This window comes from Terriglobia bacterium (genome assembly GCA_020073185.1).
In the GTDB taxonomy this organism is placed as follows: domain Bacteria; phylum Acidobacteriota; class Terriglobia; order Terriglobales; family Acidobacteriaceae; genus JAIQGF01.
In genome coordinates this window covers 1-57,671 of record JAIQFT010000012.1, presented here as the reverse complement: position 1 = coordinate 57,671, position 57,671 = coordinate 1, and the positions used below count along the sequence as shown (strand labels likewise).

45 protein-coding genes (1 of these 45 running past the window's edge) are annotated in these 57,671 nt (G+C 63.1%); 16 read left to right on the top strand and 29 right to left on the bottom strand.

The genetic code is table 11. From position 1 onward, the window contains the following. From LAN64_06060 to LAN64_06045, 4 genes are all read left to right on the top strand, one after another. Positions 1–563, top strand: partial view of a xanthine dehydrogenase family protein molybdopterin-binding subunit gene (locus LAN64_06060; protein MBZ5567401.1) — the end only. Its footprint begins 1,813 nt before the window's first position; the window shows 563 of its 2,376 coding nt (coding positions 1,814–2,376); its start codon lies off the left edge, out of view; the stop codon is at positions 561–563. After that, entirely contained in the window at positions 560–1,555 is a 996-nt protein-coding gene (locus LAN64_06055) for a xanthine dehydrogenase family protein subunit M (protein MBZ5567400.1), read from the top strand. The genes LAN64_06060 and LAN64_06055 overlap by 4 nt, the downstream gene beginning before the upstream one ends. A gap of 106 nt (positions 1,556–1,661) precedes the next feature. Continuing rightward, positions 1,662–1,892, top strand: coding sequence for a hypothetical protein (locus tag LAN64_06050; protein ID MBZ5567399.1), 231 nt, complete (start codon positions 1,662–1,664; stop codon positions 1,890–1,892). A 249-nt stretch (positions 1,893–2,141) separates the two neighbouring features. Continuing rightward, positions 2,142–2,465, top strand: a complete 324-nt coding sequence (locus LAN64_06045; GenBank protein MBZ5567398.1) for an antibiotic biosynthesis monooxygenase — start codon at positions 2,142–2,144, stop codon at positions 2,463–2,465. A 49-nt stretch (positions 2,466–2,514) separates the two neighbouring features. On the opposite strand, the gene recJ is transcribed toward LAN64_06045, so the two are convergent. The 4 genes from recJ to LAN64_06025 form a co-directional block, all read right to left on the bottom strand. After that, positions 2,515–4,257 (bottom strand): single-stranded-DNA-specific exonuclease RecJ, encoded by a 1,743-nt coding sequence (gene recJ / locus LAN64_06040; GenBank protein ID MBZ5567397.1) that lies wholly within the window; start codon positions 4,255–4,257, stop codon positions 2,515–2,517. Between the two features lie 120 nt (positions 4,258–4,377). Then, positions 4,378–4,845 (bottom strand): hypothetical protein, encoded by a 468-nt coding sequence (locus LAN64_06035; protein MBZ5567396.1) that lies wholly within the window; start codon positions 4,843–4,845, stop codon positions 4,378–4,380. Between the two features lie 18 nt (positions 4,846–4,863). After that, on the bottom strand, positions 4,864–6,651 hold the full coding sequence (locus LAN64_06030; GenBank protein MBZ5567395.1) for an aldehyde dehydrogenase family protein: 1,788 nt from the start codon (positions 6,649–6,651) through the stop codon (positions 4,864–4,866). A 106-nt stretch (positions 6,652–6,757) separates the two neighbouring features. Continuing rightward, entirely contained in the window at positions 6,758–7,066 is a 309-nt protein-coding gene (locus tag LAN64_06025) for a BMC domain-containing protein (protein MBZ5567394.1), read from the bottom strand. 209 nt (positions 7,067–7,275) lie between these two features. Between LAN64_06025 and LAN64_06020 the strand changes: the two genes are divergently transcribed. Both LAN64_06020 and LAN64_06015 read left to right on the top strand, forming a co-directional pair. Beyond that, on the top strand, positions 7,276–7,554 hold the full coding sequence (locus LAN64_06020; GenBank protein MBZ5567393.1) for a DUF507 family protein: 279 nt from the start codon (positions 7,276–7,278) through the stop codon (positions 7,552–7,554). Then, the gene (locus tag LAN64_06015; protein MBZ5567392.1) at positions 7,554–7,859 is read left to right on the top strand and encodes a DUF507 family protein; all 306 of its coding nucleotides are present in this window, start codon (positions 7,554–7,556) and stop codon (positions 7,857–7,859) included. The genes LAN64_06020 and LAN64_06015 overlap by 1 nt, the downstream gene beginning before the upstream one ends. A 79-nt stretch (positions 7,860–7,938) precedes the next feature. On the opposite strand, the gene LAN64_06010 is transcribed toward LAN64_06015, so the two are convergent. Then, positions 7,939–10,086, bottom strand: coding sequence for a protein kinase (locus LAN64_06010; GenBank protein MBZ5567391.1), 2,148 nt, complete (start codon positions 10,084–10,086; stop codon positions 7,939–7,941). Between the two features lie 203 nt (positions 10,087–10,289). Here LAN64_06010 and LAN64_06005 point away from each other — a divergent pair, with 203 nt between their 5' ends. The 5 genes from LAN64_06005 to LAN64_05985 all read left to right on the top strand — a co-directional run bounded on the left by LAN64_06005 (position 10,290) and on the right by LAN64_05985 (position 14,776). Beyond that, a complete protein-coding gene (locus LAN64_06005; GenBank protein ID MBZ5567390.1) occupies positions 10,290–11,159 on the top strand; it encodes a zinc metalloprotease HtpX in 870 nt (289 codons plus the stop codon). Positions 11,160–11,331: 172 nt separating this feature from the next. Continuing rightward, complete coding sequence (locus LAN64_06000) at positions 11,332–12,291, top strand: MoxR family ATPase (GenBank protein MBZ5567389.1); 960 nt, start codon at positions 11,332–11,334, stop codon at positions 12,289–12,291. A gap of 73 nt (positions 12,292–12,364) precedes the next feature. After that, positions 12,365–12,889, top strand: a complete 525-nt coding sequence (locus LAN64_05995; GenBank protein ID MBZ5567388.1) for a DUF4149 domain-containing protein — start codon at positions 12,365–12,367, stop codon at positions 12,887–12,889. 102 nt (positions 12,890–12,991) lie between these two features. Then, positions 12,992–14,101 carry a redox-regulated ATPase YchF gene (gene ychF, locus LAN64_05990; GenBank protein ID MBZ5567387.1) on the top strand — a complete coding sequence of 370 codons (1,110 nt, stop codon included), beginning with the start codon at positions 12,992–12,994 and terminating at the stop codon, positions 14,099–14,101. A 90-nt stretch (positions 14,102–14,191) separates the two neighbouring features. After that, positions 14,192–14,776, top strand: a complete 585-nt coding sequence (locus LAN64_05985) for a GNAT family N-acetyltransferase (GenBank protein ID MBZ5567386.1) — start codon at positions 14,192–14,194, stop codon at positions 14,774–14,776. Positions 14,777–14,835: 59 nt separating this feature from the next. Here the strand turns inward: LAN64_05985 and purB are convergent, their stop codons facing one another. After that, positions 14,836–16,155: an adenylosuccinate lyase gene (gene purB, locus LAN64_05980; protein MBZ5567385.1), complete on the bottom strand. Its 1,320-nt coding sequence runs from the start codon at positions 16,153–16,155 to the stop codon at positions 14,836–14,838. A gap of 359 nt (positions 16,156–16,514) precedes the next feature. Here purB and LAN64_05975 point away from each other — a divergent pair, with 359 nt between their 5' ends. The 3 genes from LAN64_05975 (at position 16,515) to LAN64_05965 (ending at position 19,277) form a co-directional block, all read left to right on the top strand. After that, positions 16,515–16,982, top strand: coding sequence for a MarR family transcriptional regulator (locus LAN64_05975; protein MBZ5567384.1), 468 nt, complete (start codon positions 16,515–16,517; stop codon positions 16,980–16,982). 15 nt (positions 16,983–16,997) lie between these two features. After that, complete coding sequence (locus LAN64_05970) at positions 16,998–18,881, top strand: chloride channel protein (GenBank protein MBZ5567383.1); 1,884 nt, start codon at positions 16,998–17,000, stop codon at positions 18,879–18,881. Positions 18,882–19,001: 120 nt separating this feature from the next. Then, positions 19,002–19,277 carry a glutaredoxin family protein gene (locus LAN64_05965; GenBank protein ID MBZ5567382.1) on the top strand — a complete coding sequence of 92 codons (276 nt, stop codon included), beginning with the start codon at positions 19,002–19,004 and terminating at the stop codon, positions 19,275–19,277. Between the two features lie 317 nt (positions 19,278–19,594). Here the strand turns inward: LAN64_05965 and LAN64_05960 are convergent, their stop codons facing one another. Beyond that, the gene (locus tag LAN64_05960) at positions 19,595–20,365 is read right to left on the bottom strand and encodes an isoprenylcysteine carboxylmethyltransferase family protein (GenBank protein ID MBZ5567381.1); all 771 of its coding nucleotides are present in this window, start codon (positions 20,363–20,365) and stop codon (positions 19,595–19,597) included. A 201-nt stretch (positions 20,366–20,566) separates the two neighbouring features. On the opposite strand from LAN64_05960, the gene LAN64_05955 reads away from it, so the two are divergent. Continuing rightward, on the top strand, positions 20,567–21,529 hold the full coding sequence (locus tag LAN64_05955; protein ID MBZ5567380.1) for an AraC family transcriptional regulator: 963 nt from the start codon (positions 20,567–20,569) through the stop codon (positions 21,527–21,529). 217 nt (positions 21,530–21,746) lie between these two features. Here the strand turns inward: LAN64_05955 and LAN64_05950 are convergent, their stop codons facing one another. The 9 genes from LAN64_05950 to LAN64_05910 form a co-directional block, all read right to left on the bottom strand. Further along, complete coding sequence (locus LAN64_05950; GenBank protein ID MBZ5567379.1) at positions 21,747–24,191, bottom strand: ATP-dependent Clp protease ATP-binding subunit; 2,445 nt, start codon at positions 24,189–24,191, stop codon at positions 21,747–21,749. Positions 24,192–24,313: 122 nt separating this feature from the next. Further along, positions 24,314–25,021, bottom strand: a complete 708-nt coding sequence (locus LAN64_05945) for an ABC transporter ATP-binding protein (protein ID MBZ5567378.1) — start codon at positions 25,019–25,021, stop codon at positions 24,314–24,316. 160 nt (positions 25,022–25,181) lie between these two features. Then, the gene (locus LAN64_05940) at positions 25,182–26,543 is read right to left on the bottom strand and encodes an FtsX-like permease family protein (GenBank protein MBZ5567377.1); all 1,362 of its coding nucleotides are present in this window, start codon (positions 26,541–26,543) and stop codon (positions 25,182–25,184) included. Positions 26,544–26,628: 85 nt separating this feature from the next. Next, on the bottom strand, positions 26,629–28,080 hold the full coding sequence (locus tag LAN64_05935; protein MBZ5567376.1) for a hypothetical protein: 1,452 nt from the start codon (positions 28,078–28,080) through the stop codon (positions 26,629–26,631). Positions 28,081–28,193: 113 nt separating this feature from the next. Beyond that, positions 28,194–28,772 carry an isoprenylcysteine carboxylmethyltransferase family protein gene (locus LAN64_05930; protein MBZ5567375.1) on the bottom strand — a complete coding sequence of 193 codons (579 nt, stop codon included), beginning with the start codon at positions 28,770–28,772 and terminating at the stop codon, positions 28,194–28,196. Between the two features lie 60 nt (positions 28,773–28,832). Next, positions 28,833–31,148: a hypothetical protein gene (locus tag LAN64_05925; GenBank protein MBZ5567374.1), complete on the bottom strand. Its 2,316-nt coding sequence runs from the start codon at positions 31,146–31,148 to the stop codon at positions 28,833–28,835. Positions 31,149–31,271: 123 nt separating this feature from the next. Next, positions 31,272–31,673: a hypothetical protein gene (locus LAN64_05920; protein MBZ5567373.1), complete on the bottom strand. Its 402-nt coding sequence runs from the start codon at positions 31,671–31,673 to the stop codon at positions 31,272–31,274. A gap of 29 nt (positions 31,674–31,702) precedes the next feature. Continuing rightward, positions 31,703–32,548, bottom strand: a complete 846-nt coding sequence (locus tag LAN64_05915; GenBank protein MBZ5567372.1) for a Crp/Fnr family transcriptional regulator — start codon at positions 32,546–32,548, stop codon at positions 31,703–31,705. 313 nt (positions 32,549–32,861) lie between these two features. Next, entirely contained in the window at positions 32,862–34,664 is a 1,803-nt protein-coding gene (locus tag LAN64_05910) for a SpoIVB peptidase S55 (GenBank protein MBZ5567371.1), read from the bottom strand. A 192-nt stretch (positions 34,665–34,856) separates the two neighbouring features. Here LAN64_05910 and LAN64_05905 point away from each other — a divergent pair, with 192 nt between their 5' ends. Next, positions 34,857–36,065: a VWA domain-containing protein gene (locus LAN64_05905; protein MBZ5567370.1), complete on the top strand. Its 1,209-nt coding sequence runs from the start codon at positions 34,857–34,859 to the stop codon at positions 36,063–36,065. A 7-nt stretch (positions 36,066–36,072) separates the two neighbouring features. Here LAN64_05905 and LAN64_05900 read toward each other — a convergent pair whose 3' ends face one another. The 13 genes from LAN64_05900 to LAN64_05840 all read right to left on the bottom strand — a co-directional run bounded on the left by LAN64_05900 (position 36,073) and on the right by LAN64_05840 (position 57,480). Next, a complete protein-coding gene (locus LAN64_05900; GenBank protein MBZ5567369.1) occupies positions 36,073–36,267 on the bottom strand; it encodes a hypothetical protein in 195 nt (64 codons plus the stop codon). A 32-nt stretch (positions 36,268–36,299) separates the two neighbouring features. Next, positions 36,300–36,746: a hypothetical protein gene (locus tag LAN64_05895; protein MBZ5567368.1), complete on the bottom strand. Its 447-nt coding sequence runs from the start codon at positions 36,744–36,746 to the stop codon at positions 36,300–36,302. 57 nt (positions 36,747–36,803) lie between these two features. Beyond that, positions 36,804–37,340 (bottom strand): hypothetical protein, encoded by a 537-nt coding sequence (locus LAN64_05890; protein MBZ5567367.1) that lies wholly within the window; start codon positions 37,338–37,340, stop codon positions 36,804–36,806. A gap of 30 nt (positions 37,341–37,370) precedes the next feature. Then, a complete protein-coding gene (locus LAN64_05885; protein ID MBZ5567366.1) occupies positions 37,371–38,102 on the bottom strand; it encodes a ZIP family metal transporter in 732 nt (243 codons plus the stop codon). A 718-nt stretch (positions 38,103–38,820) separates the two neighbouring features. Continuing rightward, positions 38,821–39,255, bottom strand: coding sequence for an NUDIX hydrolase (locus LAN64_05880; GenBank protein ID MBZ5567365.1), 435 nt, complete (start codon positions 39,253–39,255; stop codon positions 38,821–38,823). A gap of 11 nt (positions 39,256–39,266) precedes the next feature. Then, positions 39,267–39,824, bottom strand: a complete 558-nt coding sequence (locus tag LAN64_05875; protein MBZ5567364.1) for a hypothetical protein — start codon at positions 39,822–39,824, stop codon at positions 39,267–39,269. A 125-nt stretch (positions 39,825–39,949) separates the two neighbouring features. Then, entirely contained in the window at positions 39,950–47,245 is a 7,296-nt protein-coding gene (locus LAN64_05870) for a FecR domain-containing protein (GenBank protein ID MBZ5567363.1), read from the bottom strand. 118 nt (positions 47,246–47,363) lie between these two features. Beyond that, positions 47,364–49,778, bottom strand: coding sequence for an adenylate/guanylate cyclase domain-containing protein (locus tag LAN64_05865; protein MBZ5567362.1), 2,415 nt, complete (start codon positions 49,776–49,778; stop codon positions 47,364–47,366). Further along, the gene (locus LAN64_05860) at positions 49,775–52,075 is read right to left on the bottom strand and encodes a hypothetical protein (GenBank protein MBZ5567361.1); all 2,301 of its coding nucleotides are present in this window, start codon (positions 52,073–52,075) and stop codon (positions 49,775–49,777) included. Before LAN64_05860 ends, LAN64_05865 begins: the two co-directional genes overlap by 4 nt. Positions 52,076–53,291: 1,216 nt before the next feature. Then, positions 53,292–53,765, bottom strand: coding sequence for a hypothetical protein (locus LAN64_05855; protein ID MBZ5567360.1), 474 nt, complete (start codon positions 53,763–53,765; stop codon positions 53,292–53,294). A gap of 5 nt (positions 53,766–53,770) precedes the next feature. Then, positions 53,771–56,023: a hypothetical protein gene (locus LAN64_05850; protein ID MBZ5567359.1), complete on the bottom strand. Its 2,253-nt coding sequence runs from the start codon at positions 56,021–56,023 to the stop codon at positions 53,771–53,773. Between the two features lie 2 nt (positions 56,024–56,025). Beyond that, entirely contained in the window at positions 56,026–56,379 is a 354-nt protein-coding gene (locus LAN64_05845; protein ID MBZ5567358.1) for a hypothetical protein, read from the bottom strand. A gap of 216 nt (positions 56,380–56,595) precedes the next feature. Next, positions 56,596–57,480 (bottom strand): hypothetical protein, encoded by an 885-nt coding sequence (locus LAN64_05840; GenBank protein MBZ5567357.1) that lies wholly within the window; start codon positions 57,478–57,480, stop codon positions 56,596–56,598. Between the last annotated feature and the right edge of the window lie 191 nt (positions 57,481–57,671).

Sequence of the window (57,671 nt, the reverse complement as noted above, 5' to 3'; positions counted from 1 at the left end):
AGGGCAAGAGCGTCACCTGGAAGAAGGCGTGCTCCATGCTCGGCGCCACCGGCGTTACCGCGCATGGCAAGAATCCCGACCCGTCCAAGCCGCCCGACCTCACCAACAGCGGCGTTGGCGGCGCGCAGATGGCCGATGTCTCCGTGGATGTGGAAACCGGCATCGTCCGCATCAACAAGATGGTCGCGGTGCAGGATTGCGGCCTCGTCATCAACCTCAAGACCGCCGAATCGCAGTGCTACGGCGCCATGATCATGGGCATCAGCTACGCCCTGTTCGAAGAAAAAATCATGGACCCGACCACCGGCCGCATGTTGAACCCCAACCTGCAGTTCTACCGCCTCGCCGGTTACGGCGACATTCCCGAGCTGGTCGTCCACATGATGACCGGCCCCGGCTACGACGAGCGCGGCGTCATCGGACTGGGCGAGCCGCCGGTGATCTCGCCCGGCGCAGCAATCTCCAACGCCGTCGCCAATGCCATCGGCGTGCGCGTGCCCTTCCTGCCCATCACCCCCGACCGCGTACTTGCTGCGCTGGAGAAGAAAGGAGGTGCCGCATGAAGGCCTTCGAATACGCCACGCCCAAAACCAAAGAGCAGGCCGTCGGGCTTCTCGGGCAGAACTGGGGCGACGCCGAACTGCTCGCCGGCGGCACCGATCTGCTCGCGCTCATGAAGGACGACGTCGTCGCCCCCAAGCGCCTGGTCAACGTCAAGTCGATCGCCGGTCTCGACGCCGTCAGCTACAACGCGCGCACCGGGCTGCGCATTGGCGCGCTGGTCCGCATCGCCGACTTCGCCGACAACGCCGACGTCCGCAAGCATTACCCAACGCTCGCCCGCGTTGCCGACGACGCTGCCAGCCCGCAGATCCGCAACCAGGCGACCCTGGGCGGCAACCTCTGCCAGCGTCCGCGCTGCTGGTATTTCCGCAACGGCTACGGCCTGCTCGCCAAGGACCCGCAGAGCGGCAAGTCGCTCGTCGTCGAGGGCGACAACCGCTATCACGCCATCCTCGGCAACGACGGCCCCGCGTACTTCGTTTCGCCGTCCAGCATTGCGCCCGCCCTCATCGCCGCCGGCGCCAAGGTCCGCATCTTCGGTCCTAATGGCGCGCGCGAACTGCCGCTGGAAAAGTTCTTCGTGATTCCGAAATCGGATGGTGAGCGGGAGCACGACCTGCGGCCCAACGAGATCATGACCGAGATCGTCGTTCCGCCTCCGTCGGACGAACGCTTTGGCCACTACGAAGTCCGTCAGAAAGCCGAATTCGACTGGCCGCTGGCGACCGCCTCGGTCGCGCTGAAGATGAGCGGCAATAAGGTGCAGGAGGCGCGCATCGTGATGGGCCACGTGGCGCCCATCCCGTGGGTCTGCGACAAGTACGTGGCGGCCACACTGCTCGGGCAGGCGGTAACCGAGACTACAGCGGATGCTGCCGGCGTCGTCGCCGCCGAGAAGGAAGGCAAGAGCCTGGGCAAGAATGGCTACAAGATCCGGCTGGCGCACGTGGCCGTCAAACGCGCGATTTTGCAGGCCGCGAAAGGCGCGTGAGAGATGGTAGCTGGTAGTTGGTAGTTGGTAGCGCGTCGCTGGTTCTGATTCTTTCCCCCAGCCCCCAGTTGCCGATTACACCGACCGATAGACTGAGAGACGCATTATGACCGACTGCACTTCCGACCTGACGAACCACCCCAACCTGTGCCCCGCGCTGCGCTGGAAAGGCCAGTTCGTGCTCTCCGAGCGCGATCCCTCGGCGCAGACCGGCACCGACCACAGCTTCTGGTGCATGTACACCCAGACCTGCATCGGCCCCGACGGCATGAACGCCGAACCGTCGCTGTGCGCCTCTCCCATCCGCGGCTGCCACGGCACCGGCAAGTGCGAATGAGGGTGTGGCACGCAGCCTGCCCTGAGCGAGGTCGAAGGGCGCCCTCGCGTGTGCGGTGGAAGCGGCCGGGCGAAACTTTGATCCTGTTTTGCCATCGACCGTCGACCAACGACTCTTCTGCACCACTCTTCGGTAATTGACCTCGCGCGCCTCAGCGCGTAGCCTTTTCGCTTTCGCCCAACTTGCCGCCGCCAGCCGATTGAGCGGCGACTCCTTTCTTCCCCCAAGCCCTGCGAAAGGAGAAATCGCATGTTCACTCGAGTGGTCGAAATCCGCACCAAAGTGGGCAAGAGCCGCGCCTTCAGTACCACGCTGAACGAGAAGGTCCTGCCCATCCTCAGAAAGCAACGAGGGTTCGTTGACACGATCACGATGGTCTCGAACTGCGAGTCCGACCGCATCCTCGCCCTCAGTTTCTGGCAGTCGGAGGCGGACGCGGAGCGCTACAACCGCGAGCAGTTCCTCACCGTCACCCAGATCCTGTTGCCGCTGCTCGAGACCGCGCCCAAGGTCCAGTCTTTCACCGTAGACACCTCAACCACTCACGGCATCGTCAAGGGCAAGGCCGCATAACTGCCATCGAATCGATTACCAATCGGGAGACCTTGGGCGGCACCCAAGTTTAGCGCGATAAGGCGCTGGCGCTCTGCGCGTGCGCTGATTTGACGATATCCTGCAGCCGCAACTCCAGCCCGCCGAATTCAGGGTGATCGTTAACTTCGAGCGTAAAAGCGACATCGACCAAATCACCCGCGAGAATCGACGCCTGCTGCACTCGCTCGGCCATGCGCCAGCCCAGGGCGTCAATGCCGCGAGCGTACTTTCCGGCGCCGTTGGCGAGCCGCATCTTCACGTGCTTCTCTTTCAGGATCTTCGGCGGGAAGGCGACGCGCGTCCCGCGGGCGGCAAACACCGGCTCGGGATTGCTCATTCCAAACGGTTCCAGCCGCTGCAAGCACTCGTAGAGCGCGGGCGTGACCTCGCTCAGCGACAGTTCGCCGTCGTAATCCAGGACGCGCTCGAAGTCCGCAGGCGTAAGCCGCGCGCGCGCGTAGGAATCGAGCGCCGCACGCAGCGCCGGAACGCGGTCGCACGGCAGCGAAAAACCAACAGCATGTGCGTGCCCGCCGAAGCGCGTGAAGATGTCGCGGCAGGACTCCAGCGCATCCAGCAGATGAAACGCGGGAATGGAGCGCCCGGAGCCGTAGGCCTCGCCATCCTCGCGCGAGAGGACCAGAGTCGGACGTCCGTAGCGCTCGACCACCCGCGTGGCGGCAATGCCAATCACGCCGCGATGCCACTGGTCGCCGTCCACGACGAGACAGTACGTATCACGAACATCGGGTGCGCTCGCCAGGCGTGCTTCGACCGCGTCCAGGATGCGCTGCTCCTCCTGCTGGCGGTCGGAATTGAGCTGGTTTAGCCGCGCGGCAATTTCGCGGGCCCGCTCCGTGTCCTTCACGCTAAATAGGTCGACCACATCCTGCGCCACGTCCATGCGTCCGGCGGCGTTCAACCGCGGCGCGATGCGGAACCCCACATCGCTCGCGCTCAGTTTCTTCGCGCTGAGCGCCGAGACTTCCAACAGCGCCTTCAGGCCGACGTTTACCGGATGACGCAGGCCCTCCAAGCCGAGCTTGGCGAACACGCGGTTCTCGCCGATCAACGGCACCGCGTCCGCAATCGTGGCAATGGCGACCATCTTCAAGAACGACGGCAGCAGGCGGGCGCGTCCCGTTTCTTCCAGCAGAAGTTGCGCCAGCTTGAAGGCCACGCCCGCGCCGCACAGTGCCTTGCATGGATACGCGCACCCAGCCTGATTGGGATTGAGCACCGCCAACGCGGGCGGCACGCCGTGTCCTTCGGGCAAGTGATGGTCGGTGACGATCAGGTCCACGCCTGCGCGTTGCGCGGTTTCGGCGGCGGCGAAGGCGCGAATGCCGGTGTCCACGCTGATGATGAGCGACACACCGGCGGCGGCGGCGCGCTCGATGACATCGTCCTTCATGCCGTACCCTTCGCGGATGCGGTGCGGCACGTGAAACTCGGCGCTGCCGCCGCACAGCTCGACGGCAGTTTTCAGGATGACGACGGCGGTGGTGCCGTCCACGTCGTAGTCGCCGTAGATGAGAATTTGCTCGCGGTTGGCGATAGCGCGGCGCAGGCGCTCGGCGGCCTTGTCCATGCCGAGCATCAGGAGGGGCGAATGCAGGTGGTCGAGGCTCGGATTAAGGAATTGGTTCGCGTTATCGGCAGTGGTGACACCGCGCGCGACGAGCAGGCGGGCGACCACGGGCGGGAGCTTGGCCTCCGCCGCCAGGCGCGTGACGCGCTCTTCCTCCGCGGCTCGCAGTTGCCAGCGCATTAACGAACGTTATCACGGAGCGTGGCTGAGAAGATGTTGCGTTTGCCTGAACTGTAGTCGGTAGTCGGTAGTCCGGCGTTGTAATAGACGGCCCGCGGGCTACCGTCTACCGACTGCGGACTACCGCTCTTCGTCGGAATCGTCGGGCTCATCGATCATGACGCCGCCGTACTCCTCGGCAACGTCCAGCAGGCGCTGATAGCGGTCGTACCACTCGGTGGAAATTTCGCACAGGAACATTGCCCCCTGGTAGGGCCAGCCCAGTTGCAGGAAGCCGGTCTTGCCGACATAGGTGCGCAGCCAGCGGGCCTCATCGACGTCTTCCTCGTTGGTGCAATTGGTATTGCGCAGGCGCTCGATGAGATAGTCCAGGTCCTCGCGGTCGAGCGCCACGTCGCTCATGGTGAGGAACGCCGCGCCCGAGGCCTTGGCGAGTTCGACGAAATCCTTCCAGCTCTCCACGTTGTCGTGCGAGTCCCACATGACGCTGGTGACTTCGTCGGTGACATAACCGTGAAAGCGGCGCATGCCGTGGCCTTCGATGAAGGCGGTCATGTCATCTTTCAAGGTGGTAAGGTCATCTTGCATGATGGACAGGCGTGGCACTTAGTCCACTCTCACCAGTACATCATACTCCGCGGCCAAGTCGCGTGCGGCGGGAGTGATGATGGTCTTGGGGCCCACAAAAATTTTCGCCTTGCGTTTTACGGCGGCGCGAATCTCTGCCTCGCTAACGAAGTCCACCGGGCGCGGCTTGGGCGCAGGCGCAGCCGACGGCGGCGCCGCAGGTGCAGCCTGCGGTTTCGGCGCTTCCGATTTTGCGCCGGACGGCGCGAGCGGCCCCTGCTTGGCGGCAAGGAAGCGGTCCACGGCGCGCGAGACCGACCAGTTGACACCAGACCCCGTGGCCGGTCCCGCTGGTTCGGTGGTATGGGTCGCACAGACAGCGCAACTTGCGGTTGACGCCGCGCCCGTCACCGGCTGCGCAATGGCCACTGCCGTCACCGGTCTGACCTCGTAGGCAATCCGGCGCAGGTTGATCAGGTGCAGCGGCGAGATGTTGTCGGAGGTGATGTTGCCGCCCGCCGCACCGCAGCCCAGCGTCATCGCCGGAAACAGATTGGTGGACGATCCGATGGACCCCTGCGGCGCCGGGCTGTTCACGACCACGCGGTAGGCCGGCATCTTCAAACCATATTCGCGAATGACCGCGTCGTCCTTGGCGTGAATCGCGCAGGTGTGGCCGAGGCCGCCGAAGCGCAGCAACTCGACGCAGCGCGCCATCGCCGCCGCACGGTCTCTTTCGAAATAAAGCGCCAGCACCGGCGAGAGCTTTTCCGCCGAGAGCGGTTCGTCGCGTCCCACCTTGTCCAGCTGCGCCACCAGCACGCGCGCATTCGACGGCGCGTGCAGGCCGGCAAGTTCGGCGACTCTGGCGGCGCTCTTACCGACGAACTTCGGGCAGATGGTGTGCGTTTCCGTGTTCACCATCTGTTTTCCGAGCTTCTCAATGTCGTCGCGGCTGAGCAGGTGCGCGCCGTTGTTCGCCAAGTCTCTCAGGATCGCTTCGCGCTGCGAATCTTCGGCCACGATGGCCTGCTCGGACGAGCAGATGGTCCCGTTGTCAAAAGTTTTGCCGAACACCACGTCGGCGACCGCTTTGGCCAGGTCGGCGCTGCTGTCAATGAAAGCCGGCACATTGCCCGGCCCAACGCCGAACGCCGGCTTGCCCGAACTGTAAGCCGCCCGCACCATGCTCATGCCGCCGGTGGCCAGAATGATGCTGGTGCGCCGGTGCTTCATCAGCTCCTGGGTGCCCGGCAGGCTGGGCGTGTTGAAGCAGCAGATCACGTCCGCGGGCGCGCCCGCCTTGATGGCGGCATCCTTCATGATCGCCGCCGCCTCGCAACTGCAGCGCAGCGCGGTCGGGTGCGGGCTGATGACGATGGCGTTGCGGCCCTTCAGTGCAATCAGGATCTTGTAAATGGCGGTTGAGGTCGGGTTGGTGGAGGGCAGGATCGCCGCCACCACGCCCACCGGCACCGCCACTTCGATGATGCCTTGCGCCTTGTCCTCGCGCACGACGCCGACCGTCTTCAGCGGGCGGATGGCCTCGTACACGCGCTGCGACGAAAAAAGGTTTTTGAGGACTTTGTGCTCGACGATGCCATAGGTGGTTTCTTCCACCGCGAGGCGCGCCAACTTCTCGGCGTTGGCGGTGGCTGCGGCCGCCACGGCGTCCACCACGCGGTCCACCTGCTCCTGGCTGAAGAGCTGGTATTCGAGGAAAGCCTTGTAGGCGCGCTCGATGAGTTCGCGCGCCTCGGCGACGGAGCGCTCGTCCTTGGACGGCGCAGCAGCGACGGCAACAGCAGATGTGGGATCGTGGGCCACGGAAGAATTTCGTAATTGAGTAATTTGGTAATTGAGTAATTCTGGCACGGAGCGCGGCGCTGCTCGCAATTACCAAATCACAAAATTACCAAATTACGAAATCGGACTAATCGGACGACGCCTTCTTCGCCTTCGGGGCGGCGCCGCTGATCATCGGCAACGAAGTTTCCAGGTCGCCGTGCGGACGCGGAATCACGTGCACCGCCACCAGCTCGCCCACTCGGCGCGCCGCGGCAGCTCCGGCGTCGGTGGCGGCTTTCACGCTGGCCACGTCACCGCGCACGATCACCGTCACGAAGCCGGCCCCGATGTATTCCTTGTGCACCAGTTGCACATTGGCGGCTTTGACGGCGGCGTCGGCGGCTTCGATGGACCCGACCAGGCCCTTGGTTTCGATCATTCCCAGCGCTTCCATGTTTGGTCCGAGTACTGCCATGTTGGCTCCGTGAAGCGGGCGGACCCTTGCCGCGCCCAATCAAGATGAGTGCCTGCGTACCTTACTACGCGAGGCGGAAAGGGTCAAACGCGGGAGGCTTTTGCAGGCGGGAGCAGGGCTCCTGTCGCGCGTTAACGCGTACTACGGTGTGTTAAACTCGTTGTTCAACGCCACGATTTATTGCGCACATGCACCTGTCGAAAGAATATGTGGGCTACCTGGCCCGCGAGGTCTCGAAAAAGCTGATCAAGGGCAAGTTCATCGAAACCAAGGAACTGCCTGTCCTCACCGAGCGCGTTCACGCCGCGCTGCTCGACGAGCTGACGCTGGAAGACCGCATCAACGACGAGGTCCGCATCATCCTGGAAACCTACTCCGACGAGATGAAGAAGACCGGCGCCAACTACCAGGAGATGTTCAAGAAAGTGAAGAACGAGTTGGTGCGCAAGTACAAGGCGGTGCTGTAGTGCGAGTGGACGTCAAGTCGGAGGAGCCGTATCGGCTAAGCCGCGACAAGATAAACGTGCTGGCGCGCGCCGTCGCCGAAGCCCTGGCGGGCATGGAAAACGTGGAGTTCATCGAGGAAAAGAACGCTGTCCGCCTGGAAGTCCGGCGCCTGCTCGAGGAGCTGCTGGCACAGGAGAAAAAGATCGACCAGGAAGCCCGCCGCAAGATCGAGTCCCAGAAACGCACCATCCTGGAGGGCAGCCAGGAGTGGGATATCCTCTACCGCAAGTATTACCTCGAGGGGGTCAAGAAGCTCGGGATTTAGAGAGTTTCAGTTTCAGTTTCAGTTTCAGTTTTGGTTTCAGTTCAGACGAGTGCCAACTCCTCCTCTTTTTACACCCACATCATCTGTGCCCGATCAGGGCGCGGAAGCGGGGATGCTCACGCAGGCTTGCCAGATCAGGATCGTGTTCGATCCACTGCCGCTGGCCCCAGCCGTGGGTCAGCGATCTTTCCAGGCAGTCAATGGCGCGCTCGGCTTCGCCCAGCAGCGCGTACACGCAGGCAACGTTATACAGCACCTGGGGCTCTTCGCCCTCAAGTTCCACGGCGCGCGCAGCCCACTCCAGGCTACGCTCTCGGTCTCCGACTTGCGACAACGCATTGGCTCCGAAATACAGCGCGCGCGTGTCGCCGGGATGAAGGAGCAAGTGCTTCTGCGCCGCCGACAAACCGCGACGGTACGCCGCGCCCGCTTCCTTGGCCCGCCCCAGCCCGTGCAGCGCGCTGGCCATCAACATGGGGGCCTGGTAGTCCTCCGGATTGACGTGGCTGGCGTGCTCGAACCATTCCACCGCCTGCTGTAGTTCGCCCTGAGCGTAGCAATTTCGGGCGTAGAAGTAATACGGCTCGAAGAGGTTCGGCCCCAGCCGCATGGCGGTTTCGAACTCCCGCTTTGCCTCGTCGTAGTTCTTGCGCAAGGACGCCGCCAGGCCACGCGAAGCGTGCGCTTCCGCCAGTTCGAAATCGAGTTCCAGCGCCTTGCGGCTGGCCTCGTCGGCCTGCTGGATGTTGGTCTCGCTCGAATCCCAGTAGAAATACAGGAACGCGCTGCAATCCGCGATGCCGGCATAGGCGCGCGCGTACCCCGGATCGAGCTCGATGGCCTTGGCGAACATCTCGCGCGCGAAGTCGAATCCCTTGCGCCGAAACTGGTGGAAGAACTGCCGTCCGCGCAGGTAGAAGTCGTAGGCTTGCATGTCGGCGGTGGGAATCTTGCGGATGGCGCGCTGCTCCTGTTCGCTCAACGCCAGGCGCAGCTCGCGCGCGATGCTGTGCGCGATTTCGTCCTGGATGGCAAACACATCTTCGAGCTGCCGGTCGTAGCGCTCGGCCCACACCGCGTGCCCGGTGCGCGTGTCGACCAGCTTGGCCGTGATCCGCAGCCGCGTTCCCTCGCGGCGCAGGCTGCCTTCAAGAACGTGCGAGGCATCGAGCTGGCGCCCCACTTCGGTGGGCATCACGGGTTTGTCGCGGAACGCCAGCACCGCCGAACGCGAAAACACGCGCAGCTCCGCAATCTTGGCCAGTTCGGTGGTGATGTCCTCGGTGATGCCGTCGCGGAAGTACTCGTCTTCCTTGTTGCCGCCGAGGTTCTCCAGGTAGAGCACCGCGATCGACTTGCGAGCCTGCCCGCCGCTGTCGGCGGCGCGGCGTAAATCAAGGGCCAGCTCCCGCGCCGACTGGTACCGCCGCGCGGCCTGCTTCTCCAAACAGCGTAGGACGATTTCCTCCAGTCGTGGTGAAATCTCCGGCCGCAGGCGCGACGGTGGCGTCGGCGGCTTGTTAAGAATGCCGTCGAGCATGGTCGTAAACAGCCGCGACTCGAACGGGTGCCGCCCGGTGATCATCTCGCAGAGCACGGTGCCGGCAGAGTACAGATCGCTGCGCACGTCCACCGTTTCGCCGCGCAGCTGCTCCGGCGACATGTAGGGCAGGGTTCCGGCGAACCCGGGCGGCGGGGCGTCGCTTTCCGCCGTGGTGCTATCCGGCAGCGTCGGCAACGGCGCGGCAACGCCGAAATCCAGGATCTTGAGACGGCCATCGGCGGTGAGACGCAGGTTGGCGGGCTTGAGATCGCGGTGCACGATGCCGCGCTCGTGTGCCGCGGCCAGTCCCTCCGCCAGTTGTAGCGCCAGATCGAGGATTTCTTTCTCCGGCAGACGCCGCGCCGCGATTCTTTCCGCCAGCGTTTCGCCCTTCACCAACTCGGTGACGATGAAGTCCGCGCCCTCTGCGGCGTCGAAATCGTAAATGGTCGCGATGTTCGGGTGATTAAATTTGGAGAGCGCCAGCGCCTCCTGGCGAAAGCGCTTGCGCGCGGTCTCATCGGCCAGCACGCCAGCGGACAGGACCTTGATTGCCACTTCGCGGTCAAGGCGCTCGTCGCGGGCGCGATACACCTCTCCCATGCCGCCCGACCCAATCTTTTCCAGAATGCGGTAGTGCCCCAGTTTGCGGGAGGCGGGGGCGGCCACGGCTTCGCCCGGCATGGGAGCACTCCTTCCCCTCACCCATCCGGAATCGTAGGTCTGGCAACCGCGCAAGTCAATTCCGGCAGTCAGTCGGTGTCTGTATTCGGGAATAGGCTCGCCCCATTGCGGGAGGCGGAAACCTGGCCGCACGCTCCTTCGTATATCCAATGAGGGAGAATCCTTCGCGCCGGCGTAGCATCAACTAGGTAGGAAAGAACATTATGGGTAACGCACTGAAAACCACCCTGCTGCTGGGACTGCTGACCGGCTTTCTACTGTTCATCGGCGAGTACTTCGGCGGGCAGAACGGGATGATCCTGGCGCTGGTCTTCGCCGCGGTGATGAACTTTGTCTCTTACTTTTTCTCCGACAAGCTGGCGCTGGCCATGTACCGCGCCCAGCCGGCGACGCGCGAGGAACTGCCGCGCGTGTACCAGATCGTCGAGCGCCTGACGCAGCGTGTCGGCATTCCGATGCCGAAGATTTATGTAATTCCTTCGGATTCGCCCAACGCCTTCGCCACCGGGCGAAACCCGAACCATGCTTCGGTCGCGGTGACGCAGGGAATTCTGAACCTGCTTACCGACGAAGAGATGGAAGGCGTCCTGGCACACGAACTGGGGCACGTGCGGAATCGCGACATCCTGATTAGCTCGATCGCCGCCACCATCGCCGGCGCCATCACGTTCCTGGCGCGCATGGCGATGTGGGGCGCGATGTTCGGCGGCTACGGCGGCCGCGACGAACGCAACCGCGGTGGGGGACTGGGCGCGCTGTTCATGATGATCCTTGCGCCGATCGCGGCGCTGATGATCCAGATGGCGGTCTCGCGCTCGCGCGAATACGGCGCCGACGCCAGCGGTGCGCACCTCACCGGCAATCCCTACGCGCTGGCCAGCGCCCTGGGCAAGCTCGACGCCTACTCGCGGCGCGTGCCGCTGGCGGCGAGTCCTTCGACGGCGCACCTGTTCATCGTGCAGCCGTTCCTTGGCATGGGCGGGATGAACTGGGCCAACTTGTTCTCCACCCATCCGCCGATCGCCAAGCGCATCGAACGGCTGACCGGGCGCCCGGCGGAGTTCGATGTCTAAGCAGCTCTTTGCTTTTAGCTCTTAGCTTTTGGCTTCTGGCCGTTAGCTCTTGAGATTCTTGAAGTGGGTGATGTAAGTGCGCCCTGTGCCTTTCGACGCTGAATTTTATTGTCTTAAAGCTAACGGCTAACAGCTAAGAGCTAAGAGCTATTCTGGTTTACAATCGCTGTCAATGTCTCCTCAAGCGATGCAGGGAACGGCCAGCCGGGCGGCCGCTTTGCGGGCGGCGTTGCGCACCATCATTCGCGGGCAGGACGAAGTCATCCGCCTGGCGCTGGTCACACTGTTTGCGGGCGGCCACCTGCTGATCGAGGGCGTTCCCGGGGTCGGCAAGACCACGCTGGCGCAGGCGCTGGCGCGCGCCCTGGACTGCAGCTTCCAGCGCATCCAGTTCACCAGCGACATGCTGCCCAGTGACGTGCTCGGCATCTCCATGTACTCCGCCGTCGAGCAGCGCTTCGAGTTCAAGCGCGGCCCGGTGTTCACCAACGTGCTGCTGGCCGACGAGATTAACCGCACCACGCCGAAGACGCAGTCGTCCCTGCTGGAGGCGATGAACGAATCCCACGTCACCGTGGACGGCCACTCATATTCCCTGCCGCAGCCTTTTCTGGTCATGGCCACGCAGAACCCAGTCGAGCACCATGGCACCTATCCGCTGCCGGAATCGCAGATGGACCGTTTCCTGATGCGGGTGCACATGGGCTATCCCACCGGCGTCAGCGAGCGCGAAATCCTGCGCTCGGAGGCGGGCGCGGCGCAACTGGACACGGTGCGTCCGGTGCTCACCGCCGCCGACGTGATTGGCATTCAAGATGAAGTCACCCGCGTGCGCGTGGACGACGCACTGGTGGAATACACGATGGCGATTGTCAACCGCACGCGCGAGTCGGCTTATCTGTCTCTGGGAGTCTCTCCGCGCGGCGGCATCATGCTCTACCGCGCGGCGCAGGGGCTGGCGTTTCTCGATGGCCGCACCTTCGCCACCCCGGACGACTTCAAGGCGCTGGCGGTGCACGTGTTTGCCCACCGCGTGGTGGTCAGCGGGCGCTACTCCTCGACCCTGAAGAAGTCGCAGCAGGGAGAGGAAATCCTGCGCGAGATCGTGGAGAGCGCGCCGGTGCCGGTGTGAACCGAAGTCAAAAGTAAGAAGTCCGAATTAAGAAGTAAGAACGTATTTCCGAGTGGTGCATCGAATCCTGCGTATGTCCGTGCTGCGCTTTTTCATGCTGCTCTCCATGGCGATCTGGGTAGGCGGGATCATCTTCTTCTCCTTCGTGGTCGCGCCCGCGCTGTTCAGCATCTTGCCGACGCGCCATCTCTCCGGGCTGGTAGTCACCCGCACCCTCGGCTCGTTGCACTGGATGGGCGTGGTCTGCGGTGGCGTGTTCCTGATCTGCTCTACCTTCGAGGCCTATCGCACCTCAGGCAGCGTGAAGGCCAGCGTCGCCCCGGACCTGCTGGTTTTCGGCATGGTGGTCATCACGCTCATTTCGCAGATAGGAGTCAGCCCGAAAATGGCGGCCTTACGGGCGGAGATGGGCGAGATCGACAAAATCCCCGCCGCCGATCCGCGCCGCGTCGCCTTCAACCACCTGCATCAGTGGTCCACCAGCCTGGAGGTCATCGTGCTTCTGCTCGGCCTGACAACTCTTTACGTCATTGCGCGGACCTGGGCGATTCCCGTAATGAACGCCGTGCACGCGCACTCCCTCTCCAGCCGCCCCTAAATTCCGCGCACTTGTTATCATCATTAGTTTTGTGGTGGGAAGCGGTTCGCGTAGTCGGGCGGCTCCGCTAACTACCAACTCCGAGCTACTAACTGCTGCTTTATGAAGACTGGCATCATCGGCCTGCCGCAGGTAGGCAAAACGTCGTTGTTCAAGATCCTGACCAAGGCGCCGCTCACGCCTGCCCACATCAACCCACGTGAGGCGCACGTCGGCGTGGCCAAGGTGCCGGACGACCGCCTCGACCGGCTCGCCGCACTTTACAACCCGCGCAAGCTGGTGCACGCCTCGGTGGAGTACGTGGACGTGGCCGCCATGCCGACGCACGCGTCCAAAGCCGAAGCCAAGGCCGGCGCCGGGCTGAGCGACGCCATCGTCGCCAACATTCGCCAGGTGGACGCCATCGCGCACGTGGTTCGCGCCTTCGAGGATCCCGCCATCCCGCACGTCGGAGAAATCAACCCGCTGCGCGACATCCAGAACGTGGATTTCGACCTCATGGTCAACGATCTCGGCCAGATGGAGAAGCGCCTGGAGCGCCTGCAGAAGGACTTGAAAAAGCAGAAAACGCCCGACCTGGAAAAAGAATTCGATCTCCTCCAGCACTGCCAGGCCTTCCTCGAGCAGGAGCGCCCGCTACGCGAGTTGGAAATGACTCCCGAGGATAAGAAGCGTGTGCGCGGCTTTATGTTTCTCAGCGAGAAGCCCATCCTGCACGTGCTCAACATCGGGGAGAGCGTGGACCTTGGCCGCGAACTGGAGCAGGCCGTCGGCAAATTCAGCCTGCAGGATGTGATCGCCCGCCGCAGCACGGGCGCGAGCGCGATCTGCGGCAAGGTGGAAGCGGAGCTCGCCGAGATGAGCGACGCCGATGCCGCCGAGTTCCTCGCCAGCTATGGCATGAGCGAGAGCGGCCTCACGCGCTTGATCCGCAAAACCTACGAGTTGCTCGGCTTGATTTCCTTTTTCACCGTCGGCGAAGACGAATGCCGCGCCTGGACGATCGAGAACGGCACGAAAGCAGTCCATGCCGCCGGCGTGATCCACACCGACCTGGAGCACCACTTTATCCGCGCCGAGGTCATGCACTGGGACCAGCTTCTGGAGGCCGGCTCCGAAGCCAATGCCCGCGCGCGCGGCACGCTGCGGCTGGAGGGCAAGGAGTACGTCGTCAAGGATGGCGACGTGATGCACATCCGTCACAGCGGTTAGCGCTTCCCACATCTGCCAACTGCGGGCAGATGTGGGGCACCCTCCGCTGAGGTACTGAAGTACTGAAAACAGGCGTGCTAAGCTGCGCCTATGGACGCGGCCGCGCTGCAACAGACAATCCACAACTTTCCCGACCTGAGCACGCCTCGGCTGGGGTTGCGCCGGCTGCGCTGGGAAGATGCAGATGACATCTTCGCCTACGCCTCCGATCCCCAGGTTACAACGTACGTGTTCTGGGAGCCCCACCGCACGCTGGACGACACCCGCGAATTTCTGCAGCGCACGTTGAAGGGCTATGCCGAAGGCCTGCCTCCGGCCTGGGGCATGGAGCACCTGGCGGATAAGGTCGTGATCGGCACGTGCGGGATGTTCGAAGTCCAGGCGCAACACGCGCGCGCCGAGATCGGTTACGCGGTGGGGCGCAAGTATTGGGGACAAGGGCTAATGACGGAAGCCGTCGGCGCGATGCTCGCCTACGGGTTCAACACTCTGGGCTTGAATCGCATCGAGGCGCGCTGCGATGTCGAGAACACCGGTTCCTGGCGGGTGATGGAAAAGGTGGGAATGAAATTGGAAGGCGTGCTGCGCCAGAACATCTTCCTGCATGGCCGCCCGCGTGACGCGAAGATATATGCGATTTTGCGCAAGGAGTGGAGGGGAACAAGTCAGAGGTAAGAAGCCGCAGCACGCTTCCTGATTACCTCTTGACTCCTAATTTCTTGACTTCTGACTTCTTAGTTCTTACTTCTGACTTCTCTTTCTTCAAACACGCGCGCAAAAATCTTGTCCACATTGCGCAACTGCCGCTGGAGGTCGAAGGCGCGCTCGATCTGCTCGCGCGAAATCCGCGACGCGATCTCCGGGTCCGCTTCGATGAGCGCGCGGAAGTTCTCGCCGTTCTGCCACGCCTGCATGGCGTTGCGCTGCACGATGCGGTAGGCGTCCTCGCGAGTCAGCGTGCCGCTTTCCACCAGGTCGAGCAGGAGTTGTCCGCTGAACACCAGCCCGCCGGTGCTCTCCAGGTTCCGCTTCATGCGCTCCGGATAAACCACCAGCGTGTCGATCAGGTTCGCCGTCTTCGCCAGCAGATAGTCGGCGAGGATGGCGGAATCGGGCAGGATGATGCGCTCCACCGACGAATGGGAAATGTCGCGCTCGTGCCACAGGGGCACGTTCTCCAGCGCCGCTTGCGCGTTGGACCTCACCACCCGCGCCAACCCGCTGATCTGTTCGCAAGTCACCGGGTTGCGCTTGTGGGGCATGGCCGATGAGCCTTTCTGCTTGGCGCTGAAGTATTCCTCCGCCTCGCGCACCTCGGTGCGCTGCAGGTGGCGAATCTCCACCGCGATCTTGTCCAGCGACGACGCAATCACGGCCAGCGTCGCCAGATAATTGGCGTGGCGGTCGCGCTGGATCACTTGCGACGAGATCGGGGCCGCCCCCAGGCCCAGGCGGGCACAGATTTTCTCTTCCAGTTCGGGGTCCAGGTGCGCAAACGTGCCCACCGCCCCGGAAAACTTCCCGACCCTCATCTCCTCGGCGGCGCGTTCGAAGCGCGCCCGGCCGCGCACAATCTCGGCGTACCAGTTCGCCAGCTTCAGGCCGAAGGTGATGGGCTCGGCGTGCATGCCGTGGGTTCGGCCCACCATGGGCGTGTGCTTGAACTCGAAGGCGCGCCGCCGCAGCACATCGCGCAGCCGCTGCAAGTCTTCACGAATGATCTCCGACGCCGCCTTGACCTGCAGCGCCTGCGCCGTGTCCACGACATCGTTCGAAGTCAGCCCGAAGTGCAGCCAGCGCGATTCCGGACCGATCTTTTCCGCGACCGCAGTGGTGAACGCGATGACGTCGTGTTTGACCTCGGTTTCGATCTGGTGGATTCGTCCCAGGTCGAAATCCGCCTTCTGGCGGATGGCCTGCGCCGCCTGCCCTGGGACCAGGCCCGCCTCCGCCAGCGTTTCGGTGGCCGCAAGCTCCACCGCCAGCCATTGGCGGAACCTGTTTTCTTCGCTCCAGATGCGGCCCATCTCCGGGCGCGTGTAACGGGCGATCAAGCAGCCTCCTGTGGGGTCAGCCTGCATGGCCGAACCCGTCATTCTAAATGGAGCAGGCCGCGCGACCTAGTTCTGTATGACCGGACTTACTCGCCCTCGGGCAGGTGCACGAAAGTGGTGGTGACCATTACATCGTAAAGAGATTGAATTTCCCGCAACTTGCGCTAAGATTTTGCGGCTTCGCGGCCCGCCGGCGTGGGCGGTGCGCTCGGTCTTTGCCACATTCCGACGGCCCGGGTTACGATGTCGAAATGTGCCCTCTGGCGCTTGCTTTGCGCCGGTCAGGTACGGATCGAGGCCATCGGGCGGCCGGCGCTCGAAATCTGAAATCATATCGTGTTACGATGAAAGGTGAGCTTATGAGCCCGCGCGGCAACTTCCAACCGAACTACAAGGCGTTGGCGGAGTTTCGTTACCAGATCCGCCGGTTCCTCCGTTTCAGCGAAGAGACGGCGCGTGCCGGCGGCCTCGAGCCGCAGCAGTACCAGCTCATGCTGGCGCTCAAAGGCATACCCGACAGCGTCCGCCACCGCGTCGGCGAGATCGCCGAGCGGCTCCAGATCCAGCATCACAGCACGGTGGAGCTGGTGGACCGGCTGGCGCGGCGCGGACTTATCAGGCGCCGCCGCAGCGAGGCGGACCGCCGCGAGGTCTTGCTTGAGCTCACACCCCGCGGCGACAAGCTGCTGCAGGAGATGGCGCTGCGTCACCGGGAGGAATTGCGCGAGATGGCGCCCGACCTGGTCGCCGCGCTCAAGAGAGTGGTACGCGACACGCAGGCAGATAACGGGTCGCGACCCGGCAGGAGCAAAGCAAACCGCAGTTGAGGTGAACATACAAGGATGACCGGACCCATCGACGGCTCTCCCGGGCCGGACCCTACGCTTCCATTTCCCCAGCCCAACGACAACGGTTCTCCCGCGCGCGCCGCCAGCGTAGCCGGTCTGGTCGAAGGCCCCGTTCCTACGGCGGTCAAGTTCCGCATGCTGCTGGTGTCATTCCTGGCGGCCGCCATCGGCGCCGGCGCCGGCTTGATCGCCTACGCGCTCTACAACCTCATCGGGCTGTTCACTAACCTGGCGTTCTACCACCAGCTCTCGTTCCGCTTTCGCAGCCCCGGGGCGACCACCCTGGGCCTGTGGATCATCGTCATACCAGTCGTCGGCGGCGTGATCGTGGGGGTGATGGCGAAGTACGGTTCGCCCAAGATCCGCGGCCACGGAATTCCCGAAGCGATGGAAGCCGTGCTGATCAGCCGCAGCAAGATCGAGCCCAAGGTCGCGATTCTGAAGCCGATCTCCGCCGCCATCGCCATCGGCACGGGCGGCCCGTTCGGCGCGGAAGGTCCGATCATCCAGACTGGGGGCTCGGTCGGCTCGCTGGTCGGCCAGCTCTTTCACATGACGGCCGCCGAGCGCAAAGTGCTGCTCGCCTGCGGCGCCGGAGCCGGCATGGCGGCGACCTTCAACACGCCCATCGCCGCCGTGGTATTGGCGATCGAGCTGCTGCTGTTCGAATTCAAGTCGCGCTCGTTTATCCCGCTGGTCATCGCCTCGACCATTGCCACCAGCGTGCACATCGAGCTGATGGGTCCTGGGCAGATGTTCAAGGTCTCGGCGGTAGATTTCGGCGTGCCCACGGCGCTGCCCTGGTACGTGCTGCTCGGGCTGCTGTGCGGCCTGGCCGCCGTCGGGTTCAGCAAATTGCTTTACTGGGTGGAAGATCAGTTCGACAAGCTCCCGCTGGACAAGATGTGGTGGCCGGCGATCGGCGCGTTCGGGCTGGGCATCATCGGCTACTTCGTGCCGCGCGTGCTCGGCGTCGGCTACGACACCATTACCGCCATTCTGAACAACCAGCTCGCGCTGAAATTGCTCCTCCTCGTCATGGTGTTCAAGGCGCTGGCGCTGGTGATTTCGCTCGGGTCCGGTACTTCGGGCGGCTTGCTGGCGCCGATGTTCATGTCCAGCGCGGCCATGGGCGGCGCGTTCGCCATGGGGCTGAACTACGGTTTGGGCACGCACCTTGCGCCGGGCGCATTCGCGCTGGTCGCCATGGGCGCGGTGTTCGGGGCAGCGTCGCGGGCGACGTTCACCTTCATCATCTTCGCCTTCGAAATTACCCGCGACTACAATGCCGTGCTGCCGCTGATGCTGGTGTGCGTCATCGCCGACGGCATTGCCATGTTCTTCACCTCGACCTCGATCATGACGGAGAAGCTGGCGCGCCGCGGCCTGCACATCCACCAGGATTACGAGCCGGACGTGCTGCAGCAGGTGCAGGTTTCGGAAACCATGTCCAGCGATGTCTCCACCATTCCTGGGACCACGACGGTCGGCGACCTGGCGCAGCGGCTGGCGTCGCACGATCCCCACCTGGTGAATCACGCGGCGTGGCCGCTGGTGGACGGTACGGCCCGGTTGACCGGCATCGTCACGCGGGGTGACATTATGCGGGCGCTGGAGCAGGATCCCGCCGGCGCGATGACCGTCCGCGAGGCCGGCAGTAAAAGCCTGATCGTGACGTATCCGGATGAACTGCTGTCCAGCGCGGCGGAGAAGATGCTGCACCACAACGTAGGACGCCTGCCGGTAGTCAGCCGCAAGGACTCAACCCAGATCATCGGCTATCTTGGCCGCTCCGGGATCATGGCCGCCCGTCTCAAGCGCCTGCAGGAAGAATACGTCCGCGAGCCCGGCTGGATTGGGCGCCTCTCGCGAAGATAAGAACGGGCAGAAACGTACCTTGCGGGTTGCGTTTTTCTGCGTCCGATCCCGCCCTGGATCATCTACCTAGGAGAGCGGGCTAAGGCCCGTCCTCCCAGCATGTGAGGACTTATAGAAGAAATGGAACTCATCGTTTACTCATCCAGTTGGTGCCCAGACTGCCGCATTGCCAAACGATTTCTTGCCAAGCACAACATCCCGTACAAAGAAATTGATATCGAAGAGACGCCCGGCGCGGCGCAGGAGATCCTCGCCCGCACCGGCCAACGCTCCATCCCGCAGTTCGTCATCAACGGCACCTGGGTCCAGCCCTACCGTGCCGGCGAAGGTTTCCTCTACGAGGAAATGAGCCAACTGCTCGGCATCGACGACGATCCCGCCGCCGCCAACGACTGATTACATTGCGGAAATGCGGAACTGCGGAATTGTCGTTCAACACAATTCGGCAATTCCGCAGTGCGGCGCTGGGACCCAAGATTCCGCCGGCGACACGCTGGGCATTTCGATTGAAGCCCTCAGAAGACACAATAATCCTACCGAACGGAAAGAGGCCCTCAGCGCAATGCATAGCCCCGAGGGTTCTTAGTGGAAACTCTGATCAAGCACGTCGTCAGTCCCTCAGCGGCTAAAGCCGTGCTATTTCTGCGGCATTTACGGGCGGCCTGAAGGCCGTCCCCTTCAAGAACCGGAGTTGATCAGACCCTCCTTAGTCGTTAATCGCCATAGGCGGCGTCTGCTCGCCGCGTCGGCGCCACGCGCGCGCCCCCGACCGGCAGGATCATCGGCACCTCGAGGCGATATTGTTCGTAGCGGGCGCCGTGGATCCGGATCAGGTCGCGCTCCTCGAACTGAATCGCCACCAGGATGTACCCCGTGGTCGCCACCGCGAACAGCAGGTGCGCTGCCGTCATCGTCGGTGTTGCCCAGAACACCATCAGCCAACCCAGGTAAAGCGGATGCCGGATATATCGGTAGAAAAGCGGCGTCCGAAACACCAGTTGGGTGTACGGCCGCTTCTGCAGATACAGCCACACCTGGCGCACCCCGAACAGGTCGAAATGGTTGATGAGCAACGTAGAGACGAACACCAAACCCCAACCCAGCGCGAAGATGCCGGTAATCAGGCTGCTGAGCACAGGCGAGCTCACCTTCCACAGCACGATTCCCATGGGCTGCCAGAATGCGAACATCAGCATCAACGCCAGGCTGCTGAAGAGCACGTAGGTGCTGCGCTCCACCGGCGGCGGCACGATCCGCGTCCACGCATCCTTGAACCACTTCCGCGCCATGATGCTGTGTTGCAGCGCGAACAGCATCAGCAGCGCGGAGTTGATGATCAGCGCCCGTCCCAGGGGCGTCACGGCGGCCGAGTCGAGCGAATTCGGCACGTACAAGTTGCCGATAAACCCGATCGCGTAAACGAAGGTCGCGAGAAAAACGAGGTAGCACGCCACCCCGTAGACAAAGGCTAATAGTCGTTTCATCATGGGCCATCCTCATTTCTAAAGCACGGCAGCGGCTGCTAAGGGGATTACAGCTCGCTGCATTGTTGGATTGGACTATGGGGCAGAAGTCGCGGGGGGCGCTTGATTGTGAGTCTTAGATTCTTGTCTGGGCATCAGTAAGACGAAGAGAGCTTGCCCATTCGTCCGGCAGGGTTTGCTGAGAGTCTGTTGGCGGCGATTATGGACGTCCTTTCGGAAGTGCTGAAAGTCGTAAAGCTGGAGAGCGCGTTTTTCTTCAACGCGGAGTTCTCGGCGCCGTGGAGGATTCGATCGCCGCAATCCTGCAAGCTGGCGCCTTATATCAACCACCCCGACGGGCACGTCATCGTTTACCACCTGCTGATTGAAGGCAAGGCCTACGCCCAACTGGAGGACAAGCGCGTCGCGCTCAGTGCCGGGGATATCGTGATCTTCCCGCATGGCGACACGCACTATTTAGAGAGCGGCCATGCGCTACGTACCGTGGACAGCGAGGACGAGCTGCAGCGGATTTTTTCCGAGCGCCTGAAGCTCTCGCGGATCGGCGGCGGAGGCGAGGTTACCCGGCTGGTGTGCGGCTTCATGGTCTGCGAGCCACGACTCAGCAAGGTCTTCCTGGCGGGACTGCCCCCGGTGTTCAAGGTGAACATTCGCGAAGACGAGTCCGGGCAATGGCTGGAGAACTCCATTCGCTACTCCATCGCGGCCGCAAGCGTGACAGGCGCGGGAGGTGGGGCTGTTCTAGCGAAGCTCTGCGAGACATTGTTCGTGGAAACCTTACGGCGCTACGTCGTTCAACTGCCGGAGCGGCAAACCGGGTGGCTGGCAGGAGCGCGAGATCCGGAAGTCGGGAAGGTACTCGCCTTGATGCATCGCCGGCCGGCGGCGCCGTGGACAATCGCGGAGCTCGCCAATGAAGCAGGTCTCTCACGATCCGTGCTGGCGGAACGGTTTCGGCAGTATCTCGGGGAACCGCCGGTTGCATATCTCACGCGCTGGCGGCTGCAACTGGGCGCGCAGATGCTTTGTTCAACGAGCTACAGCGTAGCCCAGATTGCATCCGAAGTAGGCTACGATTCGGAACCGGCTTTTAACCGCGCTTTCAAGCGCCAGTTCGGCAACCCTCCTGCGCGCTACAGGAACGAGGCGAGAATCGCTAGCTAGCAGCCCAGCTTAACCATAAACCTCTTTCCCATATCACGAGCAACTGCCCGCTTTCGATACTTGGCAATAAAAAGCATTTCTCTCGACACCCAGTCTGATAGCTGGGGATAGATCGCCTTCTCACAACTAACAGGGCGAGCGCCACCAACTGTCCATCAAAGAAAAATCGGCCACCGGTCGCCCGGTGGCTGATAGTTGAGAGCCGCCAGTCTGACAGCTAGTTGCTGTACAGCAGCACGCCTTCGTGTTTCTCCTCGCCGACCTGGCGGTAGAAGAGGCGGTCGCCGTCGAGGTAGACCTCGAGGAAGGCGGGGCGCACGTTGATCGAGCCCTGGATGAGCGCTTCGCTGAGCGGGTCCTCGATGTACTTCTGCAGGGCCCGGCGGAGCGGACGCGCGCCGTAGCTGCGGTCCACCAGGGTCTTGTCCAGAATCCATTTGCGCGCTTCCTCGTTCACCGTGACGGTGATCGACTTCTGTGCCAGGTTCTGGTTCAACTGGGTGACCATCAGTTCGACGATGGCGATCAGGTCCTGCTCGCTAAGCGAGTTGAACAGGATGACCTCGTCCAGGCGGTTGAGGAACTCGGGGTTGAAGGTGCGCTTCACTTCGTTGCGCACCATGTCCTCGACGTTCTTGGAAACGGCATCCTCGCTGGCCGCTTCGAAGCCCAGCCCCTTGCGCTTCTGCAGGTGGCGGGCGCCGATGTTGGAGGTCATGATGATGATCGCGTTCTTGAAGTCCACCGTGTTGCCGAGGCCGTCGGTCAACTGGCCGTCTTCAAACACCTGCAACAGGATGTTGAACACGTCCGGGTGCGCCTTCTCGATTTCGTCCAGCAGGACGACGGAGTAAGGGGCGCGCTTGACGCGCTCGGTCAACTGCCCGCCCTCTTCGTAGCCCACGTATCCGGGAGGCGAGCCGATCAGCTTGCTGACCGAGTGCTTTTCCATGAACTCCGACATATCGAAGCGGACCAGCGACTTCTCGCTGCCGAACATGAACTGCGCCAGGGTGCGGGCGACTTCGGTCTTGCCGACGCCCGTGGGCCCCAGGAACAGGAACGAGCCGATGGGCCGGTTAGGTGATTTCAGTCCGGCACGGCTGCGGCGAATGGCACGCGCCAGTGCCGAGATCGCCTTCTCCTGTGAGATAACGCGCTTGTGCAGTTCGTCTTCGATGCGCAGCAGCTTCTGCGATTCCTCTTCCTTGATGGAGGTGATGGGCACGCCGGTCCATCGGGAAACCACGTCCTCAATGTCCTCGCGGCCAACAACGCCGGTGGAGGACTCGTCGAGATGGTATTTCTCGCGCAGGGCGCGCAGGTTCTCGCGTTCCTTGCGCTCTTCGTCCGAGTAGAAGCGCGCCTTCTCGAACTCGTGGTTCGCGATGGCGTTCTCCATGCGGTGGACGATGAACTTGATGCGCTTCTGCACCTCGGTGATCTCGTCGGGCAGCGAGGTCTGGCGCAGCTTGACGCGCGCGCCCGCCTCGTCGATGAGATCGATGGCCTTGTCGGGCAGGAAGCGGTCCGGGATGTAGCGGTTGGAGTGCGACACGGCGAAGCCGACAGCCTCGTCGGTGTAGCTGACCGCGTGGAATTTCTCGTAGCGGTCTTTAATGCCGTTGAGAATCTTGACCGCGTCGTCCTCGTTCGGCGGCGGCACCTTGACGGACTGGAAGCGGCGCTCCAAAGAGCGGTCCTTTTCGATGGACTTGCGGTACTCGCCCGGGGTGGTGGCGCCGATGCACTGAATCTCGCCGCGCGACAGCGCCGGCTTGAGGATGTTGGCGGCGTCGAGCGAGCCTTCGGCCGAGCCCGCCCCCACCAGCGTGTGCAGCTCGTCAATGAAGATGATGGCGTTCTGCGACTCCATCAGCTCCTTCATGATGGTCTTGAGCCGCTCTTCGAACTGGCCGCGGTACTTGGTTCCGGCAACGATTAACGAAAGATCGAGCGCGAGGATGCGTTTGTCGGAGAGGAACGACGGAACTTCGCCGTCGGCGATGCGCTGCGCCAGTCCTTCGACAATGGCGGTCTTGCCCACGCCGGGTTCGCCGATCAGGACGGGGTTGTTCTTGGTGCGGCGGCAGAGAATCTGCACCACGCGCTCCAATTCCTGCTCGCGGCCGACCAGCGGATCGAGCTGGTTGTCCATGGCGGCCTGCGTAAGGTCGCGCGAAAACTCGCTGAGCAGCGAGGACTCGCGGTTGCGCTGCGGCGCCGCTTTTTCCTGCGTGCTGCGCGCCAGCTCTTCCCGGATGGTGGAAAGGCGCAGGCCGCGCTCGTGCAGAATCTCGGCGGCAAAACACTTTTCTTCCCGGAGCAGGCCCAGCAGCAGGTGCTCGGTGCCGATGTGCTTGTGCGAGAGGCGCTCGGCCTCCTCGGCGGCGTAGGCGAGCACGCGCTTGCATTCGTTGGACAAGGGCAGGTCTACGGAGGTCGAAACCTTTTCCCGGATGGTGGTGTGACCTTCAATCTGCTTGCGGATGGATTCGACCGAGGCATGCGACCGCAAGAAACGATTGGTGAGGGCCTTGTCTTCGCGTAACAGGCCGAGCAGCAGGTGCTCGGTTTCGATGTAGGGAGAACCGAACTGGCTGGCCTCGTAGCGGGCGAAGAAAATGACGCGCCGGGCTTTTTCCGTGTACCGTTCAAACATGGGTTATCTCCGAAAGACCTCAGACCCTCTCACCCCATCCAACCGCCTGCGAGCGGGGCGTCTTGCGGCGCCGTACACGGAAGCGGAACTCGTCCTTGCAGGGGCCCAAAAACAAAAACCCTTCATGCCACCGGCAACGATTGCGGGGGAACTTCCTCCAGCCGCCCCGCTTCCAGCCGCATGACGCGGCTGCAACGGCGCGCGAACGCAAGGTTGTGGGTGGCAATGAGAGAGGTAAGACCGTAGTCGCGATGTAGCCTGGCGATCAAATCAAAAACCGCCTCAGCAGTCCGGTTATCGAGGTCGCCCGTGGGTTCGTCCGCCAAAAGCAATTTCGGCCTCGTGACCAGAGCCCGGGCGAGGGCAACTCGTTGCTGCTCCCCCCCAGAAAGCTCGCCGGAACGATGGTGCGCGCGATCCTCTAACCCCACTTCGCGCAACCACGCTGCAGCTTCTTTTTCCGCTTCGTTTCTTCTCACGCCCCGGACCAGCAGGGGCATGGCCACGTTGTCTAGCGCACTGAATTCCGGCAGTAAATAATGAAACTGCCAGACAAATCCAACCTCGCGGTTGCGAAACTCGGCTGCCGCTTCACCGGTGAGCGATTGCAGCTTTACGTGGGCGCAGTATACGTCACCTCCGGAAGCGCTATCAAGCGCTCCGAGAATGTGCAATAGGGTAGATTTACCCGCCCCCGACTGTCCCACGATGGCCAGCATCTCTCCCGTCTGCACCCGGAAGAACAAATTGTCAAAGAGCACCAAGTCCGAACTGCCGGAGCGAAACACCTTTTTGAGGTTATTGACCCGCAGAATCTCGGACTTGTCCATTGGATGCAGGCCCTTTCTCCTACGGTGCAAAGTTCCCATTGCCCGGAGCCCGAGGAGCCCCACCCGGTCTGCATCCTATGATGACACAGCTCTGCAAGCGGTGGTCGCGCGCAGGCCGTTACGTTGGTGCTGATCCCGGGTACGCCCCGGCGAACACTTTCTACTCATAACGCAACGCCTCGGCAGGGAGTATGGACGACGCCGACCACGAGGGGTAAATGGTGGCGACGAATGAGACTCCGATGGCGACCAGCGACACCCATACGCCGTCAATCGCGCGCGGGGCGAAGGGGACGTAATCAATCGAGTACACCTCGGGCGACAGCGAGATGAAGTGGTAGTGACCGCCGGCCCAGGAAAGCGCATATCCGAGCACCAGCCCGAGCGCAGTGCCGATAATCCCGATCAGCACGCCTTGGGCAATGAATATGCGCCGCACCTGCCGTTTCTTCGCCCCCATCGATATCAGCACGGCAATGTCGCGCGTTTTCTCCATTACCATCATGATGAGCGAGATGAGGATGTTGAGCGCGGCGACGAAGACGATGAGCCCGATAGTGATGAACGTGACCACGCGTTCCAGGCGCAGGGCGCGAAACAGAGCGCGGTTCTGCTCCATCCAGTTGGTAGCCATGAAGCCGGGTCCGGCAGCGTGCTGAAGCTCTGTGCCGACTTGGCCAGCTTGGTAAATGTCGGCGATCTTGAACTCGATTACCGACACCAGGTCGCCGAGGCCGAAGAGTTGCTGGGCGTCGGCGAGGCGAATGAACGCCCAGGAGCTGTCGTAATCGTAGAAGCCGGAGTTGAAGATTCCGACCACCTTGAAACGCGCGTACTTGGGCACCAGGCCGAAGGGCGTAAGCTCGCCTTGCGGGCTGATGACCATGACTACCGAGCCGACGCTGGCGCCGAGGTCGTCGGCCATGTCCTTGCCGAGAACGACGGGCGGGAACGATGCACTGCGATTAAGCGCATCCGGCACCGTTCCGGCCGTGCTCGGTTTTTGGCAATCCGCTGCGGACTGCGGAACGATACGGTCAATGACGGCGCCGACTCCAACTTCATTCCTGTTTGGAACGACTGGGCACGGAGGCTGCGGTTCCAGCGGCGCCGCCGAGCCCACGGTCACGTTCTTCAGCATGTCGCTGACCTTGCGTTCGTATTCCGGCAGGATGCCCTTCAGAATCGCGCCTTTCGCCCGCGCCCCGCGCGACACCAGCACCTGTTCGTAGATCGCGGGCGAGGCGGCAACGACGTGCGGTTCCTTGCTCAACCGCTCCAACAACGATTGCCAGTTGCGGATGCCGTCGCTTTCCACGCGCAGCAGTTGGATGTGCGAGGTCGAACCGAGCAGCCGGTTTTGCAGGTCCTGGCGGAAGCCGTTGTTGATAGCGAGCGCAATAATGAGCGAGGCCACGCCCGCCATCACGCCGGCGATGGAAATGCCGGTGATGATGCCGATTACGGCCTGGCGCCGTTTGGCGCGCAGGTAGCGCGACGCGATGAAGAGCTCGAAGGACATGAAAATAAGGTGTCAGCTATCAGCTCTCGGCTTTCAGCGAGGCACTTCATGGTAAATGATGCGGCGTAGCGAGCAACAAGAGCGATTATTGCCCGGTGGCGCGCAGGACGGCGTTGATTTCGTGGGCGGGATCGGGCGTGCAGCCACCGGAGCGCCGGTAGAGGCAGGCTTGTCCGAAGCAGCGATCGAGTTGGAAGGCGGCAGGACGCGCCGGCAGCGTATCGGTGGTGACCAGCACGTTGAATGCCGGGCTGAGGGCCGCGTCGGTGGCGGTGGTGACCGGAACGATGGGCACGTCGCGGTGCAGCCAGGTGTACCCGCCCGACCAGAACCAGTATCCGCGCAGGCCAACGCCGCACACGCCGGGTTCGCGGCTGAGGCGGGCGAAGGCGGGCAGCGCGCCGTCGTACTTCGATGCCACATAGGTTGTGTTCCAGGTGTGCACGGAAACGACCATGACCGCGATGGCGGCGATGGCGACCGCCAAGCCGGCGCGCTGCCGTCTGCGCTGCCACCAGGCAACGGCTTCCGCGATCCCGAGCGCGGCGAGTAAGACGAGCACGACCACCGCCGGGTAAACGAACCGGTATTCCTTGTGGGCGATGGCGCTGTGCGTGGCGAGCACGGTGGCAGCGACAGCGGCAAGCATGGAGCTGCGGCGCGCGCCCAGCAGAGAAAACGGCAGCAGCCATCCGACGCGCAGCACCAGTTGGCCGAAATACCAGTCCCAGGAGGCGACACCGTAGCGCGCGGCTTTGCCTGCCAGCACATTCACCTGCGCAAGACGGTAGTAGGAGACAAAGGGACGCGACCAGGTGACGGCGTCCAGCAGCCCGAAGGCGAGAATCGTGAGCGCGGCGCTGAGCAGGAGCGAGGCGCATTGGCGTCGCGGGAGGCGATGGCAAATGAAGATGAGCGCAACCAGCACTGCGGGCGCCAGTTGCACGCGCAGTCCGACCGCGATGCCGAGCAGGATTCCCGCTGCCAGCAGGCGCGCCGGGCGCGAGAGGCGGTCGCTCCAGGATCCCAGATATAAGCCGGCGACCAGCAGGTGGGCGGCGATGACTTCGTAGAGCGGCTTGGGAGCGTAATAAATGAGGTCGTACCAGAGCGCGCAAGTAGCAGCGGCGGCGATGCCCGCGTGCGCGCCGAAAAGCCGCGTGCCCCAGCGGCAGGCGACCCACAGCACGCTCAGTGAGACCATCGCGAGCAAGACGGTAATCGCGTGCAGGTAGCCAGCCGAGCCCGCCGCCATCCACGCGGTCAGACGCATGACAACGGCGAAGAATCCGGGCAGCGCCCAGTTGCGCACGCCGTCACGCCACTCCCAGGTCACCACGCCGTAGCCAAAGGCGAGGCGATGCGCGGGTTCGGTAGTCTGGAAGATTTCATCCGGCCAGTCGAGCGTGGGCCAGGCCAGCGCCAGGCCGACGCGCAGTGCCAAGGCCAGCGCCAGCAGCGCGAACACCAAGGAAACGGCTGGGAGTCGGCGTTCCTGCGACGCGGTCATCGCGCGTTCCTGGGGGGCTTGGGACATGCGCGGTAAAGTACGCGTACCATATCACGGTCAGAAATTTGCGGGCTGCACAACGGAGGTGACGTCGATGTCCATGCGCAATGGCGTGGTCTTGGGTGGCTGCATGCTGCGGACTAGAGTCGGGGCAGAATGGCGGGCACGCGCGCTTTGTAATCGCGATATTGATCGCCGAAGCGGGCTTCCAGTTCGCGCTCCTCGGCGGCGATCATGAAAGCGCCGCTGATCATGGCGAACGCGTTCAGCGCGTACAGCACGACCAGCCCGGAGCCAATCGTCCAGCCGAGCAACTCGCACAAGTGCCCGAGGTAGTAGGGATGGCGCACGCGAGCGCGGATGCCGCTGGCATTGAGGCGCTGTTCGTGCCTGTCCGGCTCAAGTTCGGAGCGGCCCAGGACCTGGTCGGTGGTGAAGTCGCGACGCGCCAGGGTGTAGATCCCAAAGCCGGTGAGGATCAGGGCGGCGGCGGGAATCCAGGTCCACGGCGTGGCATACAGCGCAAGCGTGCGCCACCGCCAAGTGATTGCGGCAACGATGATCCAGAGCGTGATCCACAGCGGCCCGACCATGCTGAGGCGCACCTTGCGCGCGCGCCAGAAGTCAATGTGCGGATGGACCAGCAGCCAGTAGCAAGGAATGGTTGCGTAGATGATTGAGATCATCCAGGCGACGGTGCAGAGGGCGCGCATTTGCATTCAGGCTTCAGGCTTCAGGCATGACGATGATCGGGAGACTGCCTGGGGCCGTGGGAAGCGCTACCGTCCCCGCACCACGAATTTTGCCGAACCCATGTTCTCGAAGCGGTCGAAGACGCGCACCACGACCACGTGCTCTCGCGCGGGCATTCCGCCGCCGGCCGGCGTGCGGCTGGGTACCTGGCGTGCCGGAGCAGCGGCGACTTCGGGAGTCCTTGCCGACTCGCCCGCCAGTGCGGCGAGGAAATCGTAGTTCTCCACGCGGTAGTCCGACAGATGCCCGACCGGCTCGAGGTACTGCCACTCGCCGGCGTCAATCGAGTACTCGGCGCGCTTGATCGGCGAGAAGCCGTCCAGGGCACGAAAGGTGATGTGCAGCGCGCTGCTCTCGCGCGCGGCATTCAGGTCCACCACCTGCGGCGGCGTGGTGTCAATCTCAAACCGCGGGCTCTCCTTGGCTGCGGTCAGCGCTTCGTCAGGAGAGTGCGAAGGCGCGTCGGAAGCGACGATGCGAATGGTATAGCCGCCGTCGGGCAGCAGCGAAGCGTCAAAGGAATAGACCTTCTCGCTAATGTTGTCCTTCAGCAGCTTCCACTGGTTTTCGCCGTCGCCGCGATAGTAGACGGAATAGACCAGTTCGTCATCGTTGTCATCGTGAGCGGTCCAGCGCACGGCGATGGACTCGCGGTCGCGCACGGCGGGAGTGGGGGCTTCAAACCGCGGCGTGGGAACGTTGCCGCCCACGGTGACGTTTTCGAGCGTCGGCTTGGGCATGGTCTGGAAGCGGGCGCCCGATTGCACGTACACGTCCTCAATGACCGGGGCGACGTTCTTGGGCAGGTAGTTGACGAGCACGCTGTTGATGGTTGGGCTCGGCGTGCCGGGATGCAACACGGCCTTCCATTGCACGAAGCGGGCCGGCGGCACATCGAGTTCGCCGCCTTTGGCGAAATCAATTTTCTTCCATGGGCTCCAGTTGCGGTCAGGATTGTCCACGTTGCCGCTGCGCGCGTACAGGTCGAAGGCGCCGCTGCCGCGCACTTCGGCACGCCCCCAGCGCGAGAAGATGTGGCCGTCGAAGACGTCGCTCTCGTAAGTGCCGTCGGAATCAGGCACGGCGCCCAGCGTGAAAATCTTTCCGAGATTGCTGGTGGCCGCGTACACTCCGCCATCGGGCGCCTGCGCCAGCGCGGTCACCTGGGTGGCACTGGCTTTCACCAGGTCGGTAAAGCTGCCCGCGTCGCGGATGACGTACACGCGCCCCTTGTTGCCGGTGCCGGCAAGCAACTGCCCGCGCTGATCGAAGGCGAGGGAGTAAACCACGTCCTCGCGCGAACTCCAGATGCGGCGTGGCGAGCCGTCAGGCGCGATCTGATAGATTTCGGAACCGCCGGTAGCGGCGAAGGCCGGGAACGGAATGTTCATGGGCACCGGTTGCGGCACGGCCTGGTGAATGGCTCCGGCGGTGGGGCCAGTGGTGACGGTTATCGTCGGCGCCGGCGAGAGGACTGGCTGCACCGCGGTCGGCGCGGTTGCGGCGCGCTTCTCGCCCACGCCCGCAGCATAAATGTTACCGGCCTTGTCGATGGCGAGTGCGGTAATCTCCTTCTTCGGCGCGCTGTACAGTACAAACGCATCGCCGGCGGGCGAGATGCGGTACACCAGTCCGCTGCCGTCGGAGCCGGCGATCAGGTTGCCCTGCGGATCGAAGGCGAGGGCGCGGATGTGCGCTTCGTCGCTCTTGAAGAACAGCGCGTGTTCGCCATTCTTTTCCACACGGAAAATTTCGCCCTGGTCGCCGGTGGCGACGTAGATGCGCCCTTGCGCGTCCTCGGCGAGGTCCCAGATGTACTTCGTTTGGGGATCGAAAAAGACCGACGCGGTATAGCTGGCGTCCACGGGGACCTTGGCTTTGTCCTGTTGCTGGGAACCGGATGCGCCCGCTTCCGGCTTCGGTGGCGACGCGGGCACGGCGCCGCGAACCATCTTGTACACCTTGCCGTCGGGCGAAGTGGCGGCGTAGATGGCGCCACTGGCGTCCACCACCAGCGCCTGCACCTGCAATTCCTGGGGCTGGAAAATGATGCTGGTCTGGCCCGAAGGCGTGACGCGATACACGCGCGCCGGCGCTCCGGCCGCGGCATAGATGTTTCCCCGCGCGTCGCCGGCGATGGCCCAGATGTAGGTGGAAGGCGTGGTGTAGGCGGGTTTCAGCGAAGGCGCCAGCTCCAGCCCGCCCTCACTGCGGATGGCGACGCCCTTGGCCGTGCCCTTCTCCAGTTCCTCGAACTTGCTCTGTTCCCAGATGCGGGTACCTTCGGCGAGGGCAAGGATAGAGAGGATAAGCAGAACAACCAGCAAGAACAGCTTTCGCATTAAGAATCCTAAGAGGGGAATTAACAACAGCGTACCACAGCAGGCAGCGGTCGGAGGCTGGCGGTCAGGAGAAGCAAGAAGCCCCCGCACCTACGGCGGGGGCTCATGGGGGAAGGCAAACTATTAGGCGTCGAAGACCGTGGTGGGCTCCTCGTCGTCGAGCTTGGAGGTCTGCAGCACGACCTCCACCGCGTCGAGCATCGCCAGCATCGATTCGCGGTCGGTCTCCAGGCCGCTGCTCAGGCAGGCGCGATCCATATTGAAAGTGTTCAGCTTGGCGCGGCGGTCATCGGTCGCTTCCGCAGGCGGGATGCCGAGGTCGGGCATCATCCAGGCGCCAACCAGAACTTGGAGATGATCGGTGCAGCAGAGGTGGCAGATTCCCGGCTGGGCGGCGAGCTTGTCGTCCCACTCGATGATGTCGATGTTGTGGGCGCGCGGCTGGTCGCTCACGAGCAGCCAGTTGCTGTGATCGGAATCCTCGATGCCGCAGATCTCGCATTTGTAACCGTGGACCTGGCTCATAACGCGCCTCCCAGGTTAAGCCTGAAGACTTAGACGATTGCGCAGGCTGCCTGTTTGTCCCTTACAACCCGAAATGCGGAATTTTGTCTTGCCAAGGGTTCGGCATGGGGCATCGTCGTCAGCGGGGCCACGAACAAAGCTCCACGTCCGGCGATTTCCAACAGCATCTTCTGGTTCCGCAGGACCAGAGTGGCACCGCGCACTTCAATCAGCTTCTGCTTCTTGAAGCGCGCCATCGCGCGGGTCACTGTCTCGCGCGTCGTGCCGATCATTTGCGCAATCTCCTCGTGGGTCAACGTCATTTTGAAGGAAGGCGACTCGTTGGTAACGTTACCTTCAGAATGATCCTCGCCCCAGCCCAGCAGCAGGCTGGCCAGGCGCCAGTCGGCGGAACGCGAAAGGCCCACCCAGCGCAGTTCCCGGCAGGCATTGTTGTACTGCTTGCTGATCTGGATGGCGGCGAGGAGGCAGGCTTCCGAGTCCTCGCGCACGAAGCGCAGAAAATCCTCGCGGCGGATGAAGTTCACCTGGCAGGGGCTGAGCGTCTCCACGGTGGCTTCGTAGGCCTTGTCCATGACGCAGGCGCTGAGTCCGAGGACCTCGCCCGGGCCGGCAATCTTCAGAATCAGAGTGCGGCCGTCCGGCGACACGACCGAGAGTTTGGCCTGCCCGCGGCAGATCATGTACACCCCGCGCGGCGCCTGCCCTTCGACAAACAGCACCGCCCCGTGCGGGTACGAGGTGACGAAGGAGATCGCTTCCAGCCTCTTCAGCGTGGCCGCCGGCAGTTGACAGAAGAAGCCGGCTGAGCGAGCGCCGCAGTGATCGCAGGATTCGCTCGGCTGAAGGTTGTACGGGGTGCGATAGGTTGACATTGCCATCAGTCCTCCGGAGGCCGCTGCCTCCCCATTCCCCTGCTCGAAGCGCTGTTTCCAACTTGGAGCAAAAGCACGGCGGTAGCCAAAGCGTCACCGCCGGATTTGATGAGCGCGCACGCGTTTAGAATCAGCTATTTGCGATGGAATACCCGGGGCTCTGTGCGCGCGGTCACAGCATTCTGTGAGCGTAACCGCACAGGCCGGCGGACCAGGATGGGTGAAATTGCGCAGGGGGAGAGTTTGCGAATGAGGAGGCAGGAATCAGGAGTCGGGCGCTGACCGCCGACTCTTTGACCCCTGGTTCTTCCGCTTACTTCACCGTCACGGTAATGATCTGGGCTCCCGAAACCACGTAGTCCAGCGGGGTGGAGGCCTCGTTGACCGACGACTCGCCCACGACCACCATGTCCTGCGTTCCGCGCATGCCTTCCATGACGTTCATCACCGACAGCGGCAGGGCCGGCATGACCTTGTCTTCCACCATGGCTTGCGGGTTGGCCTCCAGCAGCGAGACGTAGAGACGGTCGTTAGAGTGCTCCTTGTTGAGCAGGGCGATGGTGGAGGCCAGGTCCATGCGGTGCCCGAAATTGCTGCCGATATTGCGCATGCGGTCCAGCGTGTTGCCGTCGCTGATCAGGATGCGCAGGGTTCCTTTGGGGGTGGAGGTCGGAATCTTCACCGGAATCTGGCGCACGATACGCTCGCCGCGGTAAGGGCGAAGCGCGGACTCGATCACGATGTCATCGCCCGGGCGCGCTTCGGTCACGTCGGTGCGCGCGCTCTCCAGTTGCGCCGAGCGGCGCTCGCGCACGATGTCGAAATCCAGTTCGACAGCCCTGATCTTGGCCTTGTCGTACGGGTTCTGGTAGATGCGTCCAAAGCGCTCGCCCAGTGAAATGGCGGAGGCAAAGGCGGTGGGTGCGCCGGCGTCGGAGGGCGCGTACATATTCTGGATGTGAACCGTCGGATAGCCCTGGACACTGATGCTGCCGGTCATGCGGTAGGTGACATCCTCGCCCGCGTCGTTGACCCCCTGCAGCGCGCTGAACAGGGTGGCCATCATGGCCACCGGAGTCAGCTTGCTGTTGTTCAGAACCTCATAGTGAAACTGCTTGGGCTGGTTGGCGTCGTGAATGGTGAGCGTGACCGGGATCATTTCCGGTTGCTTGCCAAAGCGGCCAAGGATGCCGGTGTGGCGATCCTGTACGAACGCGCCCACCGGTTCGGTGGTGTTGACGATCTTGAAGGCATTGAGCGGCGAAGGCAGCGTGGCCAGCACGCGCGCCTTGGTCATGGGCATGTCCACCTTGCCGAACTGCAGCAGGGGATGGCCGCAGGCGAGCAGGCGCTGCGGGTCCATGTAGGTGACAGTGCAGGTGGCGGCGATGTTCAGGTCGCCGCGCACCAGGATGGCGCTGACCGACGACCCGGGTTCGATCGGCTCAGGCTGTCTCTCATTCGACACCGAACCGGCGCCCATCACGGGCACGATGCCGGCGTTGGCGAACTGCGGAGCGAAACGGTTGACCGCGTCCTGGGTGAACCCGGTGAAGACCAGGGGCGTCTCGATCGGACGCAGCAGGTTGACGGCGCCTGCGATGCCGCTCGGCGTTCCCGGGCCGCTGCTGGGCGTCGTTTCGCTTTTGGCGGAAGGAATGGATTGCCCGTCTGCCGCCGGAGTGTTGTCGAGAGCGTTGATCTCCAGCATCTTCTCGATCGGCGTCACGCCGGCGATCGGCTCCTTGGAAAATTCACCGATACGAAACGCCAGGGCGCCCATCAGCCTGCCGTCCACGTAGACCGGGCTGCCGCTCATGCCGGCGACCACGCCCGTGTACTCGACTCTCTTGCCGTGCAGACGCACCAGAATGATGTCGCCTTTGGGACCGTTGGCGTTGCGCAGCACGCCGAGAACTTCCACGTCCATCGGCTCCGGCGTGACGCCTTGGAACACGGTGTAGGCGACGCCGCGCATTCCCGCTTGCACTTCCGACAGCGGCAGGATTGGCGTGGTCGTTTGCGGCGCGATGGCAGGCGTTTCGGCAAGGGCAACGATCGCAATCAGCAGAACGAGCCCGAGGAGAAGAAGGCGCGGCAACACAGCTTTGTTCATACCACCTGGTGGACGGCGCGCGTGAATCTCGGCTCGCGCAGTCAGTTCATCCTTTCCACAAACCCGCTTGGAAAGCGAGAGTTGCGGGACCGCAATCCCTGCGTGGAGGGGATGGATTGCACGATCACGCGCAGTGAAAAAGCGGAGTAGCCCATCTATACTAACGTATAGAGACGACGAAGGGAATTCCTCATGTTGGATGTGAAATGCCTTACTTCCGGCGGCGCGGCCCTGAGGCGCGCAGTTGCGGCAATGGTAGTGATCGCAGCCTTCGCCGTGATCCTGGGCCTCCCCGCGTGGGCGCAGCAGGTGCCGTCACCGCCGCCCGCGGGGAAACCGACGCAGCCGGCGCCGGCGGAAGCCGGCGGGCCGGAGGGCGACATCGGACCGATGGCGGTCCCGAAAAAAGGCGAAGCGCCGCCGGAACCCAAGCCGCAGCCACCCAAAAAAATCGAGGGCATGCCCGAATATTCCCTGAAAGTGGACACCGCCCTGGTGCAGGTGCCGGTGCTGGTTACCACCAAGGACGGCCAGTTCATCCCCGGGCTGAAAGAGGGAAACTTCCGCGTCCAGGAGGACGGCGTGCCGCAGCGCATCACGAAGTTCGAGGTGTCGCAGGCGCCGATCACCGCCGTGCTGCTGGTCGAGTTCGCCGCGCGCAGTTACTCTTTCATGTACGACGCGCTCAACGCCTCGTATGCCTTCGCGCAAAGCCTCAAGCCCGAGGATTGGGTGGCCGTGGTGGCCTTCGATATGAAGCCCTTCATCGTCACCGATTTCACCCAGGATAAGCAGAAGATTTTCGGGGCGCTGAACACCTTGCGGATTCCCGGCTTCAGCGAAACCAATGTGTTCGACGCGCTCTACGACACGCTGGATCGCGTGGACGGTATTGCAGGCCGCAAATACATCATCCTGGTGGCCAGCGGCTGCGACACCTTCAGCCGCATGACGTATGACAAGATCCTGAAGAAGGTTAAGGCCACGCCGAACGTCACCATCTTCACCATCAGCACCGGCGAGGCGCTGCGGATCTGGGCGGAAGCGCGCGGCGGGGGCGGCGGCGGGGGTCTGTTCCCCTGCACCACGAGCATTGATTTTTTGCAGGCCGACAACCAGATGAACACTTTCTCCAAGATGACCGGCGGACGCTGGTTCAAGCCGCGCTTCGCGGGCGAGATGCCGGAAATCTTCCGCGACATCGGACAGAACATCCGCAACCAGTACGTGCTCGCCTATCACCCCACCAATTCGAGATTGGACGGCACTTACCGCAAGCTGAAGGTGGAGGTGGTGGCGCCCGACGGCGGTCCGTTGCACGTGCGTGATCAGAAAGGCAAGGACCTGAAGTTCCAGGTCACCGCCCGCGAAGGCTACACGGCGCAGCATCAGGTGGAGTAGTTAGGAGCTAGCGCGCAGAGTCCGTATTGCTCTCATGTCGCGGCGCGATCTTCGCGGCCATCGTCTTGGCCTCCTGGAGCACCGCCTCCAACTCCCGCTGCAGCGCCTGGTCGAACGCCTTTCTGGCCACCGCCTTCTCCGCCCTTGACCACTTCGGGTCGCGCATCATCGTGTAGCCACCATGGGCGCCGGAACTGGCCATGTTGCCGCTAACTCCTAACTACTAACTCCTGCCTAAAGCTTGGGAAGAATTTCCTCGAGCGCCCACTGGGTGCGGTCGACGCTCTTCTTGACCGTCGCGAGTTGTTGCTGGTCGGCGTAGGAATAAGCGGAGAGCGAAATCACCTGCAGCGCGTTGCGCACGTGGTGGTTCATCTCCGCGATCACTTCCAAGCGCTGCCGCAACTGGCGGCGGCGGTCGCGCTCGTACTGCAGGAGACGAAACACCAGGACGCCGGAAATCAAGGCGGCCAGGCAATCGGAGACTTCGAGGGCCACGCGCCGGGTTTCGTGCTCGCGGAGAATGAACCAGTCCAAGCCGGCGCTGAGAAAAAACACGGCCGCCGCCGCCGCCACCGCCAGCGAAACCAGTTTCCATCGCAGATACGGAAACGCGCGCAGCGCTGGCGCCGCGGGCCCGACTTCAGGCGCTGGCTTGGAATTCTTGGAGGGAGTATTCATGGCTGGTGGCAACCATTCTACTCATTTGCTGGAGCAGGGCGTCGAGGCGTGCGGGAGTCAGCCCGCGTCGCGATCGCGCGGCAGCACGTTGTGCTGCTCGGCGTGGCGCGCGCTGCCCTCGAAGGGCTCGAAGGTGGGCTCCACCCGCGGCAGCACCTCCGACAAAGCCCACCGGATGCGCAGAATGGCCTCGTTGATGACTGCCGCTTCCTTGCGGTCTTTCAGAGTGCCGGCGGCAAAGGCCAGCGACTGCAGCGCGTTGCGGATGTTGTGGTTCACTTCAATGAGCGCTGCCATGCGCTCCTCGATGCAGCGGCGCTGTTCGCGCCCGTACGCCAGCAGGGTAAACACCAGCGTGGCCGCCAGCAAGGCGACCAGGGCGTTGGACACCACGATGGCCAGCGGCGTTTCCCGGCGCTGGAGCAGCACGAGATCGAATCCCACGCTGCCAATGAACATGACAGCGCCGACGGCGCCGGCGAACAGCCACAGGTTGCGCGTCAGCATCAGCAGCCAGAGGCGGCGCAGCGGCGCCTCTGGCTCCGCTGCGAGAGGCGGAGAGTGATCCCCAGGGATGTTTTCGGAAGCAGCCACGGATGCCGGGATTCTACTCCGCGGTGCACGCTAGTGCACATGTAAAACGTGGTCCATCAGGAAGAGACATCCCACGCCGAGAAACACCACCAGCGCCATCTTGATCCCGGGCTCGCGGTTGACTTCCGGAATCAGGTCCGAGGCCGCGACGTAGATGGTGACACCCGCCGAGACCGGCAGCCCCACGCTCACCGCCTGCCGCGTGATCACCATGGTCAGCACCCCGAGCAGCGTGGCCGCGCCCAACAGCACCGACGATCCCCACGCCAACGCGCGGCTGCGGCCGCTGGCCAGCATCACCGAGGCCACGGTGAAGCCTTCCGGAATCTTGTGCAGGAACACGGCGAAAAAAATGACCCACCCCAGCCCGGTGGAAACCAAGAAACCGGAGGCGATGGCGATGCCGTCGAAGAAGGTGTGGATCACCAGCCCCAGCAGTACCGACCACGACTTGTGCTTCTGCACGAACTCGTCTTCGTGCGTCTCCTCGCCAAAATGAAAATGCGGCGAGACCGTGTGCTCGAAAAAATGAACAATCAGGTAGCCGACCAGCACCAGGAACCCGGCGTCTCGTCCGCGCAGGCGCACGCTCTCCGGCACCATCTCCATCAGCGCGGTGGCCAGCATGAATCCGGAACCGAGGGCCACGAAATATTTCAGGTAGCTGTAATGCCACCGCTTCCACGCGATGACCGCGCCGCCGAACACGTTGGCGGCGGCGGCGGTCAGGCCCAGCAGCACGCTGATGGAAATGGGGCTCATCGGGAAGGGAGCAGGATAACAGAGCGCAATTGACGAATTACAGAATCGACGAATTGCAGAATGAAACGCGAATCTCGATTTCCATTTTCGCGATTCCGGAATTCGTCAATTCGACAATGGGGAAATCAAGCAAATTCCGCGCCCGAACCCGCCAAAGCAGCACCTGAACAGTAATGAAGGCGAGCCCAGCCGAATTTGACGGCGTCCTGCGGCGTGTATTAATCTGGCCGCACACTGAGAAAGGAGGTGGTCCAGGTCAATGATTGACAGTCATATACAAAACCGCAGTGAGGTGTCTGAGGCTTAGAGCGGTACGCTCTAAACCAAACCTCTAGTTCCGGTGTGTTTGGCCCAAACGCCACTCCAGAGCAGTGCTGGAGTCCCGGAGGCTCACAGGTCGCAGTCGCCCCAGGCAGCAAGCCGCGCCGGGCAACGATTAGAGTGACCGCCTCAGGCCAATCTCAACAGACTACCGGCGACCCGCGTGCCGCAATCGAGCCGCGGGTCGCTTTGTTTTGGGAAGCGTCGTTGGTCGCGTTGGTTAGAACAAATTTCAACGATCAGAGCAGTTTCAGAATTGGTGTAGCCGAGAGAGGGAACACCCAGATCCCTCGACTCGGGGTTCCCGGGCACGGCCACCCCAGCACGCGAAAGACAGGCGTGCTGGGAACCCCGGTAGAAACGCGTGGGAGCCCTTCCTCGCTCGGGATGACATCGGCTACTGAACCTGTTCCCGGTCCAGCGCCTTGCAAATCACCTTCTGCGCCGTTTCGGTGATCGCGAAATTCGCCACCTCTTCGCGCGTGATCCACCTTGCTTGCGCAGCATCGCCACCGGCCCTGAGTTCGCCGCTCACCGCGCGACAGAAAAAGTCGATCAGCACGTAGTGATAGCGGGCACGGCCTTCGTGGTCGCGGTAGATGCTGTCGAAAACATCGAGCACGTCGAACGCCTCGATCTGCAACCCGGTTTCCTCCAGTGCCTCGCGGGCGGCGCCCTGGCGCAGGGTTTCGCCAACCTCGAGCGCGCCGCCGGGAATGGACCAGTGCCCCTTCAGCGGCTCGGCGGAGCGCTGCACCACCACCACGCGGTGGTCGCGCACGATCACCGCACCCACGCCGACCAGCGGCCGATCCGGATAATCACGTTTCATGAAGCTGACAGCTACGAAAAGAACCCTCTCGGATTAAAGTCCACGATCTTCCATCCCTTGCGTCCGCGCTCCATCTCGAACTTCAACTGGCCGTTGCGGCGGATGGGGGTACCCCCGGCGCGCGGGATCTCCTCCATTTCAAAATCCACCAGCACCACGCCCTTGGAGCCCTCGACGGTGCTCTGCGTGATGCGGAAGTGCACGCGGAAGGAATCGTAGCGCTGCATCATGGCGTCGATTTGGTCTTCGAAGGTCAGGTAGCCGTCCATCTTGTCCTGGTCGAAGGCGGACAGCAGCAGGCGCTGGCTGTGACCTTCCAGGCCGTCGCGCAGGTCGTTCAGCACGTTGTTCGCCACCGCCTGGGAGAACACGGCGCTGTCGTAGGCATCCTCGGCCTTCGCCTTGTCCTTCTTCTTCTTGTCTTTCTTATCCTTCTTGTCTTTGTTCTGGTCCTTCTTCGGTTGTTCCTGGGTGGACCCCGGCGAATAGGGGTCCTGCTGGGCGGCGGCAAGCCAGGAACTGAGACCGAAGGCGGCCAGGATGGCGAGGGCGAGCACGAACCTGCGCATATGAATTCCTCTCACTGTTGAGATGCCGCTCATTCTACTCCGGTCACCCGATGGGCGGATTTGCGGCGCACATGAAAAGCCCCGGCCGCGCGCAGACGGCCGGGGAATGGTGATGCGAGGCAGGGTTACTGCGCCTGCACGGTCAACTGCACGAACACCGTCGGCCCGCCGCGAATGCCTCTCGCCACATCGCCGGTCGCGGCAGCTCCGGAATCAGAACCCAGGCCACGCATGACGCGGATCGCGCTGTTGCGGAAGACGGCGCGCGTGGCGGCGTCAAGCTGCCCAGGATTGCGGATCGAATCGATGGTGATCAGCGCCGTCCGCCCGCCGCTAACCTGCACCGCGTAGCTGTGCCCGGCGAGGCCGGCCAACTCCGAGCTAAACCCTGCCCTGGCGCCCACAGCGGGCGCTCCGGCAAAGGTTGCGCCCAGGTCGGCAATGCCGGTCATCGTGTTGAGCATGTACGTACCCTTGGCGACGTCCGCAATCGTCAACTCGACATCGGCGCTGCCGCAGGGGCCGATGCCGCCGGTGGCCAAGCGCAGACCGGCGCACGCGCCCTCCTGGATTTCCAGCAGGATGCGCTGCGAACCGCCCGATGCACCCATGATCGCGGTATCGCTGGGACTCCGCATGGTGAAGTGTGCCAGCGGAACCGACTTCTCCAGCGTGGTCTTCTGCAGCACGGTGTGCTGCGGATCGACCACCAGCACGGCATGGAGGCGCGCCACGCCGCTCATTGTCGCCGCGGTGTCGTCGGTCGCCGTATCGGCAACCGCGGCAATCCCGCCGCGACGTCCGCTTCTTCCCGGACGCACCGCGGCCGAGCGGGCCGGCGTCATAACCGGGCTGGCCGCCGCCGTGGTGTTCCACTGCAGCCCGCCAAGTGCGCTGCGGCCCGCCGCCACGTCGAAGGTGTCACTGGCCACAACCGCGCCGTTGACCAGCAGCGCGATGGGCACGCCTTTGGCGTCGCTGGTACCCTCGTTGCGCACCCGGAAGCGCACCTGCACGGTGTCGCCATACTTCGGCAGCGACGGCGTATAGGAAACATCGGTCGCACTGAGACGCAGGTCAACCGACCCGGCGGCCGCCGCGCCCGGCCTCAGGCGCGACGATGCGGCCATGGGGCCGCCGCTTCCGGCCGCGCTCCGGCTCCAGGTTCCGCTGACTCGCGAAAAGCCGCGCGCCCCTCCCACCGCGCCGCAGAAGTTCTGGTTTACCGACGCGTCAAAGTAGAACGGAAAGTACTTGGTCGCGCTCGCGGTCCCATTGCTGACGGTGATGGAAAAGAAGTATCCGACCAACCCGTCCTGGGCAAGGGTATTGGTCAGGGTGAAGGTAGGCAGCGACGTGTAGGTACCGCCGCCGAAGGCGCTGGTACCGCTCGGGGTGGTAAAGCTGATGGGGGTGGCCCCGACCGGGGCGTGGTTGGCGTCCTCCCACTGCCACGAGATCGACGGCGAATTGAAGCCGCCCAGCACATTCCACGTCACTGTCAGTTGTAGCGGCGTTCCGTTGGGCACCACGCCGGTGCAACTGTTGGCGCCAGTATTAGCGGTAATGCTGATGTCGCCAACGTTGACCGGAATGGCGACCGACTGGCCGACGGCGTCGGGTGAAGTCGCGCCCGCGCGCTGGATGCCGTTGGCGCTGATGGCATATCCGCTGGCCAGGCCGGTATTGATATTGCCGTTCGCATCCTGGTTGGCCGATAGCTGGAAGGCAGTGGCGAAATTGAAAGCTAGGCCTTTCACCTGCTGCGGCGTGGTGTCGGTATTGGGGCCGTCGGTGACCACCACATCCGCCGTGCCTTGGCAGGTGAGACCAGTGGCAGGGTTCGGCGTGCAGCTCGGAACCACGGTTACCGTATATGGCTCGGTCAGGCCGCCATTCACTTGAATCGGTACCGGCGTACCCGCACCCGGATCGCAGCGGGCGGCTCCGTGCAAGCACTCGATTCCCAGCGCATAGGTCGGCGCAGACGAAAAGCTGTTATTAATGCTAACGTGAATCGTTGCCTGCCGCTGCGCGGTTACGGTTTCGACGTCCCGCAACTGGACGATTACCTGCGCGACGTAGAAGCCGTTTTGGATGGTGTTGTCGCTGGTTAAGACCGTAACCAGGAAGCTGTTGGGATTAGTCGCGGCCTCGAAGCCGGTGATGGACAGCTTATTGCTCACCACGCCGGAAGTCGGGTTGAAGAGCAGCGCGGTAGTACCGCCGCTGTCAATCGTGCCTTGCAGCAGCGCCTGGTTGGACCATGAGGTGCCCCCCGAGGAGATGCTGATGGTCAGCGGTGTTGCATCGGCCGACCCGGCGCCGCTCACCGTCAGGTGCCAGTTTGCCGTGGCAACGCTTTGCGTCAGCGTGTTGTCGGCGTAATTCAAGTCGCCCACTCCGTCCGCATCCACTTTCGTCTTCAGCGTCGCGGCGGAGCTGGTAAACGTTGATGAGTCGATGTTCGGGGCGACTGCGTGCACAATGATGGGCGCCGACGTCGCGCCCGGCCCAAGCGCCGGCACCGTGATCGTGCCGTTGTCCACCTGATAGCCGTTAAGCATCATGGTGAGCGCTTCCCCCCCCGCGCTGGCGGTATTGCCGTTGTTCCTTACGACCACAGTGAAATCCAGCCCCTCGCCCGACAGCCATGGCGTTGAAGCGTTCAGCGTGCGCGGCGGCGTAACGCTCACCACCTGCAGGTCAGGAACGCCGATTGCCTTCACGAACAGGTTGTAGGCGACTTGCGCCTTGGGCGCGCTGTTGGGCAAAGTCGCAACCACCGGCAGCGAAGTGACGGTTGGGGTCGCACCGAAGGCCGCCGACACCTGCAACTGGAAGGTGCCGCCCTCACTGGCAGTCGTCGTCGAGCTGTCGTCGACCGTGGAAGTAAAGCCACCGACCGGCGCCGGCGCCGCGACCGTGGCCGGATTGTTGGCGCCTCCGAAGGGCGTCGAATTCAACTTGAGGTTAACGATGGGGCTGCCAGCCGACCCGCCGCCCATCTGCACCTCCAGCGGATTGGCGGTGTCGTTGAGGAACAGGCTGGTCGAGGTAATGCTGGCGATGATGTAGTTCAGCACCTGGGTCGCGTTCTTGGTCACGCCGTGATTGCTGGCGCTGTACACCACCGTGACCGGCACCGCCGTGCCCGGCGATCCCCCCGTGGTGGTGTTCAGGGAGCCCGGCGAAATCGTAGACGATGCCGGCGCAACCAGCACGCCGCCGTTGTCGGTGGTCGCCGTTATCGTCATTGGGAACTGGGTGGGGTTGCCAGTTTCGTCCAGTACAACCGTCATCTGCGCCGTGCCCCCGACCAGCACGTTTTGCGCGGGAAAGAACTGCGGATTGATCCCCAGGTTGAAGTCCACTGCCTCAAACGGCACGCTTTGCGAGTCGTCGCCGGTGGAACTCTGCGGAACAGTCGTTGTCAACGCAATGGTACCCGTGTAGGTTCCCGGCAAGAAGCTGTCCAGGATGGTGGGAATGGTACCCGTCACAGTGGTTCCGGCCGCAGGTGCCGAAACGGTCGTCGCGGGGAAAGGACCGGTGCAGGCCCTGTTCCCCGCTGGCCCCCCGCTGCACAACGCAGTTAAGGTTATCGTGCCCGTCGGACTTCCATTGCCAACGTTGGCCACGACCGCGCTGATGATCAGGGTCTCACCCACCTGGAAGCCCTGCGCCCCAGCGTACGGCGACGTATGCCCTGCGAAGGACACGCTCTGAATGACGTAGTTCGCCTCCGCCCCGTTGCTGTAGGTGAGATTGAAGCTGAACGGGCCAATCGTGACCGGCGTACTGAAGGGCCCACCGGTCAGCGCCGTGAAGTCTGCCTGGATATCCCACGTCAGCGTGCCGCCGGCAGGGGTGGTAATCGTCTGCGGGTTCGGGCTGGTGGTGGTGATGCCCGCGGGCAGCGTCAAGGTGAACGTTCCCGGAATATTGACGGAGACGGTCAGCGGCTGGGCAGGTCCTCCGGCGAGCAAGGACGGGGGAGTGCCGGGCGTGAAGGTCGGAGCGGCCACGGTGTAGGGGGCACCAAAGGTGACCGGGCCAATCGTGACCGGCGCGGCCAGCGACGTACCCGTAGCAGCCGTGAGGCCCGCCTGCAGGTTCCAAATCAGGGCGCCTCCGGTGGCGGTGGTAATCGTCTGCGGGTTCGGGCTGGTGGTGGTGATGCCGGCGGGTAGCGTCAAGGTGAACGTTCCCGGAATATTGACGGAGACAGTCAGCGGCTGGGCAGATCCTCCGGCCAGCAGGGAGGGCGGAGTGCCGGGTGTGAATGTGGGGGCGGCCACGGAATAAGCGGCATTGAAGGTATACGCACCGGCCGTGATCGGCGTTGCCAGCGACGCGCCAGTTGTTGCCGCCAGGCCCGCCTGCAGGTTCCAGGTCAGCGTGCCACCCGTGGCATTGGTAATTGTCTGCGGGTTGGCGCTGGCAGTGGTAATGCCTGAAGGCAGCGTCAGCGTGTACGCCCCCGGCACGTTGACCGTGACCGTCAGCGACTGCGCCACGCCGCCCGCCAGAAACGCGGGCGTGGCCGTCTGGGCGAATGTCGGCCCGACCAGCGCATACGTGATCGCCTGCACAATCGGGATGCCGACGTTGCTGGTTACCGTCATCGGCGCCAGCGGGGTTGCCGCGGAGGCGTTCAGCGTCGCCTGGATGACCCACGTCAGGGTTCCGGCGGCAGTCAGCGTCTGCGGATTCGGGCTGCTGGTGGTCATGCCCGGCGGCAGATTCAATTGCACCGTCGCCTTGTCGCTGACGTTCACTTGCAATGTCTGCGTTGCGCCCCCGGCAACGAAGCTCAGGGGGTTCACCTGTGCGATCTTGATCGGAGTGCCCAGGATCAGCGGTTGTAGCGCGCTGTTGGCGGCGTCGCATTGCGCCTCCGGCACGGTGCACCCCGGGTTCACCGTCGCCCCGACCTGGAACGGGGCGCCGATCGCGATGCTGGTCGGTACGGTGAGAGCGGCCGTGACCGTCTGCGAGGCATTCGTGCTGAGCGGCAGGGTCAGCGGCACATCGGCGGTGGTCAGCACGGCGTTACTGGCATCGAGCAGCGCGAAGCGCACCGTCGTGGCCGCCGTCAAGTCGGCGCCGCCCACGTTGCCGACCACAGCCGTAAACGATTGCGGACCGGGCGGCACCAGTTGCCCGGTGGTCGAACTCACCCCGGCGTACGAAGCGAACACGGCAGTGACCACCATGTCGGGTTGCGGGCTGTCGGTTGTCGCCGGACCCGGCAACTGCCCCTGCACGGTGCCGTTGTCGCCGCGGAAATCGTTGATGAACCAGTCCCTGCCCGGCCGGCGCGTCATGCCGATGGTCAACTGCTCGCTCTGGCTGAAGGGGATGTTCGGGCTCGCCTGGTAGGTGTAGTTCTGCACCCAGTCGGCGCGCACTACCGCAGTGTTACAGCTAATGGTGGCCTGGGAGACGCGCGGGTTGATGTTCATCGAGGCCAGTTTCGGGAAGGTGTTGCGCACATTTTCCGACAGGGCCTGGAAGCCGGAGAACCCGGTTTCGTCGAAGAAGGCCAGGAACGGCCCCACCTGCAGCGTGCTGTAGGCCGCCGCCAGATTACGAACGCGCTGTTCGGGAGGATCGTAGGAGCCAGCCAGCACGTGGATCTTCACGTCCATTGCCGCCTGCTGGTTGTTGCTGTCAGTAATCGTCAAGCGCGCGATGTAGTCGTTCGGCGTCAGGTTGCAAGTCGCGAACGGGAAGTCGGCGATGCTGGAGACGTAGCCGGAGAGCGGGTTGCATCCCGGCGTGTTGGGGGCGATCGGCACTCCAAACTGTGCCGGCTTGTACGAGGAATCGCACAGTACCCACGAATAACGGGTCACGGTGGCGCCGTAGTTGCCTACGGAACTGCTCGCGTCCGGGGCGGCCAGAATCCCGGCGCCGAAGGCCGCGCCCAAGTCAATCGAGCGCTCGAAGTTGTTCACCCTCGGCGTCGGCGGCGCGGTGGCGGCCGCGGTAATCGTGGTCATCCACGTCTGCTGCACCTGGTTGACGGTAGTGGTGGCCGATTGCGCGTTGCTGCCTAGCGAGTTGTTGATGTCGGCAAAAGCCTGTCCCAGGCTGGCGTTTACCTGGTTGTAGGCGGCCTGCAACGCCTGGTTGAAGGTGTCGTCGGGCGCGCCTGCGGGATTGCGCTGCAGCAGCGCGTTGTAGGCGACCATGTATTGCGTGTCAAACGTCGCCAAGGCGGAGCTAACCGCCTGGTCCACCTGCCCACCCGCCTGGTTGATCAGGTTCTGAATGGCGGCGATCTGCTGGTTCAGGCTAGCGGTGGCTGGACCCAAGTCCACTACGTTCCCCTGGTTGGCGGTCTGCAATTGTTGCAGCGTCTGATCCACCGCTTGCTGCACCGAGGCTATGAGAGCCGTCATTCCCGCCTTGGTCGATTGTCGTTCCTGGTCGAACGAATCGTGATACGGCTTCTTCAAGTCTCCGCTCTGCGCCGCGGTCGGAGGTTGCATAATGATCAATACGGCGGCGGATGCGGCCCCACTCGGCTTGTTCAGAGTGATGGTGCGCGGGCCGGGCGTGGCATCGCCGGCAATGACCAGGTGGACCGTCACCGCAGTGTCGGTCGGCGCGCCCGACAGGGTCGCGGTAATCCCGGTTCCGCTGACGCTGACCGCGTTCACCGCGCCCAGCTTGGTGCCGCCGATGGAAGCGTCCACCGTGGTTCCCGGCAAGGCCGAGCTCGGTGACATGGCGCTGATGATGGCCGGTTCCGTGTCCTGAATGAGTTGCTGGATCTGCTGCGGCGTGGCGTTGGTGGGAATGCTGGGCGGCTTGCCGGCGCTGACGCTGGTAGTCAACCCCGGCACGCACTGCACCGAACCCGGCACATTGGGATCGTTGTTGGCCACCTGCACGATGCCGGCAATGCACAGGAACACGGTGATACCTACGGTCGAGGCATCGGAGCCGAAATCGGTGCCGATGACGCCCGCCACCGCCGTCGGCGTGCGCAGCTCGAAGCTCCCCCCCTGGCGCGTAATCTTCGACACTTCGGCGCGCATCCGTCCGCCGACCAGTTGCAACGCCGTTTGCTGCGAGCGGGTGTCATGTTTGACGATTTTCAGGTCGGTTTGCGAGCCCAGCGACAGGATCGACTGGTCGGTGAGCGTGATGCGGGCGCGGCCTCCCTTCTGCGTCTTCACCAGATCGTTCCACCACAGTTCGTCGCCCTTCTTGGCCTGGTTCGTGACCATAGCTTTGCCCGTCCCGCGGGAAATGGTGGCAACCGGCAGCAGCGCGGTGACGGCGCCGGCCTTCTGCCCCACCTTGGGCGCGGGTTCCTTCGGGCCAGGGGCCGCGTGCGCGGGCAATACCATCCCTGCCAGCAGAACTGCGATCACGATCCGGAGCAGCATGCGTTGCTTGGTCATTTTCGTTCCTGCCCTTCTACAACAACGGCTTCGGGCCATCTGAAATCGTCTCCCAAGGGGAACCCCCTGGATCATTACGTTCGTAATCCGCACCCGCTACGACGTACAGGGTGCGGAGTCACTTGGTCTTGGCCACGTACACGCCGTCCCAGTCGCTCGCCGGATGCTCCTTGTAGTAGTCGTAAGCCCGCTTCAGGAAGGTCTCCGTCGGACCGTCATCGGGATAGCTGCCCAACAAGGCCTCGAACTTCTGTACCGCCTCGTCCCATGCCCCGCGATAGAAAGCGCCGTGCGCGTCGTTCCAGCGCTCTAGCAGGTCGCTGTGCCTGGGTGCGTTTTTCGCGAAATCCATGAGCTCATAAATCTTCACCGGCTTCAGCTTGCCCTTCACCCGGATGCGGTCAAGGTCGCGGCACACGTAGCGGTCTTTCACCTGCGCGTAGGTGAATTCACTGATGATTCGCGCCGTATGGTATTCCTTGTTTTGCCCTTCCAGGCGCGACGCCAGATTCACCGGGTCGCCCATCACCGTCCACGAGAATCGCCGGCTGGACCCCATATTCCCGACGTTCACCTGCCCAGTGTTGATCCCGATGCCGATGCTGAGCGGCTTCTTGCCTTGCACTTCCCACTTCAGGTTGAGCTCTTCCAACCGCTTGCTCATGTCGAGCGCGGCGTGGCAGGCGCGCACCGCGTGGTCGTCCTGCGGGAAGGGCGATCCCCAGAACGCCATCACCGCGTCGCCGATGTACTTGTCCAATGTGCCCCAGCGCGTGAACAGGATGTCGGTCATCTCGCCCAGGTATTCGTTCAGCAGCGCCACCAGCGCGTCCGGCGTGAGCCCTTCGGAAATCGCGGTGAAGGAGCGGATGTCGCTGAACATGATGGTCAGCTCCTTCGACTCGCCGCCCGCCTTGAAGTATTTCTTGGGGTCCTGTTCGATCAGCCGGATGACGCCCGGCGACACGTAGCGTTCGAACGTTTTGCGCACCTTGCGCTTTTCGCGCTCTTCAAACACCATGCGGAAGCTGGTAATGGCGCCGTAGTTCACCACCAGCGCGCCCGCCGGGATCACCAGGTACAGCCACATCCCCCAGTGCGTGAAGGCGAAGTAGCAGATCCCGAAAAACGCCACCAGCGCCGCGATCACGGAAAACGTCGAGTGCAGGGGCTTCAGGCGCGCGAACAGGTAGCCCATCCCGATGCCGAAGATCAGGATGAACACGATGTCGATGATCTCCTGGTTGATCCCGCGCTTCAGGAAACCGCGCCCGGCGATGTCGTTGTTCAGCATGTTGTCGAGCACGTTGGCATGCAGCTCGACTCCCATGTAGTCGCTGCTCTGGAATGGCATGGGGCGAAGATCGCCGATGCCGATGGCGGTGGGCCCCATGAGCACGATCTTTCCCTGGAACGTGGAGGGCGGGACCGTGCCGTCCATCACATCGGCCATCGAGTAGTGCGGATAGGTCCTAAACGGACCCGCAAAATTGATCAGAAAGGTGCCGTCGGGCTCGGTGGCGTAGGTATGCGGCCCCAGTTCCAGCCGCTCCATCCCGTTGTCATTGATGTAGGCGACTTCGCTTTGGTCTTTGATGTTCTCGTACACTTTCAGCATTTCTGCCGGAAGCGAAGGGAACCATTCGCGGTCGCGGTAGCGCATCAGGCTGGGGGCGCGCCGGTAGATGCCGTCACGGTCGGGGATGTAGTTGAAAAAGCCATACGAGCGGGCGGCCTCCGCGATCAGCCGGATGTTCGATTCAATGCCGAACATCACCGGCCCTTCGTGTCCCCGGGTGGGATCGTCCCAGGCTTTATTAAGATCGAAGTCGCGGCCGGCCTTGGCCTTGATCATCTGCGGGAAGGGATGGCCCCACAGGATGTTGTAATAGTCCTCGGCCGCCTTGGCGTCCATGGCCTTGGCGCGCTCTTCATCGAGGAAAATGTGGCCGAGCACCACGTTGCCGGCGCGCTTGAGGGAATCGGCCAGGATGGCATCGTTGTCGCTGGTGCGCTCGATGGCGCGGATCTTCTCCAGTACCGTCGGCGAAGCCGCGCCGCCGATCTCCGACTCCAGTTTCTTCAGCGCCTCCACCGCCGAGTTTTTCTCCGGCGTCGGGAAGTCGTAGTCAAATCCGATGACCCGCGCCCCCCCGGCTACCAACTGATCCACCGTTTTGCCGTAGTAATTGCGCGCGATGGGGAAGGACCCGACCTTCTGCAGCGTCTTTTCGTCCAAAGCGACGATGACGATCCGGTCATCGATGCAACCCCGCTCGGCGGACCGTCCGGGGCATTGCTGTCTCGCTCCGCGTGCTTTGAATCGCGCGTCCAGCGAGCGCAGCTCGCTCGTCTGCAGGAAACTCAGCGCCGCTCGGCGATTCAGGCCGGTCGTAACATACACGTACACCACCATCGCCAGCAGCGTCACCAGCAGAGCGATCCCCATGTCCACGCGCTTGGCCGGCACGCGTCCGACCAGGTCGGCAAACTTTCCCCACAGCTCTGCGATCTTTTTCAGGACCGGATTCATCTGCCCCGTTTCCCGAACTTGTAGACGAAAGTCACGCCCGCAATCCGCTCATCGAAGTTCAGCGGGTTGAGCACTCCGCGCGGCGGGAATCCTACCGGGTCGCTGGACGTCGGCGGACCGAAGTAGAAGTTGTTGTTGCGCTCGAAGGAGAAGATCAGCACCTTGTTTTCGTCGTTCATCAGCTTGTAGGTCAGCGCCACCCGGAACGACGGCCGGCTGTAGCCGCTGGCGCCGTTGACCACCTGGTTGATGGTTGACTGCCCGGCGGCGCAGGGCGGCGTCGTTGCCGCGGTGCACGGGACTGTGAGCGTCGCTGGAACGGTGATGGTCGCCGAGGTGTCGCGGAAGCCCGCCTCCAGGATGAACCAGCGCGGCGCCTCCACGTACACCGTCACCGTCCCCAGGCGGTTGGTGTCGTGGTCCAGGTAGAGCAACTGCAGCGGGTTCAAATACTGCGCTTGGTTGGGCGGCAGACCGAGAAACGTGTCCTGATCCAGGCGGTGGTTCTGCCGCTCCAGTTCGTAGCGGATGGTAGGGCTGAGGTGCCAGCCGCCGAAATCGTAAATGCCGCGGAACCCGAAGTAGTAGCGGTCGGTATTGTTAGACTGCCCCACCTTCAGCCGGTCCACCGACTGACGCCGCTCGTAACCCACGGTGAGGAACGTGGTGCTGATCGGCAGAGTCAGTTCCACGTAGGGCTGGCGCAGGGAGCGGTCAATGCAGACCATCGGACCGGTCAACGTTGGGCTAAAGCTGCAGCCGGTGGTCGGCGTAGGTGCGAACAGGTTCGTCGTGGCATCGAATTGCAGCGGAATGGCTGGTGTAGAGCCGTCAATAATGCGGTGGCGATACCCGACTTCCAGCGAGGCGCGGCGGTAGAACGACAGGTCGTGGAAGATCAGCCGCCCTTCCGGTCCCCAGATCGTAGTTTCAAAAGCCTGCTGGTTTTTCAGGTTGTTGTTGTTGCGGCGCGCCGTGCCATCCATCGTCAGCCAGGGCAGCGCGTCAAGAGAAACGCGGAACAGGAAGTCTTGCAAGTCCGAGATCTGGCGCGCGTTGAGCGCGGCAAAGTTCGGCTGGTAGCGCACGTAGGAAGTGCGGAAGTTCAGCTTTTTGTAGCGATAGGCCGCTTCGAACCGCGCCCCCCAGTCGTCCTGCACTCCCAATCCGGCGTTGGACATGCGGCTGTCGCAGGGGAAAATGGTGTGCCCCGCGGGCGGCACCACGGTCGGCGCTCCGGCACACGGTTGCGGGCGCCGGTCGAAGTTTGTCGCTGAGTAAGCGAACTCGCCGTCCATGCGCAGGCCCCTGGTCTGGTACTTGAAGTCAATCGAGCCGACCTTGTTGGTCGCGGGTTGCGGCGAGGGGAACGGCGCAGGTGTGCCCACCGCCAGCGGAGCGCGCGTGTCCACCAGGTCGTTGCTGCTGGAAAAATTGAAGCCGATGGCCGAATCGCGCGTGAAGGCATACTCCAGCCGGGCGCCGCTGACTACCGCCGTAAACGGGCGGCCGCACAGCGCGTCGTTGGACTGCACGAAGTTGCTCGGCGTTGGAAAGAACGGCGGCTGGCACCCGCTAATGATCGGAATCTTGGCGCCGGTGACCGGGTCAATCAGGAAAGTTCTGGTATTCGAGTCAATGGCGAAACCCGGTTGGTTCATCGGCTGGTCCTTGAATAGCGATCCCCAGCGGTCGATAAACACCCCGCCCGTGGCCGACATCTTCCATTTCTTTCCGAGTTTCCACGACGCCGACACGCCCTTGATGTTCTGGTTGAACGTGAGCCGCGAGTAGTTCACCAGCGCGTCGCCGAAGATGTACTCATCGCGCGGCCCGTAAATGCGCACCAGACCCTTCTGGATGCTGTTGCGCTCGGGATCAATGCTGGTGTCGTCGGTACCGCGGAACATGGTCAGGAACTGGAAGCGGTGTCCGGTGCTGAACAGGTTGCGATCGAGGAAAAAATTGAACTCGGCCAGATCGTTCTCGCCCTGGTTGTGGAAGGAGCGCGCAAGTCCCTGCGGGCTGCCGGAATTGATGTCGGAGTAGCGCGTCATCAGCCGCACTTCCCCCAATTCCTGGTCTTGCTGGCCCGCGCCAGCGCCGCCGGTGTCGAACGTGGGCTGATGTTCCCGCGCCGCTTCCGCCTGTCGCTGCGGTTGGTCTTGTTGTTGCTGGCTCAGCGACGTGGGCTTCGTCGCCTCCTGGATGGGGTTCTCCGACGCCTGTCCGGGCTGCTGCTGGGAAGACCCTTGCGAACTCCCCGTCTGCGCGGAGGAAGTAATTGCGGCGGCCATTACCGCCAGGATGAGAGCACAATTTAGGGCTCGGAAGAATCGCATCGCACACCTGCGCTCCCGCTCTGGACGCAGCTCTTCCGTCGTCGCGGAGCGATTGCAAAGTTCGGTTTACGGGGGAGGATATCCGCCGGAAGTGTCCCGTTTTCAGTCCACTTCCATCCGGCCAGCCTTGTACTGCATATGACAGCCTGATTAGCTCCCGGATAGTACAACAAAGCCGCTCGAAGTCAATTGTTTGTTGCCGGAAGAGACCCTGGGATGTCACCCGAAATCTTGCAGTTTTGGGACGGATTCGGAAAAAATTCCCCGAGTGCCGACGCGGTCCAGCGGCGTATAATTTCTGCCACCTTGATCCGATGTGGGCCGGTCGTTTTCGACCGGTAAGAGCACTCACTAACCGCGGTTGAGCCAATCTCCCCGCCGCGCTCCGGGATTGGCGAGCCGGCTTCCAACTGCTCCCATGCGCTGGGCGCTTCCCAACCGTTTTCTCGGAAAGGAGAGACGTTATGCTGGCAAGAGTCGTTGAAGGAACCATCAAGGGTAGGGCCGCAATCGCTATTTGTCACTAAGTGATGCCGGTATTTGAGAACGTGTTGGAGCTATTTGAGAACGGCACAGGCTGAAGTCGGGCAGACACACGACCGCGCCGGCTTCTGAGACGCGGCTCCAAAACCGACGAGCTACCCGCGCGCAGCCGAGTGGCAATCAGCGTGCTACCGCGTCAGCCTCTCCAGCTTTCTCAGTCGAAGGCGTGCAACTGCCTTCGCATCCGAAGGCGCGCAATGCCTTCATCGCAACGCCGAGACTAAACCGCGCTCGTGCGCTGCTGCGCGGCCCTCCACAAAGAGCACTCAGTTCTGATCGCCGCCGGCAGCCGGCGTTGCGCAGCCGACGATTCGCGCGCCCGGCGCGTGGAGCACACCGTCCTACTAACGGCCCGCCTCGCGTCCCATCGTGCGCACGAGTATCTGTGGGCGCCTGCTGACCTTTTGCCGGCGATGCGCGAAGAGGTTGACCCGTTCATCCTCTTCTTCTTCGCTCGACCAGCGACTCCCGCGTCACACCTATCCCGCGATCAGTGAACCTTCGCCCGTGAAGCATTCCATCGTTGAGTAACCGACGAACGACCGAACGCGAGCAGCCAAGGATTGCCGCAGCGTCCCGAATGAGAATTCGCCGCGATTCAAGGCCCGATGCGGGCAGCAGTGAAGGATCAGGATGCAGCCGGCGGCTGACGCGCGAGGCTCTCGCGTTCAAGGTCATGCCGTGCCGTCGTATGTTCACAATTCCCTCTGACCCGATCCCATTTATCGGCGCCCCTCCTGCGCATCGCGCCGCCCCATTCTCTTGATCGCCTCCCAGCCGTGGCGATTGAGCAGATCAACGAAGCTGGCTGCGTCCGGAAGCGCGCGGTAGCTTGTTCGGTGGAAACGAACTCGCGCGGATGCACGACGCCGGCGGCGCCGCGCGGAAGTCCCCAACCTCCCATCCACGGCACGTTGCCGGTGTAGCCGCCTGCCTGAAATTCCGGTGGCCCGAAAACCAGCCCCATGCGCCGCTCGCGCTCCTTGTTCAGCCCTTCGATCTCCGACAGCGCGCTATCGATCTTCGGCGCCAGCGTGCGGTTGAAGACCTTGTTGCCTTCGCCCTTCAGCTTGCCGAGTTCCTGCTGCGCGTTCGTGCGCATCTCTTTCAGTTGGCTGCTGGCGGAGGCATAATCGATTTGGAAACTCTTGAAGGCGGCAACGAGTCGATCTCCGCCAACTGCGCCTGCGCGTACTGTTCGGCCTGCTTCCGCCGTTGCGATCCGCCGAACAGTCCGCCGAACAAGCCGCCGAGCAGTCCGATGATTCCGCCTATCACCGCGCCGATCGGGCCGCCGAACGCAAGGCCGAGCAGCGCCCCGCTGGCGCCGCCACTGATGGTGCCAGGCAGCTTTCCGTATTGTTGGCCAATTCCAAAGCCGAAGAGCCCAGCGCCAACGCCGGTCATCAGGCCGGCGGCCGCGCCGGCGCTAATGCCGAGCGCGTTGCCGAGCGAGACAGCGACGGAATTCAGCCCGCCGATTACAGCGCTGGGGCCGATGGCCATCGCAGTGAGCAGGCCGGCGCCGAGCATCCCTGTCGTGCCTCCGAGCTTTCCTCCCAGCAGCGCGGCCATCAGGGGAGCTGCGCCAGAGAGCGTGCTCTTGTTGAATAACCCGATGCCGGTCTGCGCGCGTGTGATGTTCAGGCCGCCGATCCCGAGCAACTGATTGCTCAACGTTGTGCCGCTTGGTTGCGCGCCAATCCATTGGTCCATCGTCGTGCCACTGGGCTGCGCGCCGAGCCACTGCTGCATCTGGCCCGCCTGCTGTGTGCCGAGCCATTGCTGCATCTGGCCCGCCTGCTGTGCGCCGAGCCATTGCTGCATCTGCATCGCCTGAGTTGTCGAGCCGCCGAACGTGCCAGGCCCGAAACCGGCATTAGTCATGCCCGGAACCATCATGCCGCCCGCACCGCCGAAGTACTGCGCGGCCGTGGAGCCCGATCCGAAGACCAGGTCCGAGAAGATCGATCCCATGCCGCCTCGCATGGCATTGGTCGCCAGCAGCCACTGCGCGATCATCTCGAAGGTGAGCTTCTTGAAATTGGTGAGCAGACGTTTCTCCAGGTTGCCGCCGCCGATGTCATCGAACAACGATCCGAGTTGGCTGCCGAGGTCTTGAGTAGTGCGCCGGAATTCCTCTGCGATCCTCACGTTCGCCCCTGCGTTGAGCTGGATGCGCAGCGCCTGCAGATCCTGTTCCGCCACACCGATCATGCGCAGATGGCCGATTGTGTCCTCGACGCGTTGCCGCTCCTGCAGAGCGATCGCGCTGACCGAATCGCCGTTGTAGTTCGCGATCGCGATTGCGGCGTCGTATTCGGCCTGCTTTCGCTGATCGATAAGCCGAAGCCCCTGCTCGCTGGCTTGTTGCTCGTTTTTCAGCTCAGCCACGAAGTCTGCGGTCACCTTCTTCGCAATCGCAGCGCTGCCCTCCTCGACCAGTTTCGCGCTACCGCCGATGGTCATCTCGCGCAGTTTGACCTGGAAATCCTGATACGCCTTCGCGGCTTTCGCTGCCGCCTCCTGCTGGGTGGCCTCGACTAGAACTCTGAACATTGTTGTTTTGCGCAAGGCTCCGGTATAGGTCGCATTCAGCACCGCCAGCGCCGTGCTTTCCTCCGCCGCGATCTGCTGGAGCGGGCCGATGGCTTTAGCTTGCGCGACTCTCCCTTGCGCCTGCGCCATGGCGACACCGAGCTGGATTTGCAGCTCGTTCATCTTCTGCCCCACCGGAATGCGCGCCTCCTCGGTTTTTAGGAGTTGCTCCTCGGACTTGGCGCGCTGCGCGGCCGTTGCGAGCGATCTGGTCCCATAGTCGAAGAAGTCTTGTACGAGTTCGTCTTCCTTCATCTGGCTGGCAATAACTTGGTCACTCGCTTTTTTCTGTTGTTGCATCCTCGACAGCGTCTGCTTTGCGATCTCCAGGGTCTTCGGATTGGCAAGTTCCTCGTTGTTGGCCTTCACGTTGGCGGCGTAAGCGTCCTGCATCGCTTTGGTGTAGCCGCCGAGTTCCACCGCCGCCGCCGCGATCTTCTCCCCAACCACCACCACGGCCGCGCCCAACGCCGCCACCACCGAAACGTTGAACGCCGCGGAGAGCACGGACCCGAAGGCTTCGCTTTGACTGATGAGCTTGGTGAGCGTGCGCGGCAGGGCCACTCCGAAGGTGCTTTCGAGCAAGCGCGCGGAATCGATTGACCTCTGCGTGCTCTTATCGATGCCGCCCATGGCCTGGCTCGCGCCTGCTGCACCGGCGACGGCGTGAGTCTTCATCCCGTCCAGTTCGGTGTTGAACGCACGCAACCCCTTGACGGCCCCTTCGTTGTCGAGCTCGATCTTAAGTCCAATAATGGGCATGGCTACGCCGCTCCTCCGGTGCGTGAATCGGCCGTCGCTTCCGGTTCATCGGGCGGATAAATTGCTGCGCGCAGTTTCGCGATCGCTTCCGCGGGAGTAGTGCCATGGGCTCGGCGTGCGCGGCCGGCACAACTGGCGACGTACTCTCCTCCGCTCTGGCGAACTTTCACCAGCAAGGTGCGGGCGGAGCTGTCGCCAATGCCTGCCAGGTCGAACTGCGGTTGACCTGCACAAGTTGGCGAGATCTGCTGGTGAGCCGTGGAGATGGCTTGCGCCTCGGCCTGATTGGGAAGTGCGATCGCGCGGAGGTCGCGGACGCGGACCTTCCTCGTTGCGATCGCGTTCGCCACCGCCATGATGCACTCTACACTCTCTGCATCATGGAAAATTGCGGGCGTGTTTTCGTGACATGGAGATCCTCCACCCGAATCGAATCGATCAAAACATTCGAGGTGAAGAACCCCGTACCTCTGTGGGCCTCGCGCAGCGCCTGCGAAGCCCGGCCCTCGCGTAGCCTGCGAGGAGCAAGGGGCGCGCGAAGCATGGGCGCCCCTTCTACCGCTGAAAAGTTCCTACACGAAAACCTTGACCTTGCCCTTGCCCTCCGCCGCGGGCTGCGGATCGCGCGTGACGGCGGGCTCTGTCGCCTTCGCTTCGGGCTCGGCCACTTCAATCAACAACCCCTCCTTGACGAAATAGGCCGCGTGCTCGGGCAGCAGATACACGATCTCACCGCGGTAGAGTTCCAGGCCGTGCAAATGGAAATGATTATCCGCGCGGTAGGCGCGGCGATCGGACGGCACCGGCTCGCCGGGCAGCAAGTGAGCCTCGACCGCTGCCAGCGCCTCGGCGTAGATTTTCGGTCCTTGGCTCTCGAAGTTCTGCAGGTACTGTTTTGTCGGGTACAGGTACTTGATTCCCACCGGGTCGGGATATGTGGTCCGGATGCCGGTCGCCACATCCTTGAGCCTGGAATCGAAGGCGACCAGGGCGTCCCCGACCGCCGCCTTATCAGCCGTCCACCCCGCCACCTCTTCCTCAAGAGCCCGCACCAGTTTCCCGATGCGCGCGGGACGGTCCAGGTCGGCGCGTGCCGCAACAAATTTTCGGAGCTGCTCGCGCTCCGCCAGTTTCTTGGCCCACGCCAACTCCGCGCGCAAGGGCTCCAGGCGATTGGTGCACTCGGTCACGGCATCGGCATCATCGCGCAGTTCGCGGTTGGCGGCGTCAAGCTCGCCGGCGATGGCTGCGATGCGTTTTTTCGCCGCGTCATTGTTTTTTGTCCTGGCCTCTACGATCAGCCCGCGCCGCTCCGTCTCCAGTTCCGAAACGCGCGACTCAATTTTTTGCTGCGACTCGCCTACCTGGGCGAGATGCGATTCCCATTCCTCGATCTGGCTTTGAATTTCCTTTACCGTCGCCACTGTCGTCTCCTCCTCCGTGTTGCTCGCTTCCACTGCTCGTCTCTGTTTCTTCACCCTTCGCGCCCCTCAGCCGGCGGTGATTACCGTCGCAACGTCGCCGACTTTCAACTGTTCCGCACTCGCGCCCTTCGCGTCTGCCGAGAGATCATCCAACTTGGTGATCGTGATCTCTCCCAACGGCAAATAGGTCTTGCGGATCACCTGGGTTGACGCCGGATCGGTGA

What these genes read in the sequence shown, in the direction of transcription:
- ychF (MBZ5567387.1), top strand. Translation starts at nt 12,992, where the DNA reads ATGAAGACTGGCATCATCGGCCTGCCGCAGGTAGGCAAAACGTCGTTG.
- LAN64_05895 (MBZ5567368.1), bottom strand. Translation starts at nt 36,746, where the DNA reads ATGAATACTCCCTCCAAGAATTCCAAGCCAGCGCCTGAAGTCGGGCCC.
- LAN64_05865 (MBZ5567362.1), bottom strand. Translation starts at nt 49,778, where the DNA reads ATGAATCCGGTCCTGAAAAAGATCGCAGAGCTGTGGGGAAAGTTTGCC.
- LAN64_05885 (MBZ5567366.1), bottom strand. Translation starts at nt 38,102, where the DNA reads ATGAGCCCCATTTCCATCAGCGTGCTGCTGGGCCTGACCGCCGCCGCC.
- LAN64_05955 (MBZ5567380.1), top strand. Translation starts at nt 20,567, where the DNA reads ATGGACGTCCTTTCGGAAGTGCTGAAAGTCGTAAAGCTGGAGAGCGCG.
- LAN64_06035 (MBZ5567396.1), bottom strand. Translation starts at nt 4,845, where the DNA reads ATGCAAGATGACCTTACCACCTTGAAAGATGACATGACCGCCTTCATC.
- LAN64_05850 (MBZ5567359.1), bottom strand. Translation starts at nt 56,023, where the DNA reads ATGCCCATTATTGGACTTAAGATCGAGCTCGACAACGAAGGGGCCGTC.
- LAN64_06055 (MBZ5567400.1), top strand. Translation starts at nt 560, where the DNA reads ATGAAGGCCTTCGAATACGCCACGCCCAAAACCAAAGAGCAGGCCGTC.
- LAN64_06045 (MBZ5567398.1), top strand. Translation starts at nt 2,142, where the DNA reads ATGTTCACTCGAGTGGTCGAAATCCGCACCAAAGTGGGCAAGAGCCGC.
- LAN64_05860 (MBZ5567361.1), bottom strand. Translation starts at nt 52,075, where the DNA reads ATGGCCGCCGCAATTACTTCCTCCGCGCAGACGGGGAGTTCGCAAGGG.
- LAN64_05975 (MBZ5567384.1), top strand. Translation starts at nt 16,515, where the DNA reads ATGAGCCCGCGCGGCAACTTCCAACCGAACTACAAGGCGTTGGCGGAG.
- LAN64_05880 (MBZ5567365.1), bottom strand. Translation starts at nt 39,255, where the DNA reads ATGAAACGTGATTATCCGGATCGGCCGCTGGTCGGCGTGGGTGCGGTG.
- LAN64_05915 (MBZ5567372.1), bottom strand. Translation starts at nt 32,548, where the DNA reads ATGTCAACCTATCGCACCCCGTACAACCTTCAGCCGAGCGAATCCTGC.
- LAN64_06010 (MBZ5567391.1), bottom strand. Translation starts at nt 10,086, where the DNA reads ATGCCGGGCGAAGCCGTGGCCGCCCCCGCCTCCCGCAAACTGGGGCAC.
- LAN64_05870 (MBZ5567363.1), bottom strand. Translation starts at nt 47,245, where the DNA reads ATGACCAAGCAACGCATGCTGCTCCGGATCGTGATCGCAGTTCTGCTG.
- LAN64_06020 (MBZ5567393.1), top strand. Translation starts at nt 7,276, where the DNA reads ATGCACCTGTCGAAAGAATATGTGGGCTACCTGGCCCGCGAGGTCTCG.
- LAN64_05855 (MBZ5567360.1), bottom strand. Translation starts at nt 53,765, where the DNA reads ATGCGCACGAACGCGCAGCAGGAACTCGGCAAGCTGAAGGGCGAAGGC.
- LAN64_05920 (MBZ5567373.1), bottom strand. Translation starts at nt 31,673, where the DNA reads ATGAGCCAGGTCCACGGTTACAAATGCGAGATCTGCGGCATCGAGGAT.
- LAN64_05985 (MBZ5567386.1), top strand. Translation starts at nt 14,192, where the DNA reads ATGGACGCGGCCGCGCTGCAACAGACAATCCACAACTTTCCCGACCTG.
- LAN64_05950 (MBZ5567379.1), bottom strand. Translation starts at nt 24,191, where the DNA reads ATGTTTGAACGGTACACGGAAAAAGCCCGGCGCGTCATTTTCTTCGCC.
- LAN64_05875 (MBZ5567364.1), bottom strand. Translation starts at nt 39,824, where the DNA reads ATGCGCAGGTTCGTGCTCGCCCTCGCCATCCTGGCCGCCTTCGGTCTC.
- LAN64_06005 (MBZ5567390.1), top strand. Translation starts at nt 10,290, where the DNA reads ATGGGTAACGCACTGAAAACCACCCTGCTGCTGGGACTGCTGACCGGC.
- LAN64_06000 (MBZ5567389.1), top strand. Translation starts at nt 11,332, where the DNA reads ATGTCTCCTCAAGCGATGCAGGGAACGGCCAGCCGGGCGGCCGCTTTG.
- LAN64_05940 (MBZ5567377.1), bottom strand. Translation starts at nt 26,543, where the DNA reads ATGTCCTTCGAGCTCTTCATCGCGTCGCGCTACCTGCGCGCCAAACGG.
- LAN64_05965 (MBZ5567382.1), top strand. Translation starts at nt 19,002, where the DNA reads ATGGAACTCATCGTTTACTCATCCAGTTGGTGCCCAGACTGCCGCATT.
- LAN64_05930 (MBZ5567375.1), bottom strand. Translation starts at nt 28,772, where the DNA reads ATGCAAATGCGCGCCCTCTGCACCGTCGCCTGGATGATCTCAATCATC.
- LAN64_06025 (MBZ5567394.1), bottom strand. Translation starts at nt 7,066, where the DNA reads ATGGAAGCGCTGGGAATGATCGAAACCAAGGGCCTGGTCGGGTCCATC.
- LAN64_05970 (MBZ5567383.1), top strand. Translation starts at nt 16,998, where the DNA reads ATGACCGGACCCATCGACGGCTCTCCCGGGCCGGACCCTACGCTTCCA.
- LAN64_05905 (MBZ5567370.1), top strand. Translation starts at nt 34,857, where the DNA reads ATGTTGGATGTGAAATGCCTTACTTCCGGCGGCGCGGCCCTGAGGCGC.
- LAN64_05925 (MBZ5567374.1), bottom strand. Translation starts at nt 31,148, where the DNA reads ATGCGAAAGCTGTTCTTGCTGGTTGTTCTGCTTATCCTCTCTATCCTT.
- LAN64_05995 (MBZ5567388.1), top strand. Translation starts at nt 12,365, where the DNA reads ATGTCCGTGCTGCGCTTTTTCATGCTGCTCTCCATGGCGATCTGGGTA.
- LAN64_05960 (MBZ5567381.1), bottom strand. Translation starts at nt 20,365, where the DNA reads ATGAAACGACTATTAGCCTTTGTCTACGGGGTGGCGTGCTACCTCGTT.
- LAN64_05845 (MBZ5567358.1), bottom strand. Translation starts at nt 56,379, where the DNA reads ATGGCGGTGGCGAACGCGATCGCAACGAGGAAGGTCCGCGTCCGCGAC.
- recJ (MBZ5567397.1), bottom strand. Translation starts at nt 4,257, where the DNA reads ATGCGCTGGCAACTGCGAGCCGCGGAGGAAGAGCGCGTCACGCGCCTG.
- LAN64_05945 (MBZ5567378.1), bottom strand. Translation starts at nt 25,021, where the DNA reads ATGGACAAGTCCGAGATTCTGCGGGTCAATAACCTCAAAAAGGTGTTT.
- LAN64_05910 (MBZ5567371.1), bottom strand. Translation starts at nt 34,664, where the DNA reads ATGAACAAAGCTGTGTTGCCGCGCCTTCTTCTCCTCGGGCTCGTTCTG.
- LAN64_06050 (MBZ5567399.1), top strand. Translation starts at nt 1,662, where the DNA reads ATGACCGACTGCACTTCCGACCTGACGAACCACCCCAACCTGTGCCCC.
- LAN64_05900 (MBZ5567369.1), bottom strand. Translation starts at nt 36,267, where the DNA reads ATGGCCAGTTCCGGCGCCCATGGTGGCTACACGATGATGCGCGACCCG.
- LAN64_05935 (MBZ5567376.1), bottom strand. Translation starts at nt 28,080, where the DNA reads ATGTCCCAAGCCCCCCAGGAACGCGCGATGACCGCGTCGCAGGAACGC.